The sequence below is a fragment of the Pseudomonas sp. CFSAN084952 genome, from assembly GCF_009648855.1.
Classification (GTDB): domain Bacteria; phylum Pseudomonadota; class Gammaproteobacteria; order Pseudomonadales; family Pseudomonadaceae; genus Aquipseudomonas; species Aquipseudomonas paracarnis.
The window spans coordinates 460,918-518,588 of record NZ_CP045767.1 but is presented as its reverse complement, the minus strand read 5'-3'; the positions used below and the strand labels follow the sequence as shown (position 1 = coordinate 518,588).

Genomic DNA, 57,671 nt, shown 5'->3' with positions numbered 1-57,671 from the left:
CCGCACGCCAGCGTTTTGCCGGTTACGAACACCCGCATATCTTCAGTATCGACAGCCTGCAACCGGTACATACCGGGCCTTATCGCCATACCCTGCGCCACACCTCTGGCGAGCATTTCATCCTCAGTGAGGGGCGCTATTACAACGTCAAGTTTGACCCAACGGCTCACGAGATGCGTCTGGTCGCCAAGGGCAAGTATTACTCACCGGCCGTTGCCCTGGACCACGCGTTGCAGTGGGACACTTACTCGGCACTGCATGGCGGCCACCTCACGGGTTATGGCGGCGGCAGCAGGCGCACAGGACGTGACGTATCGCGGGCGAGGGCCAACGTGCCAGCAACCGTCGCTCGGCAACTGCCTGCAGACGTGCTTGAGGTCAATATGCAGCGCCTCGAACTCGGCCAATCCCTGCAAAACCAGGCCCGTGCCTGTTACGGTCAGGTCAGCGAGACCACCAGCAAGCTAAAGAAATTTACCAGCGACTATCCGGCCCCGTCAGACGTATCACCACAAAAATTAACTGACAGCAAAATCCTGGATATCGCGCTGACCAAAGACGTCGACGATGCCAAGCACCTGTATGCATCGTTCGAAACGGCTAAACAGCGTCAAGTGCATATTCGCGACCTCGACTATTCCGAGGAACTGAACCGGACAGCCCACATCGTAGCGGACCGCCTGAACCACCTGATCCAGAATGCAAAAGACCGGGCCGGTGTGCTTATCGATCGAATCATCGAGATCAACCACCAACTGAACCGCTCATCTCACACACCAGGGGCTCTTCAAGCACTGACCCAGGAAATCAGACAGTGTCGCCTGGACTTGCTCGATGAGCTGAACCGGATAGAGGCCTCGATGAAAGACATGAGCACGTGGGTCAAACGCATCACCGTCAGGCACACGCGCACGGAGGTCTCCACCTACTTGGATGCCTGGAAAAACAGGTTTACCGACCTGCGCATGGCGAGCACGAGAAGCAGCAATCTCATGCAGGCGCTCAGCCTGCGGCCAGACACCTTGAGCATTGACTGGCTGTTTCTGGAGGCCGCAGTGCATCGAGCCAGAAGCAAGTTCGATCGTGCCGTCACCAGCCACATGACGTTGCCCGATGCCAACATCAGCCGTGTCGAACGCAACCGGGTCCTGCAAAACTGCATCAAGGTCTATGAAGACTTGTCGCTTGACTTGATAACCTGGAACGAAAAATCGCCCAGCCATTTCGACCAAAGCTTTCTGGCGCTGCTGCAGAAGGATCTTGCCCGCCTGATACGAAAAGCCCAGCGCACGATAAAAAAGCCCGCTTCCCAGTCAACATCGAACACCACCCAAACGGTGTTTGAAACTGAAGAGGGTCAGTTATTGATTGGTATCGAGAAGCCGGCCGGCCAGCAGTCGCCGAGGCAATTGATCATCAACGATGCGGATGGGGCGACTGTTGAAGTGTGGGACAAGATTGGCGACAGCAACACCTTTCGCTTGAACACCAACCAAAGCCGAACGGTTGCCGCCCCACCGAAGCTCCCCACCGACGTAAACGCCTTGCTCGCGAACGCCCGTGCACGCTTGGCGGCGGCGGATGCCTTTGAAAATAAGGTGCGAAGCTACAAAACCATGGAACCGATCAATCTTGAACATATGCTGGTGACCGAGGCCAACGATCTGCGTGCCCGCGCCAGCAAAGTGCAGAGCCTGGATGCAAACAACCCGATCATCGAACAACTGAACACTCGAGCCAGTGCGCTTGAAAAGTCCGGTGAAGCGTTGCGTATCACGCGCAGCCTGCAAAGCAGTACGCCTACCGAGGGCTACCTGGATTACCTGATGGGCAAAGGTCGCGTGGTAATCCGCAAGAAAGGCACACGGCAAAAAATGCGCGAAAAGCGTCCCGATGGACAAGACGACTACCTGCAAGAATATGAAATATACGAGGCGAGCAAGCAGGCGAAAACCGACAAACCGATCTGGTACGCCCATTTTCATTACGATGCGCCGAACTCGGCATTCGACAGTTTTCGCAAAGCACATTTAAAGCTGCAACATCAGCAATATCTCGGGATGAAATGGCAAGCCGCCAAAGAGGGTGCTGGCGCTGCCTTTGCCGACACCAGGATCTGGCGCGGCAACATCGACAAGTCGATCGCCGAAACCCACTTCCTGCCATTGGGTTGACGCCGTTACGCTGCGGCCAACATGAACAAAGCTCAATGCATTATCATTGAACGCAAATTGCACTCATGAAGGCCGCCATGCTCGAAATTCGCCACCTCAAGACGCTTCACGCCTTGCGCGAAGCTGACAGCCTGGTCGAGGCCGCCGAACGCCTGCACCTGACCCAGTCCGCCCTGTCCCATCAGTTCAAGGAGCTGGAAGAGCGCCTGGGCATGCAGTTGTTCGCGCGCAAGACCAAGCCTGTGCGCTTCACCAGTGCCGGCCTGCGCCTGCTGCAATTGGCCGACGCCACCCTGCCCTTGCTGCGCGGCGCCGAGCGCGATATTGCGCGGCTGGCCGGGGGCACCGCCGGGCGTTTGCACATGGCGATCGAATGCCACAGTTGTTTCCAGTGGCTGATGCCGACCATCGACCAGTTCCGCGATGCCTGGCCGGAAGTCGAGCTGGACCTGGCCTCGGGCTTTGCCTTCGCGCCGCTGCCGGCCCTGGCCCGTGGCGACCTGGACCTGGTGGTGACCTCCGACCCGCTGGAACTGCCGGGCATCACCTACGTGCCGCTGTTCACTTACGAAGCCATGCTGGCGGTGGCCAACCAGCACGCGTTGGCGAACAAGTCCTACATCGTGCCGGAAGACCTGCTGACAGAAACCCTGATCACCTACCCGGTGGAACGTGACCGCCTGGACATCTTCACCCGCTTCCTGGAACCGGCCGACGTTGAACCGGCCCAGGTACGGACTTCGGAGCTGACGGTGATGATGATGCAACTGGTGGCCAGCGGCCGTGGGGTGTGCGGCATGCCCCACTGGGCGCTGCATGAATACAGCTCGCGCGGGTATGTGAAGGCCAAGCGTTTGGGTGAGAAGGGTTTGTTCGCCACCTTGTATGCGGGCATTCGTGCCGACATGCTCGATGCGCCTTACATGCGCGACTTTTTGCTGACGGCCAAGGACACCTCATTTTCCACCTTGGATGGCGTCAGCGCGGCGCGTTGAACGGGCTTCAAGTGTGTGGCCTTGTGTGAGTAATGCCGGTCAGTTAAACGCAGCCCCCCCTGTGGGAGCGGGCTTGCTCGCGAATGCGGTGGGTCAGTCAACGTATCCAGTGACTGGTATCGCGCTTTCGCGAGCAAGCCCGCTCCCACATTTTGATCTTCGTTGCTTTGAGTATTGCGTTCGCTTAACTGACCGGGATCAGGGCTTGCCAGCGATGCAGGCAAGCCAGCTCCCACAGTGAATTTCAGTCAACGTGCAATTCACGCCACATGTGGATCTTGTCGAAGTATTCGACGCCTACCCGCACCGCCAGTGGCTCCAGGCCGTACTGAATGAAACCGCAGCGCTGGTAGAGCGCAAAGGCGGCGTCATTGCCGGCGGTGACCGTCAGTTGGATCAGCTTCAGGCGCGGGTGGCGGCGGGCTTCTTCCAGTGCCGCTTGCACCAGTTGCCGCCCCAGCCCCTGCTGTTGATAAGCCTCGGTCACGTACATGCCGAACAAGGTCACTTTGTGCCGGGCCTTTTCCCGTGGCTCGAACGCAAGGCCGACAATACCCGCCAACTGATCGCCGTCGAAGGCGCCAAACAGACGGTCCAGCGGGCTGTCGAGGCGTTTTTCCCACCAGCTCAGGGGCATCAGAGCACGCTCGGCCACGCTGGAGGTGAACGCCTGGGGATAAGCGCCATACGCCTGTAGCATCAACGCCCGGTAAGCAGGCGCGTCTTTAGCCTCCAGCGCGCGAATGATCATGCGTCGATCAGCGACGCGCGGTAGAGCGGCAGGATCGTATCGCGGGTCAGCGGCGCCAATTGCAGGCCGCCATCGCCCGAGGGGTCGATCCAGCGGATTTCTTCAATTTCCGCCGCTGGCATCACCGCAACGTCGATCTGCACCTGGAACAGCTCGGCCTGCACGGTGAAGCCCGGTTCGTTGGCGGCAGGCGCCGAGAATTGGCCCAGGTACGTGGCGTCCTCTACCTTGATGTGCAGGTTCAACTCTTCATAAAGCTCACGGGCCAGCGCCTGGACGGGTTGTTCGCCCGCGTCGATCTTGCCGCCAGGTTGCATGAACGCCTGGGTGCCGCGCTTGCGCACCAGCAGGGTCTGGCCGGCTTGATCAATGAGGATGGCGGCGGCGATGCGGATGGTTGAATCATTCATGAAAGAATCGAGGTCTCTTCGGGCTGTTTGATAAATACGCTGTACTTGGCGCCTTCCATCGCTTCGAACGCGATCAATTTGTCCACCAGCGGCAAGTTCAGCACTTTGCCGGCATTGAGCAACAGCATGCCGTTATCGGCGTTGAGGTTACGGGCCAACACCATACCGGCCTCAAGCTCACGGGTGGTGAGGACTTTGACCGTAGGGTCGCCCAGGGTCACGTCGCTGAGGAAGGTGGCGCAGGCTTGCACAAAATCTTCCACCAACGCCGGGTCATACAGGCGCCCGGCGTACTTGCGGATATACAACAGCGCTTCGTCGCTGTTGAGGTGTCGCTCCAGGATCAGGCCTTTCTGCAATTCGATAAAGTCCACCGCCAGCTTCAGCAGCCGTGAACCGGGCGGGATGGTATCGCCCTTGAGGTGGTCGGGAAACCCCGTGCCGTCCCAACGTTCCTGGTGATGACGAATGATCCGCGCCGCGTCCTTCATCGGCTCCAGGGTCATCAGCAACGACTCGCTCTGCCCCGGATACTCACGGTACAAACCGCGGTCGGTGCTATGCAGTTTGTCCGACGGTGCAACCATCATGCTGTCGGTCCAGCTCAACTTGCCGATGTTGTACAACGCGGCGGCCATGGTCAGGTCACGGGTGCTGGATTCGTCCATGGACTGGGCGGCGCAATACACGCGGATCAACTCGATCAACGCACGGTTGGTCTGTTTGTCCTTGGGCAAGCGCAGGTTGGCCAGCAGCGAGAACACTTCGGTGCCGGTCACGTAGCTGCGCTTGAGCTCGTCGTAGGCCAGGTCGAGCATGTCGGCGGTTTGTTGCAACTCGGCGGTACGCGCCGCCACACGTTTTTCCAGGGTGGCGTTGAGCAGCTTGAGCTGTTCGGTCTGGTCTCGGGCCAGGCGTTCAAGCCGTTGGTGCTCGAGGGTTTGCTGCAACACCAGTTGCAACTCCTCGTCGTTCCAGGGTTTGCTGATGTAGCGGTGGATCTGCCCGTCGTTGATCGCCTTGATGATGGTGGTCAGGTCGGCGTAGCCGGTGAGCAGGATGCGGCTGGTGGCGGGATACAGGCGGTGGACCTCGGCCAGCAGCGTGGCGCCGTCCATGCCGGGCATGCGCGCATCGCTCATCACCAGATCGATAGGCCGGGTCGCCATGATCTCCAGCGCCTGGGCGCCGCTGGTGGCCAATACCACGTCATAGGGCTGGCCGCGCAGCAGGCGGCGCAGGCTGTTAAGGATCGACTCTTCATCGTCGACCAGCAAAACAACGGACTTCGTAGCGAGTTGTTCATCCATGGCGACTCTGCCTTCAAATTAAACGAAGTTAGGCTAAATTGAATCCGCGCAATACAAAGCGCGATTGATTTGACGCCAACTGGCCGTCGATATCAAGGGAACTCAACTATGCTGCACTGCATGCTCGCGCCCCGTTCAGTTGTAGAACCAGGGAAGGAATTGTCATGCCATCAAGCCTTTTGCACGTGCCGAGTGCGCCATGAGGACGGAATCGGGCCGGGCCAACCGGCGCATCCTGATCGTGGATGACACGGCTTCGATCCACCAGGATTTCCGCAAGATCCTTTGTGCCGACGAGTACGGCGAGCCCTCCCTCGACACTCTGGAGTCCGCCCTGTTCGGCACCACGGTGCCGGTGCGCCAGGCGTTTGACCTGGACTCGGCCTATCAGGGCCAGGAAGCCTTGGCGCTGGTCAAGAAAGCCCTGGACGCCCACTCGCCCTACGCCATGGTGTTTATCGACATGCGCATGCCCCCTGGCTGGGACGGCCTGCACACCATCGAACAGTTGTGGGAGGTGGACCCCAACCTGCAAATCGCGCTCTGCACGGCCTATTCCGACTATTCCTTCGAGGCCATCGAAGCGCGCCTGAAGTACAACGACCAACTGCTGATCCTGAAAAAGCCCTTCGACCACCTGGAAATCCGCCAGATGGCCAGCGCCCTGACCTGGAAATGGCAACTGGCCCAGGACGCGGCCCTCAAGGTGATCAGCCTGGAGCGCACCATCGAGGAACGCGTGCAGGAGCTGCTTAAGGTCTCGCACTTATTGCAATACGACGCCCTGACGGAGTTGCCCAACAGCACGTTGCTGGGCGACCGCCTGACCCAGGCGATCGCCTTGGCCCGCAGGCACGACACGCAACTGGCGGTGATGTTTCTGGGGCTCGACCGCTTCAAGCGCATCAACAACGCCCTGGGCTATCCGGCAGGCGACGAGGTGCTGGCGCAGGTGAGCCTGAGCCTGGTGGCGGCGGTGCGGGCGTCGGATTCGGTGTTTCGTTATGGCTCCGATGAGTTCGTGGTGCTGCTTAACGATATCCAGCACCCCCAGCAAACCCAGCACATTGCGCAAAAGGTACTCAATGCCGTCAGCGCGACTCGCCATGTCGCGGGGCATGACCTGAGTGTGAGCGCCAGCCTGGGCATCAGTATTTACCCCGATGACAGCGACAATGCCGTGGGTTTGCTCAAGCACGCTGAAACCGCGATGCGCACCAGCAAAGAACGCGGCCCGGGGGATCTCAGCTTTTACACCGAAGACATGAACCTGCGCGCCCAGCACCAGCAAAACCTGGAAAGCGCGATCCGCCAGGCGCTGGACCGCGATGAGTTTGTGCTGCATTACCAGCCCAAGCTGGCGCTGGAGACCGGGCGCATCGTCGGTGCGGAAGCGCTGACACGCTGGTTTCGACCGCAGTCGGGTTGGGTCAGCCCGGCGGAGTTCATTCCGGTCGCCGAAGACAGCGGCCTGATCGTACGCCTGACTCAGTGGGTACTGCGCCAAGCCTGTACACAGGCCCAAGCCTGGCGCGAGATGGGCCTGGCGCCCCTGCGCATGTCGGTGAACATCTCGGCGATCGACTTTCGCCAACGGGACTTCGTCGACAACCTGGCCGCCATCCTCAAGGACACCGGCCTGCCGCCCACCCAACTGGAACTGGAAATCACCGAAAGCGTGCTGATGCAGAACGTCGACGAAACCGTGGAAACCCTGCAAAAGATCAAGGCCATGGGCATCCGCCTGGCCCTGGACGATTTCGGCACTGGCTACTCCAGCCTCAGCTACCTGCGGCGCTTTCCCATCGACGTGCTGAAGATCGATCAATCCTTCGTGCGCGGCCTGCGCATCAATAGCCAGGACGAACAACTGATCAGCGCTATCATCGGCATGGGCAAGAGCCTGGAACTGAACATCATTGCCGAAGGCGTGGAAACCGTCGACCAACTGAATTTCCTCAAAGCCCAGCAGTGTGAGGAGGGCCAGGGTTTTCTGTTCAGCAAGGCGCTGCCTTCGAAAGATTTCGTGCAGTTGCTGCAAACGGATAGCGCGACACTGATGCCGGATCAATAAAATCAATAGCCCTGGGCCTGCAAGGAGTGCTCGCTTGAGCAATGTCGTAAACCACCGTTCCGGCCTGATGTTCGCGTTATGCCTGGGCACCGCATCGCTGTCAGCCGCGCCGCTGGACGAAGCACTCAAGCCCTTGCCGGCGGTTCCAGTACTGGACCCTGCCAAGGTTGAATTGGGTCGCCAACTGTTCAACGAGCCGCGTTTGTCGGTCAACAACACCTTGTCCTGCGCGAGCTGTCACCAACTGACCAGCGGCGGCGCCGACAACAAGCCATTCTCCATTGGCTTTGACGGCAAACCGGTGCAGATCAACACCCCGTCCGTGTTCAACGCCAGCCTGAACTTCAAGCAGTTCTGGAACGGTCGGGTGGACACGTTGCAGGCCCAGGTCGAGCAGGTGGTGATCAGCCCGGTGGAAATGGGCAGCGACTGGAATACCGTGGTGCGCAACCTGTCTGCCCTGCCCGCCTACCAGAACGCGTTCAAACAGGCCTATCCCGATGGCGTCACCGCTTCCAATGTGCAAAATGCCCTGGCCACCTACGAGCGCACGCTGCTGACACCCAACTCGCGGTTTGACCAATACGTGCTGGGCAACACCGATATCCTGACCCGCCAGGAAAAATACGGCTACCAACGCTTCAAGGATTACGGCTGCATCGCCTGTCACCAGGGCGTGAACATTGGCGGCAATATGTTCCAGAAGTTCGGCGTGATGGGCGACTACTTCAAGGCCCGCGGCAACCCGCTGGAATCAGACCTGGGGCGCTACCTGCTGACCCAGGATGAAGAGGACCGCCATGTGTTCAAGGTGCCCAGCCTGCGCAATGTGGCCGTCACGGCGCCGTACTTCCACGACGCCTCGGCCAAGACCCTTGAAGAGGCGGTTGACGTAATGTTCAAGTACCAGTTGGGGCGCAACCCGTCCCAGGAAGACAAGGACCTGATTATCCAGTTTCTCAAGACCCTGACCGGTGAATGGGCGGGCAAACCGTTATGAGACCCTTGTCACGCCGACGCACCAGTCAGATCCTGCTAGGCCTCATCACCCTGCTCCTGGCCTCCACCCTGGTGTTTTTGTACTTCAAGTCTTCACGCGACCAGACAGCCACTTATACCCAGTCGCGCGACTTGATCCGCCAACTCCAGCAGCTCAATGCCCAGTGGGACAGCGAAGTACTCAAGGCCCGCATCGCGATCACCCACAACTACGACCCACTGGTCACACCGCTGACCGAAATGACCCGCATCGGCGCTGAACTGGAGAGCCGCGACACCTACCACAGCGCTGCCGACCTGCCCGGTTGGCAAGCCAGCCATGCGGCGTACCTGACGGCCATCGAGGAAAAAGCCCGGCTCGTCGACCAGTTCAAATCCCACAACGCAGTGCTGCGTAACTCATTGGCTTTTTTGCCGACGGCCGAAGACGACATCCAGGCCCAATTCAACAGCATGACCGACGAAGGCCGCCTGCAACTGCAAAGCGTGGCCACCGACACTTACGACCTGCTGCTCAGCAGCCTGGAGTTCGCCCAGGTCACCAGCGACGAACGTGCCGCCGATATCCTGGTGGGCCTGGGCAAGCTGGCCATCAACCAACAGAGCCTGCCCAGCGAGTTCCAGGCACCGGTGGAGATTCTCAGCAATCATATTTCGCTGATCCTGCGCGAACAGCCACTGGTCAACAGCCTGCTCGAGCGGATTGCCGCCGTACCGGTGGCCGAACACCTCGATGACCTGACCACTCACCTCAATCAGGACCAGCAGGCCACTGACCTCATCGATCATCAGTACCATCGCTACCTGCTGATCTTCTCGACCTTGCTGGTGGTGTTACTGCTTTATCTGGCGGTGCGCCTGCTGCGCAGCTTCGCCGAGATCAACCGCGTCAACCGCGCGTTGCAGGCCGCCAACGAAACCCTGGAGCAACGGGTGGAGCGGCGCACGCAACAGCTCAAGGATGCCCAGAGCGAGCTGATGGACAGCGCCCGCCAGGCCGGCATGGCGGAGATCGCCACCAACGTGCTGCACAACGTCGGTAACGTGCTCAACAGTGTGAACATCTCCGCCGACCTGGTCAGCCGCAAGTTGCGCAGCAGCAAGGCCCTCGGCCTGGGCAAGGCCATGCAACTGATCAACGCTCACCAAGGCGACCTGGGTACCTTCCTTACCGAGGATGAAAAGGGCAAGTTGCTGCCGGGCTATCTGAACCAGTTGGTCGAAGCGATTGCCATCGAACAGCAAGGCATGAGCGATGAGCTGGCGCAGTTGAGCAAAAGCGTGGACCACATCAAGGACATCGTCTCGACCCAGCAATCCTATGCGGGTGCGTCTACCTTGCTGGAGCCGGTCAATATCAGCGCCTTGATGGATGACGCCCTGCGCATGAACGCCGGCGCGCTGAGCCGTCACCATGTCACTGTTGTGAAGGCGTACGCCCCGGTGCCGGAGATCTTGGCGGACAAGCACCGGTTACTGCTGATCATGGTCAACCTGATCAGCAATGCCAAATACGCCATGGACAAACTGTCTGAGCGGCCACGGCAAATCACCCTGGCGGTGGAATCGGTAGGCGATGAGACCCTGAAGATCAGTGTGAAGGACGACGGCGAAGGCATACCGCCCGAGAACATGGCACGCATCTTCACCCACGGTTTTACCACCCGCAAGGAAGGCCACGGCTTCGGCCTGCACAGCTGCGCCCTGGCCGCCGTGGAAATGAACGGCCAGCTCAGCGCCCACAGCGACGGGCCGGGCCTTGGCGCCGTCTTCACCTTGACCATCCCCTTGACCCTTGCCGGAAGCAGCTCATGACCCAACCTCCCAACCGGCGCATCCTGCTGATCGATGACACACCGTCCATCCATGAGGATTTTCGCAAGATCCTGATGCCCCACGAAGCCTCAACCGAAGCGCTGGATGAGATGGAGTCGGCACTGTTTGGCGACGCGGCCAAACCTCAAGCCCAGGCATTCGAACTGCACGGCGCGTATGGCGGCGAAGAAGGCCTGGGCTTGCTGACCAGCGCCATGGCGCAAGAGCGCCCCTATGCCTTGGCCTTCGTTGACATGCGGATGCCCCAGGGTTGGGACGGCGCCAAGACCATTGAAGAACTGTGGAAAGTCGCCCCCGACCTGCAAGTGGTGGTGTGTACCGCCTACTCGGACTATTCCTGGGATGACCTGTTGTTTCGCCTGCACGCCCACGACCGCCTGCTGATCCTGAAAAAGCCGTTCGACAACATTGAAGTCCAGCAAATGGCCAACACCCTGGCCAACAAATGGGACATGGCGCGCCGCGCTTCCCTGCAAACCTCGCAGCTGGAGCGGTTGGTGGAAGAACGCACCCAAGCGCTGCAACTGGAAATTGAAGAGCGCAAGCTCCTGGAAAGCCAACTGGTGCAGTCGGAAAAACTCGCCTCACTGGGGCAACTCGCAGCCGGTGTCGCCCATGAGATCAACAACCCGGTGGGCTTTATTTCCTCCAACCTCAGCACCCTCGACAGCTACTTCAAGCAGCTGCAACAGATGCTCGATGCCTACCAGCGCAGCGAAGCGCACATCGGGGCGCCAGAACATCGCGAACCGCTCACGGCATTGCGCAACGAGCTGGACCTGGATTTTCTCAAGGACGACATTCCGATCCTGATCCGCGAATCCAAGGACGGCATCGGCCGTGTGGTGCAGATCGTCAAGGACCTGAAGAACTTCTCACGGGTGGATAACGACCAGACCTGGCAATTCGCCAACCTGCAGCAAGGCATCGATTCGACGCTGAACATCGTCGCCAGCGAACTCAAGTACAAGGCCGATGTGGTCAAGCACTACACGCCGCTGCCGGAAATCGAATGCCTGGCCTCCCAACTCAACCAGGTGGTGATGAACCTGGTGATCAACGCCGCACAAGCCATGGGCCCTGAGCGCGGCACCATTACCATCAGCAACGGAGTGGAAGGCGAAAACGTGTGGCTGGAAGTCGCAGACAACGGCTGTGGGATTGCCCCCGACACCGTGCAGAAGATTTTCGACCCGTTCTTCACCACCAAGCCGGTGGGCGAAGGGACGGGGTTGGGGTTGTCGTTGTCCTACGGGATCGTCAAGAAACACCGTGGCGATATCAGCGTCAGCAGTGAGGTAGGCAAGGGTACGAAGTTTCGGGTAGTACTGCCGATTCGGCAGACGGCGGCGTAGGGCACGCCGCCGAATCATGCTCATGCGTCAGCTTTTTTCGGGCTCGACCCAAACGATGCAAAACGCTTGTTGAACCCGGCAATCCGGCCTTCGGCCTGGGTCTTACGCTGCTGACCGGTGTAGACCGGGTGCGAGGCGCTGGAGACGTCCAGCGGGATGTAGGGATAGGTGTTGCCGTCGCTGTGCTTATGGGTGCGATCACTGTCGGCGGTGGAACCGATGAGGAAGAACACGTCGGCGGCAGTGTCGTGGAACAGCACGGTGCGGTAGTCGGGGTGGATACCAGCTTTCATGAGGCCTCCGGGGCGTCTGGGTGCGGTTGATTTGTTATACAGTAACACAACATCAAGCATCCAAACGAGAACCTTTTGCAATAAGGTTAGGCTTGTTGCGTCTAGTAAGCCGATGCTGAGAGCCGCCCGAAACTATCAATGCTGACAAGGGTTGAACCGAATCAAGCGCCGACAGATGTCTATCCCAGGCCAGTCTGTCCCACCCGCGTTGCCAAACTGAATATTCCCACAGGTTGTCTATGGTTTCCTGACAGGCGCAGAATGGCGGATCGACCTGAAGAGTCCGAACCCAAGGAAACCGTATGAGCCTGTCCTTGTTAAGCCGCTACGCCTTCTTTGCTGTGTGCGTCATTTTCACCCTCGCCAGCCTCCCCTTTATCGAACATGAATGGCTGTGGCCGATCACGCTGGTCACCGGCGTACTCAGCCTGATCGGCATTGTCGACCTGCTGCAAAGCCCCCATGCGGTGCGCCGTAACTATCCGATCCTGGGCAATATCCGTTACCTGGTAGAAACCATCCGCCCGGAAATCCGCCAGTACCTGCTGGAGTCCGACAGCGACGCCCTGCCCTTCTCCCGCGCCCAGCGCTCGCTGGTGTATTCGCGCGCCAAGAACGAAACGGCGGACAAACCCTTCGGCACCCTGATTGACGTGTACCAGTCAGGCTTTGAATTTATCGGCCACTCCATGCGCCCTGCGCCACTGAGCGACCCCAGCAGCTTTCGCGTGATGGTCGGCGGCCCGCAGTGTGCACAGCCATACTCGGCGTCGGTGTTCAATATCTCGGCCATGAGTTTCGGCTCATTGAGCGCCAACGCGATCCGGGCACTCAACCACGGCGCCAAGCTCGGCAACTTTGCCCATGACACCGGCGAAGGCAGCATCAGCCCCTATCACCGAGAAAACGGCGGCGACCTGACCTGGGAACTGGGCAGCGGTTACTTCGGCTGCCGCACCAGCGACGGCCGTTTCGACCCCGAACGCTTCGCCGTGCAGGCCCAGAACCCGCAAGTGCGCATGATCGAAATCAAGATGAGCCAAGGTGCCAAGCCCGGCCATGGCGGGATCCTGCCCAAGCACAAGGTCACCCAGGAAATCGCCGATACGCGCGGCATCATGATGGGCGAAGACTGCATATCACCGTCACGCCACAGTGCGTTCTCCACGCCCATCGAGCTGATGCAATTCATCGCCCAATTGCGCGAACTGTCCGGCGGCAAACCGGTGGGCTTCAAGTTCTGCCTGGGCCATCCGTGGGAATTCATGGGCATCGCCAAGGCCATGCTCGAAACCGGCATCCTTCCGGATTTTATCGTGGTGGACGGCAAGGAAGGGGGCACCGGCGCCGCCCCCGTGGAGTTCACCGACCATATTGGCGTGCCACTGCGTGAAGGCTTGCTGTTCGTGCACAACACCCTGGTGGGCCTGAACCTGCGCGACAAGATCAAGCTGGGTGCCAGCGGCAAGATTGTCAGTGCGTTCGACATCGCCAGCGTCCTGGCCATCGGCGCCGACTGGGCCAACTCGGCGCGTGGTTTCATGTTCGCCATTGGCTGCATTCAGTCGCAGTCATGCCACACCAACAAATGCCCGACCGGCGTGGCGACGCAAGACCCACTGCGTCAACGTGCCTTGGTGGTGCCGGACAAGGCCCAGCGGGTATTCAACTTCCACCGCAACACGCTGCACGCTTTGGCCGAAATGCTCGCCGCCGCCGGGCTCGATCACCCGTCGCAGTTGTCGGCCAAGCACTTGGTGCGACGCATGTCGGCGACCGAGATCAAACTGTTTTCGCAGTTGCATGTATTCCTGAAGCCTGGGGAATTGCTCACCGGGGAAGTGAACGGCGAGTTTTATTCGCGGATGTGGCAGATGGCGCGGGCGGACAGTTTTGAGCCGCATGAAATTGCTGCAGCCTAAAGGACACCTAGCATGTTGAAAGTCATCGCCGAAGACTTTATCAAGCCCGAACATGTGGAAACCGTGCGCCCCTGGTACGCCGAACTGGTGGAAAAAACCCGCCAGGAACCGCTGTGCATTGCCTACGACTTGTTTGTCGATCAAAAAGACCCCGGGCACTTCATTTTTATCGAGCAATGGCCGGATCAAGCGGCGCTGGATGCGCACTGCCAGACCGAGCACTTCACCCGGTTGGTGCCCCAGATCAATGAGCATCAAGCCAAGCCATGCCGGGTCTTGTTGATGGACGCTTTCTGACAAGACCCGCCGCCTGCTGAACCGGACCACCGACGGCATCGTTGAAACAAGGAGATTCACATGCCGTTATTGGACTTCGTCGCTATCGCCGCGCAACTGCCCGGCAGTTGGACATCCACACGTCTGGGCCGGGTTGGCCCGGCGCGGATCAAAGTACTGCGCATGGATGAACAGGCGTACGAGGAAGAGACCCACGACTACAACGAAGGGTTGTTGGTGATCAGCGGGTACTTGCACCTGCGCATCGGTGATCAAGCCATCAGGGTGGACGCCGGCCAGATGTACCTCGTGGAAGCCGGCACTGCCCACGGTGTGCTCATAGGCAGCCAGGGCACCCTGGTGATCATTGATCTCTAGAGACATTCAGTAATACCCAGCCTTTGCAATTGCTTACAAATACCGCCAACCTGCGCCCGCCCTACGTGCGGCGACGCCCACGCTCACCTATCGTCAATCAACTACTTGTTCAAGAGCCCGCTGCCATGCTGAACGGACGCGACCCGCGCATCGATTTTTTTCGGGGCCTGGCGTTGATCTTCATTTTCTGGGATCACGTGCCTCACAACCCCCTGGCCAATGTCACCGTGCAGAATTTCGGCTTCAGTGACGCCGCCGAAATCTTCGTGTTCCTGGCCGGCTACGCGGCGGTGCTGGCCTACGGCAAGATCCTGCTGCGCGACGGCTACGTGTTTGCCTGCGTGAAGGTCCTGCGCCGGGTATGGACGCTTTACGTGGTGCATATTTTCCTGTTGGCGTTGTTGATGGGCATCGTGATTTTTGCCAACAGCCATATCGAAACCCGCGATCTGGTGCAGGAGATGGGCCTCGAGTATTTCCTCACTCACACCCAGCAGGCCCTGCTCGATGAGCTGTTGCTGCGCTTCAAACCCAACCTGACCGACCCATTGCCGCTGTATATCGCGCTGATGATGAGCCTGCCCATTACCCTGCCGCTGCTGGTGCGAGCGCCCACGCTGATGGTGGCGATATCGTTAGCGGTGTATCTGCTGGCGCCTTGGCAAGGCTGGAACCTGCCGGCCAGCAACGGCGGCGTGTGGTACTTCAACCCTGTCACCTGGCAATGCCTGTTTATCCTCGGCGGTGCGTCGGCCTTGCGTTCGCCAGGCCCGGTCGATGCACGCCCGCTGCTGCGCCAACCGCTATTGGTGGCCGCTGCGGTCTACGTGTTGGTGACCTGCGTGATCACCTTGTCGTGGCGCTGGCCCGAGGTGCACGACGCCTGGATGCCGAGGGCGATTGGCGAATGGCTGTACCCCATCAGCAAGACTGACCTGTCCCCCGTGCGCCTGCTGCACTTCCTGGCCTTGGCCTACGTCACCGCCAAACTCCTTCCCGATGTCGGCTGGACGCAACAGTGGCTGGCCCGACAACTGGCGCGGATGGGGCGTTATTCACTGGAAGTGTTTTGCCTGGGGGTGGTGTTGGCACCGTTGGCCGATATGCTCAATGCCATGGCCGGCGACTCCCTGGCGATCAAGCTGACCACGGCCCTGGCAGGGGCGGCGCTGATGGCGGCACTCGCGGGGTGGCTGGACGTGAACAAGCAACTGAACCAACGCGCCGCCGCCCGCGCCGCATCGCTACATAGTTAGCCACGGCGCCCATCAGCGGGATGGTTCCATTGCCCTTCCACCTCACCGTGAAAGGAAATGGCGCCATGCCCACCCAGTTACTGCTCAACGGTTTATCCGGGACCTTGCAAGACAGCGAGTCCTGGAACCGGCAACAAGCCCTGGCAATGATCCGCGACACCGTCGCCCAAACCCTGGCCAGCCTCACGCCCACCCAACAACGTGAGTATGTGAAGCTGCAGCGCGAGGCACATCGCGCACTCATGGCGGTGGAAGCCGCCAACAACACCCTGATCAGCACCTTCAAGGCGCAGGGCCTGGCACGCCTGAGGGCGAAGGTCGGCGGCCAGGATCCAGAAAAAATCTACCTGCACACACGCTATCTGGAACCGGTCTCGCCGCCCCTCCCGTGGGAGCCCCGTGCCAGCACGGTCAACGGCCTGAACCCCAAGCGCTTTCGCAGGGCGTATGACGAATGGAAATACCGGCCGCACCTGTCGACGATGTCATTGTGGGAAGCCGCATGCCTGAACTTCAGTTTCGCCACCCAGACGCGCCAGGCTTCCGGCCACACATTCGTCGACGCTTCCTACCTGTCCGGCAGCCACGACAAGTCGCTGACGGTGGAGTCGTTTATCGCGATCACCCGCGAGCTGGACCTGGGCGGCGCGCTGCAAGCAACCCTCAATGCGCAGTTGCGCCCGGACGGCAACCTGCATGCCCTGTTGCGCACCAGTGCACGCGCCTGCCTGCGCTTCGAGGCCCTAGAAGCCTATCGCAATCGCCGCAGCTCTGGCCTGACCCTTGGGCTTTACAACACGTTGATCGAGGCCATCGACAAGGATGAAACGGTCCAGCACATTGAGCAATTGGCGCTGAGCAAACCGTCAGGTGTGTTTCTGCAGGTCACCCTCACGCCGCCCGCCAGCGCTGTTCCATTGCCGCTGCTGCTGATTCCGGTCGCCAGCCTTGGAGTAGTCTCCTACTTCCCTTTCCGCCCCGGTGGCGCGCTGCGTTTCCATCCCGATGCACGCAGCGCCCATGCCCAATTTCTGGCGCAACTCAAAGAAAGCCATCGCAAACACGACCTGGGCTGGTTTTCTCGCCAGTTGCCGATCACCGAACTCAACGAGTTCAAACGCCTGTTGTACGCGCAAGAGCGCCCCGAGGGTTTGTCTGCCGCTGCCGCTTTTCTGTACGACAGCCTGCACTACCTGTTCCCCGAGCACACGCTGGCTGACCTGCGCTTCACACCCGTGCCCAAGAGCCCGCGTCCCGTTTCAGTGGTCGACACCTTGACCGCCTCGATGGTGCAACAATTGCAGTCCAACCTGGCCACATTGGCCAATACCCGTACGGACCGCGACGTGCAAGCCGTCATCGATGGCGCCGCCGCGATTGCCGCCGAAGTCCTGGAATTGTTGCTGACGCCTGTACCGGGCGGCGTCACCGGCTTGAACAGGGTCATGCAAGTGGCGGTATTCGGCAGCCTGGCCCACAGCGTCACGCAGGGCGTCAACGAAGCGCTCAAGGGCGAGGCCAGTACCTTTGCCGCCGCGATAGGTGACGTCGCCGACCTGGCAATCAGCGGCCTGCTGATCTCTACCGCCGGCCGAGTACATCGTCGCCGCATGAACCAGTTGCTCCAGCAACTGGGCAACCCGCGCAAAGTCACGCGCAACGATGGCAGCCCTGCGCTGTGGAAACTCGACATCAGCCCCTACGCGATCCTCGACCAGCACCTGCTCAACGGCCAGATAGCCAATGCCCAGGGGATCTATTCGCTCAGGGGCAAACAGTACGTGTGGCTTCAAGCGGCCGAGCAAAAACACGTGGTGGAGGTGGGCTACGACAACCGCCTGATGCGCTTTGTGCTCAAGAACGACCACCAGGGCGGCTTTGCCCCACCGATTGTGTTCGCCCCGCACCTGGACGCCTGGACGCTGGACCTGCAAAACGCACACACCCTGTCCAACGTGCAATTGGCCGAACGCATGCTGCCCAATGGCGCTGCCGCCGTGCCCATTGAGTCCATGGAAAACCTGCTGCGCAGCACGGCCACCAGCCGCAGTACCCTGGATGCTATCTGGGCAGGCCAGCCGACGCCGGTCAACCTTACCGAAGGGGTGCGTCGACTGCAGGCCGACCGTGTGATCGAACAACTCATCCACACCTTTCATCGACGCGGCCACATGCCGCCCCACGCCGACGGTGCCGTGCTGTGCCTGCTGACTCAATTACCGGAGTGGCCGGCGGGCGCGGCAATCAATGTGTATGACGGCCAAGGCAATCTGAGCGAAACCTACAGCGCCAGTGAGCAGACGACCACGGCCATTAATATCAAGCGGCGCGACGATGGCCGCTACGCGGGGCTTGATGATCCTGCTGACAGCGAAACGACGAGGCAGGCACTGTTTGAGCTGATCCTGCGTCAGCAACCCGCCGGTTCCGTATTGGGCAAGGCCGGTAGCCCGCTGCTCAACAATACCCAGCGTATCGCCCGCTTGCGCCTGCAAATCAGCGCCCTGGCCCAGGCCCGACGTGCCGACCTGTTCAACGCCATGACTCGTTTCGCCGGTTACGCCCGCCACGAGATGCCTGGGGACCATCCGGCCCGTTCGCTTGTACCCACCAGGGTGGCTCAACCGCTGGTAGCGATCACGCCATTGCTGCGAAAACTGCACGAACGCTATCCCCCGCTCACGCCAGCCAACCTGGCACAACTGCTTAAGCAACACCCACTGACCTCAGAGCAGCAAGCACGCTTTTTACAGGACGCCACCCTGCCACCCACAGTCCATCAAGGGCTGGAACAACACCGCATCGCGTTGCGTCTCGATGCCGCCATCGACGGCCTGTACCATTCGCGCCCGTTCAATCCAGACAACGACCAGTGGGCCCGGGAGTTTGCATCCAGCCTGCTACGCACGCGGCTCAACCGCGCTTTCGTGGTGACCGAGGTCGTCGATGGCGTTATCACCCGGCCCTATGTCTCGACGGGGCCCGATGACACCACGGTTGAACTGCGCCATTACGGCGAAGGCCGCTACGAAGCGTATGACATGCGCAACGGCGGCACCATTCCTGTATCGCCCACCACCGACAGTTTTTACCTGGCCATTGCCTCGGTGCTGCAACCTCACGAACGCACCCAATTGGGCATGACCGCCGACACCGATGCCAAGGGCCTGCGCAAAACCCTGGGCGACCTGATGAGCGAACGGCGCGGCCCCGAAGGTGTCAGCCTGCTCAACGGTTCTCTGGGGCAGTACGAACAGAATGTGCTGCTGCCGGCGCACGTGCAGGCCAACGCCGAGGGCATCTATCAATGGCGAGACCAGCAGTTGATTGCCCTCTACGGCTCGCTGTATCCGATCACATTCGATCAACAAGTGCTCAAGTGGCGGCTCAAGCATCCGCAGAAAGTCGGCGTCGATACACCACGGCTCGAACACAATGGCCACGGCGCCTGGCGCTTGGCCAGCGAAGACCCGCTTAGCTGGGATGACCATGCATTGCTCTATCGCCTGGGCCCGCAAGAGCTCCACATCGACCGGCCAACCTCGGCACGCATCCTCGCCATCACCGATACCCCGGCTCGGGCCCTGCGTGAAGTGCACAGCGCCGGCCTGCCGCCACCGCCGCTGCTTGCCGATACCCGTAAGCGGGTGGCTATCGAGCGGCAAATCCTGCACTTCATCGAGGCCATGCGCACGGCGTCAGCCCGCCACAACGCCCGCCCGACCCTGCAATTGATGTTGCTGAGCCTGCTGCCGGGCTGGCCTGAGACCCATGTGTTGCAAGTGGTGGGCAGACAACGCCAAGTACTGGCGCAATACCCGGCCAGGGTCAAAAACCCCATAGAGAAGATCTTGATTTCAGAAGCCGACGCCCGAGGGCCGACGCCGCTGCACGATGCGGCACTCAATGACACCCTGGTCCAGGCACTGCTGGGGGAACTGCCAGGCACCGTGCAAGAACGCCAGTTCAAGTTGGCAAAGAAAATCGCCGAGTACGCCTACCAGGAACGGGCCCAGTTGTTCGAGCAGTTTTACACGCAAAGCGAACAGCCCGGCACACTTCTGGAGACGCGCCTGAAAGCTCAACATCCCCATCTGCCCGTCAGTGCCGTCAGGGCCATCCTCGGCCAGGCCACGCTCAAAGAACAGCGCCAGCTCCAAGACAAGGATCAGGTCGGCCTGCGCCTGGCCGAACAAGCCCGGCTGACCGCCAACGACCTGCGCCTCAACCGTGCGTATGAAGGCCTGTACCTGACCACCCTGATGAACCCCGACAGCGACTCCATCATCTTGCACTTGCTCAAAACCCTTCCGGGCTGGCCTGCACAATTGCGCCTGGATGTTCACTCTGAACGCGACCCGGGGCGCCTGCTCGAGAGCGGCGGTAATCTGAACGGCACCGATCGCCGCTCACTTATTCGGGAGGGTGGGCGTTACCGTGCGCTCGACGCACAAGGCCGTTCACTCAACGATCCGGCAGACAGTACCTGTGACCTGTTGAGCGCGATTATCCTGCTGCTGTCGACACGCGAATGCGAGGCCTTGGGCGTGGCTGACCGGCTGGACCCAACGGCGCTGCAGGCGCGTATCGTCGACCTGGCGCTCAACCAGCGTGTGTCGATCAAACGGTTGCTCGACCTGCCCCATATTCCGCCATGGCTGCAGCCGCCCATGCAGGTAAACAGCTCGTTCGTGGTGTACCCGCTTTGGCTGCAAAACCTGTGGCCCGCCCGCCCCCTTCGGTCGCCAGACCTGATCAGCAAAGTCCAGGCGCTCTACCCCAGCCTCAATGCGATGCACGCCGGTGATCTGATCGACTCACTGGGCCTGTCACAACCCGCCCTGCTGCTGGAACTGGAACGGCGCAGAGTCGAATACGCCAGCCTGGATTACGGTTTGACTCGGTGGGCAGAAACCCCGCAGCCCATTGACGACTCTGCCACCGACCCCTTGGGGCTGAACATGGGCCGGCGGCGCCACCTGGCCCAGCACATTCGTCGGGCCTGGCGCCGGGAAACCTGGCGCGGCCATATCCACGGCCAGTTCGATACCCACTGTATGATCCTGCGTCTGGATGACAACAACCTGCCCGACGCCGACTTCATCCTGGGAACACGGGGCTTTGAACACATTGAATACCTGAACATCTCGGGCAATGCTTTCCCGCCCACCGGCAACGCCTTTCTGAGTCGCTTTTCCAATCTGCGTACGCTGAATATCGATTGCCTGCTCAACGAGTTGCCCGTCGAAATCACCCAGATGCGCCAGCTGCAAATTCTGAACCTGGGTGGCAACAACATCACCTTGACCGAGGAGGCTCGCCAACGCTTGGGGCAAATGACGGCGTTGCAGGAGTTGAACCTGAACGACAACCCGTTGCGCCTGGCTCCGGACGTCAGCGCCATGGAGCGTTTACGAATCCTCAACCTGCGTAACACCCAGCTCGATCAATGGCCCGCCGGGGCTGAAAGCAGGCCTCTGCTGACCCAACTGCTGCTCCAGGAGAATCAACTGACGACGTTGCCGCCGACGCTGTTCCAATCCGATCGAAGGGTCCGCTCCAGCCGCAATATCAATTTGCATGACAACCCGCTGAATGCCGAGTCCCTGGCATTGATAGGTGAATACCGCCTGCGCACCGGGAACACCGCCGGTGGGCCACTACCCGGAATTGTCCATCAACTGCTCCCGGCAGATTGTTCCGATTGGTTGAGCGGCATACCGCAGGCTGAACACGCACAACGCCGCACCCTCTGGGACCAACTGCTGCAGATCGAAGAGCCCAGGCCCGATGACGCCTTTCGGGTGTTCCGGGATTTGACCAGCGCTTATGCCTATCGCAATACGCATTTGCGCCCAGCATTGACCAAACGCGTCTGGAAACTGATGGAGGCCATGGGCGACTCCACTGAATTGCGCAATGAAATCTTCCTCAACACCTACCTGGCAGGCACCTGCGGCGACGGTGCGCTGTTGACCTTCATTGATATGGAAATCGCGCACCGGCGTCACCAGGCCAAGGTGCAACCCGCCACTCTGCAAGCCAGCCGCGAACTGATGGAACTGAGCATCAGCGTATTTTTCCTGCGTGAACTGGACCAATTCGCCGAGGAACATATTCTGGCGCTGCGTGCCGCTGACAAAAACCCGGACGACGTTGAAATCAAGCTTTACTTGCGCATAGCGCTGGCTCAGGAGTTCAGCCTGCCGGTAGGTCGCGAGGAAATGCTGTACTCGGTCGACAGCTGGGTCAGCGCCGCAGACGTCACCCGCGCTCGCCAGCGGCTGCAAGCGCTCAAGAACACCGACGCCGCGTACGAAGCGCTGATGACCGAACCCTTCTGGATCGAGTTCATGACGCGCCACCTGCCAGAGCCATTCACGGCCATTCGGGACACCACGCGCCACAAAATCGAAAGGCTTAATCGGGAGGAATTGGACAGACGCTCGGACGCCTACCTGGACCGGCGCCAGGCAATCATCGACGATGAAAAGGAGGAGTTGGCCTCGCTGCTGCGACAACTGACGCAAGCCATACGGGCCTCAATCACCCGGCCCTGAAGGAAAACGGCCCGCCTGCTGCGGCAGGCCGTTGCAACAGGTTAAACCGAGCGCGTTGCAGTGCTATGGGTAGCCGTTGGCTGCAATTTGAACACATGGTAAAGCACAGTCAGCAATACCAGGAACGCAGGCCCCACATACAAGGCCACGCGGGTGTCCGGGAAGTACGCCATCAGGCCCACCACCAGTACCAGGAACGCCAGCGCCAGGTAGGAGCTGACCGGGTACAGCCACATGCGGTACTTGAGGCCTGCCTGCTCGGCAGGGCTCAAACCTTTGCGGAACTTGAGCTGCGCCAGCAGGATCATCAGCCAGGTCCAGATCGCGCCGAAGGTGGCGATGGAGGTCACCCAGACGAACACCTGGTCCGGTACCAGATAGTTGAGCAATACGCCGAGCAGCAAGGCAAAGATTGACAACAGCAGCGCCTTGCGCGGCACGCCATTGCTGGAGGTCTGGCCAAAGGTAGCTGGCGCCTGGCCGTTCTGCGCCAGGCTATAGAGCATGCGCCCGGTGCTGAAGATACCGCCGTTGCAGGAGGACAGCGCGGCGGTGATCACCACGAAGTTGATGATGCCGGCAGCAGTCTTGATGCCAAGGCGCTCGAAGGTCATCACGAACGGACTGCCCTGGGTGCCGATTTCATTCCACGGGTAGATCGACAGGATCACGAACAACGCGCCGACGTAGAACAACAGGATGCGCCAGAACACCGAGCCAATGGCGCTGGGGATGGTCTTCTGCGGGTTGCGCGCCTCACCGGCGGTGAGGCCGATCATCTCGACGCCCAGGTAGGCGAACATCACCATCTGCAATGACATCAGCACGCCCTGCACGCCATTGGGCATGAAGCCGCCATGGGCCCACAGGTTGGAAATGCCCAGTGCAACGCCGTCATTGCCGAAGCCGAAGGCAATGATGCCGACGCCGCCGATGACCATGGCAATGATGGTGACGATCTTGATCAGTGCAAACCAGAATTCGAACTCACCGAAAGCCTTTACCGCGATCAGGTTGATGGTGCCCATGCTGATCAGTGCCGCCAGGGCCCAGATCCAACGCGGCGTGTCGGGGAACCAGACGCCCATGTACACCGCTACGGCGGTGATTTCCGCGACGCAGGTCACCAGCCACAGGAACCAGTAGTTCCAGCCGGTGAGAAAACCCGCCAACGGCCCGAGGTAATCCTGGGCATAGCGGCTGAACGAACCGGCCACGGGGTTGTGTACCGCCATTTCACCGAGGGCGCGCATGATCACCAGAATGGCCAGGCCACCGATGATGTACGAGAGCATGATCGCCGGGCCGGCCATTTCAATCGCCTTGGCCGAACCCAGGAACAGGCCCACACCGATGCAGGCGCCAAGCGCCATCAGGCGAATATGCCGTTCACCGAGTTCGCGTTTGAGCGGTCCGCCTTGAGCGGTCTCGCCAGGGGGCAGTGGTTTGCCGACAGGCATAGGGATACAACCTCATTTTGTTATTGGATTAAGCCACCGAGCCTGTGGTGCAGCAGCGTGTAGGCCGATGCACCGGCTTGACCGGGTCTGCCTCGTGGGCAAACCCGCCTGGCGGGCGTAGGCGGCCAGGTCAGCGGGGCGTCAGTATAAAAAGCAAGCGGTAGGATATTTCACTCTATAAACACACAAATTTGGCGATATGCCCCGTAAAAAAGTCCTTGGGCGGGGGAAGTACCAGGCCTCTAGACCGGCCTTCCCAGGGTAAAACGGCGCAGAGTATTGCATAACCTGTTACCGGTTGGGCTCGCTCATCCGCCGCAGGCGCGAGCGAGCCCACCTTGGCAGTCAGTCAACACTGAAGAACAAACGCCGCGCCAACAGCCTGGAAATGCTCGCCCGTTCGATCTCCAGGGTCTGCTGTACACGGCCGGTCTGGCCGGTGCGAATCCGCGCGAACGCCTGGGCTTCGGCCTGGGCCTGGGCCTGGCGCCCGAGGCGTTCCTGTTCAGGGCTCTTGAGGTGGGCAGCGGTGTAGTGGTCGTCCGGCCCCTGGCGGTTTTCATAGTGAAAATGCGCGTAACACAGGGGCAGCCCAGTGTCCGTATCCAGCACGACATACACTTGGATAAAATCCCGGGCTTTGTCCTTGATGGGCACGCGCGCGTCTTGGCGAACGATGCGAACTTCATTGAGCCCGTGCAGAAAGTCCACGTCTTCGGCGCGACTCAACTTCAGCTTGCTCGCGCGCACCCGCGCCTCCACACCCGCTGCATCCAACCGCAGCGCGGCGGCACGCAACTGGGTGGCACGCACTCTCGCCGTGTTTTGCTGGGTAGGCTTCAGCCGTGACGGGTTCAAGGTCAGCAGTTTCTTGTCGATATCCGCAGCGACCATTCGCCGGCTGTTGGCCTGAGCCGCCAGTAAGGCTTGCAGAGATGAAGGCTCGCATTGGCTGGCCATGGCCTGCACCTTTAGGATGGCGATATCGACATCTTCCAACAATCGCTGGCCCTTGTTCAGCAGCGCGCCCAATTGTGGGTTGGCCGTGCGCCGGGGCGCAGGCTCAACCGGCTCCCATATGCCGTCTTCAGCCTCGGTGAAGGTGGCAAGCACACTGCCTGTGTCATCCACCAGCTCTGCCGTGCCCGCTGGCGTCTTGATGCGTGCTACATAAACATCCCGGTTACGGGTGCGGATGATCTTTTTGACCCGCGCCCCTGCTGCGCTGGGCGGCCTGGGTTGTCTGCCGCCAGGCAACGGTGCCAGCAGATCAGCCAGTTGCCCATCGGCTTGCTGGTGCAGGTCGGCCAACAGCGCCTGCAGCTTTTCCAGGTTGGGCAAGTCAAAGGTGTCCGGTGCCATGGCTCGCCAGAACTGAATATGGTCGTCGGTCATCGCGTAGACATGACTGAGGCTTTTAAGCAGTTCGATACGCTCCTCAACAGTGGTGGTCAGGTTCTCCAATTCGGCCAGGGAGCGGCTGGCCCAACGGGCCCGATTGATCACCCGGTTCAAGCTGTCGAAAAACTCTACTTCCAGGGGCGGCCCTTCAATGTCGATGGTGATGCCCCACAGCGTGGTGACCTGCAACGCCTGCAAATCCAGAATGGAGGGGCGCGAAGGCAGCTGTGCGTCCAGCGCCCGGGCTTTGTCACGGCCCAGGCGCGGTACGCTGTTCAACTGCTCCATATAGGCGCTTTCCAACTTGCGATTGCTGATAGCTGCGTCCTCGGCCGTCACCTGTTCGCGCATGTTTTTTTTCAGGTTGGCATGGGCCTGACGGTTAAGGTCGGAGCCGGCTTCGTCATCGGTTTCGTCTTGCAGCAGATCCAACAAAGGTTTGATCCGCCGATTGATCTGAATCATGCGCTCACGGGTGTCAGCGTCCATCAATCGCAAGGTGAGAATCAGCGACTCGAGTATTTCACACAGATTTTCCTCGTAACGGGGACGGGGCTTGATTGCCCGCAGACGCATGAGCAGTTGCAGTTCCTTCTCGGAAAACTCGACCTTGTTGCGCAGTTCCTGCTGGTAACGCTGCTCAAGCCTGGCAAGCTGTTGGGCGTCGATTTTATCTTTGGACTCAACCACCAGCTTGCGCGCCACCTGCATGGCGGCAGCCGCTTTGGCACGCGAACGTCCAGCCTCACGGTACTGTTCTTCAAGGCGTGGCAGTGAAAGCTCCAGCGCCTGCAACTGAGCCTCCATCGCCGCATCGGCATTGCCGCCGACCAAGCGCAAGCGCCCATCGAAATCCCAATGCCCGTCCCCCAACGGCTTGAGCCACGGCCCTTTCTGGGCACCATCGGCGCTGATCACCCGCCACGCGCCCGACTCGTCCACCACCCGATAAAGATGCCCACGCACCAAGGCTCGCCATTGCGGCGGCGAATAAGCGGTGTCACGCAACAAGCCACGGCGCGGGCCGCTTGACTCGGCGTGGTCCCAGCCGCCTGAGAACGCGCCCAGGCTCAAGGTACGGGCCCGTGCATATTGCGCGGCGGTCAGGGTATCGCGGGCGTTACTCCAACGGGTCGGCGAGCTGAACGTCGCGGGCGGTGCGCCACGTGTGGGCACCCTGGTGGTGGCAGTGGCTCGGGCCAGGGGGGCGAACACCGGATGCTCCAGCTGCAATGGCGGTAAAGGATCATGGGGCGTGGCTTGATGGGCAAGGACAACCATCAGATTGCTTAACACGTCCATGACCGCTTTGTTCCTGACCTGTTCATCCTGGCTGGCCAAGTCCTGAATGTCTTGCTGCAGGCTGTCGATCAGTTGCACCAGCCACCCCCCCAGTTGCAAGGGCCCGCTGGCAAACGGCAGCACGCTGCCAAACAGCAGCCACCCCACCTCTTTAAGCCTGGCCCAGCGCTGCTCGGCATTCGATACCGATTGCCGATCAGCCAGAGCCACCAGGGCCTGGGCCGTGCCCTCAAAGACCAGGCTGCAAGCGTCCTCGTCGCTCAATTGTTTGCTGAGCTGGACCGGGGCAGGTTTCTCGTACAGCGTAAATTCATCACCGGGTAAAAAGCGGCGGATATGCGGTTCAAGGAAGCCGCCGTTGGCATATACCGCCTGGCGTGCCGGGACGAGCCACGTCAGCACGTCATCCTGCAGCGGGCCGTTAGCCTTGATGGCGTCAAACAAAGCCTTGATCGACTCGAACCCTTGCAACATCGGCTTGAGCAAGGGCCGGTACAGCAGATGAACGCCAGCGTTCCCGGTAGCAGGCCCAATGATGAAGTGATTAGTGACCACATCCTGCGCAGCCTCAGGCGAAGCCTTGAATGCCAGCGGCCACAACGTCATCGCCTGGCCTTGCACCTTGCGCTCGGCAAGGCTGGCTTGCAACGCGGCCTGTAGGCGGTCGACACCTTCCTGAGTCAGGCCGTGCTCACCTTTGAGTTTCAGTTCCAGCGCCAGCATCGGCAGTTGCACCCGTAACTGGCGGGTGAACAACCCTGAGCGACGACTGCGTTCCAACGGGTCATCCAGCAGTTTTTTCTTCAATATATCCGGGTAGGCCTGGCCCACATCGGCTTTTTCCACACAACCTTGAAGCAGGCCATAGGTCAACCACTCGGGGGCTTGGGCACCCTTGAGGGTGATCTCGGTGACGGTGTGCGGGAAGCCGGCCAGGTTTTCCAGGGCCAGCTCGGTCAGGCTCACCGTGACCGGGTCGACTTCACCGGCGACAAAGCCCCCTGGGACTGGAATCGCCGCAGCGATCACGCGGTTGAAGGTCAACTGAACGTCGGCGGGCCGTACTGTTTTGGTGGCGGGTTCGGCTTGCAGGCAAGTGCGCAAGGCCCGGTCGGCAAACACCTGAATTGAATCAATACCGTCCAGAAAATGTTGCCCGCCACTGTGCTCACGGGCCAGCACCAGCGCCTGGACCAGACGTGCGTAGGTGATGCTGTCGTCACGGTTGGCATGGACCAGCCACAACGGCAGGGCCTCACGCAGCTTGCGCTGGCCTGCACTCAGGTGCGCAACAAACCAGCGGTGGGGGTTGGTGATGTACGCAAGCAACGCTTGGTGCTGGCCCGGCGCCAGGGGCAGGTTGCGGTCGATGCGATCGATTTCCCGCAGCTGCAGCGCCAGGTAACTGGCGGCCAACGCATCGAAGGGATCGCTTTCCACGTCCTGGGCAAACCACTGCTCAGTGTCGGCGTCTTCGGGCACATAGGCCGGTAACAGCGCCGCTACATCGTCAATGCTGCCCAATGGATGAACACCGCTGGCCGGGCTGAACAGCAACGTCTGTTGCCCGTGGCTGAGGATCAGCAACGGCAACATCAGCGGCGTCGCGCCGGCCAGGAACACCGCCTGTACACGCAACGCCTCACCGTGGGCGCTCCACTCGCGGTCGGGCCGCGTCGGGTGCAGCAGGGTCTTGGGGAACAGCCGGGCAAACCCCTCGTCATTGAAACCAGGTGGTTTGCCGGCATCGTACAGCAACGTCAGCAGATCATCCGACAGGTAGCCCCAACGCGTCATCTCCACCGGCAACGCCTCACGCCACCAGGCTTGCAAGCGCTGTGCATACGCCCCCAACAACCCCGCGCCGCAGCGATTGAGCAGCGGCTCCAGCTCGCTGAGGGTCGGGCCACCGACCACAAACACTTCCCGCACGCGCTGCACCACGACGTGATAGTCCGCCACCAACAGCAAGGGCTTGCTGCTGGCCAAGCGTTGCAGCACCCACTCGGGCAAAGACCGGTAGGCCAGCGCGTCGTCGTCATCGGTCGGGGTGGCGATGTAAATCAAGCCAACCTGCCATTTTCCCGCGCCCAAATGCTCGTCCAGATAAGCCTGGACACTGTCGTTCGCGACTGTGAGCAGGCTCGGCGGCTCGCCGAACAAGGTTTGGATTTGCTCAATGGTGGCTTGGCGCGGCGAGCCTGAAGCGGTGTCGGAAAGGGTCATGGCAGAGCTCTATGATGGTTTAAATCACGAACGCTACCCGCTGCCATCCTGGCGACGCGGTAGTTATCTACCCTCCCGTCTGACGACTCGATCTTTAGCGCCCTACAAACTTCGTAGTGCAGTCAATCAGCGTCTACGCTTCAGACAAGTCCGATCAATCTATAAGAATGGTCAATCGACTATGGGCGCACTGTGGCAAACCGACTCACACCAGGCGCAAGCTGACAGCCCGTCAGCCACGCCGCTGGCAAAAAAACTCAAACCCGCCCAGTCGTGGCGCCGGCTCTACTGGATGATTCTGTTAATGGCCCTGATCGCCCTGGGGTTTGCCGCCACCCGTGAAATGCAAACGGCCCACTGGCAAGCCCGCACATTCAGCCAGTGGGCGGCCCAACTGACCTACACGGTGGGCCCCGGCGCCAGCGATGCCATGGTGTACCCCGGCGACGGTCCGTTCGATCGGCGCCTGGGCTACAGCGCCTTGGGTGAGTTCCTGCCGCGCCTGCTCAAGCGCAACTATCTGATCGAATCCCAGGCGCGCTTTTCCGACGCGCTGATGGACTACAGCCGCCATGGCCTGTTCATTCCCTATGCCGAAAAGCTGCAAGCCGGATTGACCATCACCGACTGCCGCGCCGCACCGCTTTATCAATTCAACTATCCGCCTCAGCTGTATAAGCACTTCAACGAGGTGCCAGCGCTGATGGTCCACAGCCTGCTGTTCATTGAAAACCGCCAATTGCTCGACCCTGACCCGCCCCAGGCGAACCCCGCCGTGGACTGGCCGCGCTTTGCCAAGGCTGCCTGGTCGCAAGTCGCCCGTCAGTTGCACCTGCCAGGGCAATCGGCGGGCGGCAGTACCCTGGCGACGCAATTGGAGAAGTACCGCCACTCCCCGGACGGCTTGACCCTGTCGGGCAGCGAAAAGATCCGCCAGATGCTGTCCGCCAGCGTACGCGCCTACCAGCACGGGCCCCACACCCTCACCGCACGGCAAAACGTAGTGCGCGACTACCTCAACAGCGTGCCCCTGTCGGCGGTCCCTGGGCACGGCGAAGTGCATGGCATCGCCGAGGGGTTGCGGGTGTGGTACGGCGCCGACTTTGCCCAGGTCAACCGGGCCTTGAACGACACCGCACAAACCCCGGCCAGCCTCGCAGCGCGCGGCCTGGCGTTGCGCCAAGTGCTCTCGCTGATCATCGCCCAGCGCCGCCCCTCCTATTACTTGACCAAGGGCCGTGACGACCTGGTGCAACTGACCGACAGCCACTTACGGTTGCTGGCGCAAAATGGTGTGGTGCCGGCCGAGTGGGTGACGGCGGCGCTGGCAAGCAAGGTCAGCTACCGTGATTGGCAGCAGCAGCCAACCCTGCAGAAAGTCGAGACCAACAAAGGTATCAGCGTCGCGCGCAGCCGCCTGGCCGCCCTGCTCGACCGCCCACTGTACGACCTGGACCGCCTGGACCTGTCGGCCACCAGTACTTTGCAGGGCCAGTTGCAAGAGCAAGTCACCGCCTACCTCAAACGCCTTGCCGCCCCTGACTATGCCGCCGAAGTCGGGTTACTCGGCGAGCGCTTGCTCACCCCGGCGAGTACCCCGCAGGTACGCTACAGCTTCACCTTGTTCGAGCGCACCGATGATGGCGCACGGGTACGGGTGCAGACCGACAACACGGACCAACCCTTCGACATCAACAACGGCAGCAAACTGGAACTGGGCTCCACCGCCAAGCTGCGGGTGCTCACCACTTACCTGCAAATCGTCGCCGAACTGCATGAGCGCTACGGCGCCGCAACACCTGCGGCACTGAAAAAAATCGAGGTTGCGGAGCAGGACCGCATCAGCCGTTGGGCCGTCGATTACCTGCTACAAAACCCCGGCAAATCCCTGGCCGACATGCTCGACGCTGCGCTTGACCGCACCTATTCGGCAAGCCCGGGCGAGAGCTTTTTCACCGGTGGTGGCCTGCACCGCTTCCATAACTTTCGCAACGAAGACAATGGCCGCAACCCGACCCTGCGCGACGCCCTGCGTGAATCGATCAACCTGCCCTTTATCCGCCTGATGCGCGATCTGGTGCGCTACACCACCTACACCAGTGCCAACAACAGCGCGCAATTGCTCAAGGACGACAACGAGCCGCGCCGTCAGGAATACCTGGCGCAATTCGCCGACCGCGAAGGCACCACGTTCCTGCTCAAGTTCTGGAAGAAATACCAGAAGAAAGACACCCAGGCGCGCCTGGAAACCTTCCTCGACAGCCTGCATCCCACGGCGATCCGCCTGGCCGCGGTCCACCGTTATCTGCTGCCGGAGGCCAGCCGCGACAGCTTCAACAGCTTCGTGCGCGCGCGCCTGGCCGGCACCAAGGGCGAGCAGACGCTGACCGACAAGCGCCTCGATGCACTCTATGACAGCTACGGCCCCGGCGCCTACGACCTGCCCGACCAGGGCTATATTGCCAAGGTGCATCCCCTGGACCTGTGGTTGCTGGGCTACCTGATCAACCACCCGGAGGCGACGTTCAGCGAAGTCGTCAAGGCCAGCCAGTTCGAGCGCCAGGAGGTGTACAGCTGGCTGTTCAAGAGCCGCCACCAGAGCGCACGTGACAGCCGTATCCGCACCATGCTGGAGATCGAAGCGTTCCTGGAGATTCATCAACGCTGGAAGGACGTAGGCTACCCCTTCGATCATCTGGTGCCGTCCCTGGCGACCGCCATCGGCAGCTCCGGCGACCGCCCTGCCGCACTGGCCGAGTTGATGGGCATCATTCTCAACGACGGCGTGCGCATCCCGGTACTGCGCATCGACAGCCTGCACTTTGCCGCCGGTACACCGTACGACACCCGCGTGATCAACGACCCCGACCGGGCGCATCGTGTCATGCCCTCCGAAGTTGCCACGGCCTTGCGCGGCGCGTTATCCCAAGTGGTGGACGCCGGCACTGCAAAACGCGTCGCCGGCAGTTTCAAACAGGCCGACGGCACACCACTGGCCATGGGCGGCAAGACCGGCACCGGCGACAACCGCATCGAAGCGATCGGTTCGGGCGGACGCATCATCAGTTCCAAGGCGATCAACCGCACCGCCACTTTCGTGTTCTACATCGGCGAGCGCCACTTCGGCACACTCACTGCGTTCGTACCGGGCAGTTCGGCGCAGGGCTTCAAGTTCACCTCGGCGTTGCCGGTACAAGTGCTTAAAGGCATGGCCCCGATATTGATGCCTTATCTGCAAGGTGAGAGTCAGAGCACATGCCTGCCTCGATGAGCGCCGCGCCAGAGTGGTAATCCGTTGTTGCTTGCTCCTGGCTTATTGATCCAAAACGCCCATTTCTCGAGCCCTGCGTTTGATTTTTCCAGGGAGGGGCCAAGTAGTGTTTATGTATGCCTGAACGTTTCATGAGGGTGATTAGTGTAGATCGGGTTGACCCCCCACTACTCATCTCAAGGCAACACAACCATGTTCTTCGAACGCCCCTCCCCACACGCTGCGAGCCATGCCCAGAAGGGTATGCACTTTGATGTTATCCAGCGCTCCATTCCAGATTGGCTCAGCGCGACCACGCTGACACGCGCTCGCGCACTGAAAGCCGCAAGCCCTTTTGTCTACACCCGACTCAACTCGCTCGACACGCGCGCAGATACGGTTTCCACAGAGGCCATGGCCGAGCAGTGGACCGCCAGGAATGCCTTGGATGAACACTTCAAATACATCAAGGACGTGTACTCATTCGCAGAGCCTCTGCTCAAAAAGGCCTTGCGTGAATACGGCGACATTGATGTAAAAAACACGTTCATTCGCCTGTATGCCCCCGCCGAAAAAAGCTGGTGGGTCATTGGCGTTCGCAAAGGCGTAACCAGCCGGACCGTAACGTTACTGGACGCCGCTCTGCATAACTTTTCCGCCAGCGAGCAGTTTGCCGACTATGGGTTCTTGTCCAAGCCCGACGCCCGTGGCCAGCAGCCCCTCCTGACGTTCACCTCCAATACCAGCGGCCAGCCCCTGACCGCGCAAGTATTCAAAAATCTGTGCCGCACCCTGGATATAGGCCGCCAATACCAGACACGGTTATTGCGCACCCTTGGCTTCGGCAATCAAGTCCAGGCCGATACGCTACGGCGCAAAGTGATTGCCTGCGACAAGGCCACGCTGAAAAACGCCGCCTGCATCGCCTGGTCGCAGCAGCATATCCAGGAGGACGCCCGACGTCTGCTGTTCGATATTGTCGAGGACAAGCCCGACCCAGCGTTGGACGGCATACCGGTGGAGTACTACAACCTCAGCCTGCTGGATGCCCGGCTCAGCGGTATCGTGCTGATTGCCGCGCCACAGGGCAGCGACAAACACATCGAACGCCTGATTGCCTATGTTCCTGAAGACCCGGAGCACCCGTTGAAGGAGTACCCCTCGCCGATTGAATTCATGAATGAGTTGACGCGCCAACTGCGCGACAGCACCGCCACCCTGGATGCCCACGGCCAAGCGCCTGCAAAGACCACCTACCGGCAGTTTTTCAGTCGATTTGTCGACCATAAACAACGCGGGCATTTTTTTGCCGAGCTGCAAAGCCGCCTGTTCAAGGTGCAGTGGCACGAAAAGAAGCGCACCGATAGTGGCCCCAGTTGGCAAACCATCGCGGTGGACACGCCGCGGTTGCACTTCAGCGTGCAAAACATTTTTGACGACCACGAGAACCGAGCGCCTTCCGGGCATTCGGAGCCTGACACGCTGTGGCACTACCTGTACCGGGTCAACGTCAATAAAATTGTCAACGATACCCGGGACGTGGCGATCAGCACCGCTTACGCCGACTTGATGGCGCGCTGGGCCTGGTGGGATAACCTGGGCAAGATCCTCTCGGATATTTTCAATGCGGCGCTCCTGGTGGTCACCCCCTTCGTGCCGTTCCTGGGGGAGTTGATGCTCGCCTACACCGCCTACCAGGTGGCCAGCGATGTGTTCGAAGGTATTGTTGACTGGGCGCAAGGCAACGGACTGGAAGCCATCGGGCATGTCATGGACGTGGTGGAAACGGTGGTGCAACTAGGCATTTGGGCGGGGGCCGGTACTGTCGGCCAGGCTGTCACCCTCAAGCTGTCGCCCTTCGTCGAGGGCCTGCACCCGGTGACGCTGGATGGCGGTGAAAAGCGCTTGTGGAACCCCGATCTTTCGCCTTACCAGCAGAACATCAGCCTGCCCCAAGGCATCGCCGCTGATACACAGGGTTTGTATCAGCATGCCCAGAAACACTGGCTGGCCCATGCCGACCATCACTACCAGGTAGAACCGGACCCGCAGTTGCCTCATCACCGAATCGTGCACCCCCGCCGGCCACACGCCTATCAACCGAAAGTGCGCTTCAATGGTCACGGCGCCTGGGTACATGAAGGCGAACAACCGCGCAGCTGGGACGATCACACGCTGATGCGCCGCATCAGCCCCGCCACCCAGGCGCTCACCAACGAGCAGCTTGAACAGATCCGTATCATCAGCGGCAGCGAGCCAGACCATTTGCGCCACATGTATGTGCGCAACCAGCCGTCCCCGCCGCTGCTGGCCGACAGCATCGAACGCTTTAGCGCAGACCGTTTCGCCCAGGCGTCTGTCCAGAAAATACGTACGGGCCAGACACTCGCCCCCTATTCCTACTGGTTCGAACAAGCCGTTACCGACCTCCCCGGCTGGCCGCCGAGCAAAGCCCTGGAGGTGTTTCACAACAGCGATCTGAGCGGCGAGTCGCGCAAATACGGCGATACCCACGCCGCGCCCGCCGATACCCTGCGCATCAGCCTGGCTGACGTGATGGCTGCCAGGCTGCCCGAGCGCGTGCTGGGTTTTCTGGACGAACCTCAGGTCAATACGTTGTTGGGTGAAACCTTGCCCCAGGCTCAACAGGCCCAGGCACTGCGCAATAAACTGGCGAACTACGTAGAGGGTTATGGCGGGCATGTCGCCAAAAGTCATTACCAGTTGGGCCAAGCCAGCAGCGACCCACACGTGGCCCTGTTGCGCCAGGACTTTCCAGAGCTGGCGCTGAGCAGTGCGAACGCGTTGCTCAAGCACGCCTGGCCTGAAGAAACAACGGTGATGAACGACACACAGCGCCTGCCCCTGCGCCTCAAAAGCCTGGCACGGGAGTTGGACTTCGACCATCAGGCCAGCCGCGCTGTCGAAGGGCTTTACCCTCCCCGGCAACCCTCGGCGCACAGCGAACGGTTGGTGCTCAATACCCTGCGCCTGCACAGCGACGTGTTCAGCCATCTGAACATCGACATCCGGGACAACAGCCCCACCGGCCCGTTGCGCTGCAGCGTCGGTGAAACCGACGCGCCGCAGGCCCGCACACTGGTACGCAGTGCAGACGGGACCTACACCGTGTTCGACGCCGATGCCAACCCACTCAACCCAGCCACCACGCTGTACGAGTCCCTGCTCTGGACCCTGGCGCAGGATCCGCAGCGCTCCCCGCCCTACACCGTCGGCGAAGGTGAACAGCTCAGGCAGTGGGTGATCGAACATAACCAGGCACCGGCCGAGCGACGCCTGGCATTGGCTGAGCCGCCCTTGCGCATGCGGCCCGCTCCCGAGACCGAGGTGCTGCTGGGCGGAGGCGCATCCTGCAAAATGTCCCGGGTCGACAGCTATGACATGCAACCCAAAACCATTGAAGAACGCATCAAACAGTTACTGCCCGCGATGAGCAACGACAGCGTTCGACGCTTATCAATCACGATGAGCACAGCCGAAGGCGAGCAAACGCTGATGCAGATGGAGTCGCAAAAACAGCAGTTGTTCAATCAGCTCGACGCCTACATAAAGGGTCCGACGCCCAGGGCGGGCACGCTGTTGGAGCCCGAAGTCCGCAAACGCCGGGCGCAAGTCGCGACCCGCCTCTATGATGGCTGGAGCAATGGCCTGACGGTGCATCTGGACGAAAGCTTCGAACACCGCGGCGGTATCGCTCTGGACTTGTTCAATACGCCCATGCCCGACGAACTGCCCACCCTTAACGTGCCACTGAACCACATCAGCGACCTGGACCTGCGCGGTTGTGATTTTTCCGATCACCACGCCGCCTTTCTAGACAATTTCCCGCATCTGCGCGACCTCGATCTGAGTCACAACCAGCTCACCCAGTTACCTGCGACCCTGGGCAAGCTCAAACGTCTTCGACGCTTGCATCTGGAAGCAAATGCCCTGGTTCTGGACGATGCCGCCATTGCAACACTTGGACGGCTCAAGCGTCTCAAACAGCTTGAGATGGCCGGCAACCCACTGGGGCAAACACCGGATATCAGCCAAATGCCGGCCTTGACCTTGCTGAACCTGCGCAATACGCAAATAAAGGACTGGCCCGTCGGGCTCGTCGGTCGCTCACGCGCGCGCGGGTTCCAACTGGACCTGAGCGAGAACCCGATCACCCAGTTACCCCATGTCGCCCCAGGTTCGGATGATGCCGACATCATTGCCCGTACCCGCCTGGACCAGAGCAGGCTCACCTCGGACTTTCAGGACTTGCTCGCTGAATACCGCGAGTCTGTGGGGCTGGACCCGCTGCGCTTCTACGCGCCTAGAGGTGAAAGCGCACCCTGGCTGAGTGACATCAAGCCTGAGGAGCATGAGCAGCACCGGCAGCTGTGGGACGCGATTGAAAAGGAACCCGGCTCTCAAGGTCTGTTTGAGGTGATCAAATCGCTCGAAGAGCCGGACGAGTTCCAGGCCGAGGAAGACCGCCTGGCCTATCAGAACAACCGGCCTGAGCTGAGCCAGAGGGTATGGCGCCTGCTGAGGGCGGTCGAAGCCGACAGCGACCTGCGCGAGCGCGTGTTCAAGGATACTCGCTACCCCGGCTTGTGCCCCGACGCCGGCGCGCTGATATTCCAGAAACTGGGCGTCGAAGTACTCGCCAGCGAAGCCTATCGAACCAGCACCACACCGGCAGAACTCGAGGTCAGGCTGGTGGTGCTGGCCCGCGGAGCCGCGCGCGATGCCTACATGGGCAAAGCCATTGGTGAAGACATCGCCCACCGCCTCAAACCCAAAGATCAGGGCGGGCTGGGGCAACGGCTATGGTCGCAGGTCATCGACGGCGAGCATGGCGAGGTCGACGAGGCCGGCATTCACTTAGCCTATCGCAGCACCCTGGCAGACCGGCTGGACCTGCCGTGGCTATCGACCCATATGACTTACCGCACTCTCGCCGATGTAACCCCCGCGCAGATCGAAAAGGTGGCCGCCGCAGTAGCCAGGTTGGAAGAGGGTGACGGGCTGGTGAACCAGATGCTGTTGGACAAAGGTTGGGAGCGTTACCTTGAGCAGCACAACCCCACCGCCAAATGGAACAATGACACAGCCTTCGACTTGAAGTATCTCCAACTCGATGAATTACAGGCACTGCAAGCGCAATACGCCCAGTCACAGACGCTGCCGGAGATTGATCGGCAAGCCCAGCGGGTAAAACTGCGCGGCCTGGCGCAAGCCCTGGGATTGGACGAAGACAGCGTGTTATCCGGCAACCCTATGAGTTCAACACAGTACGACACAGCACTCAATGAGCTGGGGTACCGGCACAATCAGTGGCTGCGAGATCTGACGCGTGTTGCGCTGAACCGGGCCGGAGCACGTAAAAACCGGGCTTGATGCGGCCCTGGCGTTCAAGGCGCAAGAAAATCAAACATCAGATGCACCGTGCCGTAGTAGGCCCCGCCCTGGTAACCCCCCTGCGGCTCGATCGCCGAAATATCCAGCTCGACGCGCCGGCCCATGCCCGCTTCGTCAGCGCTGAGTACCTGGGTCGAGTCCAGGGTCAGGGGCACCCGGTTGAACAGCACGCGCAAATCGATACGGTCATTGCCGCTCAACAGATAGGGCACGTCTCCCAGGCGTGCCGCAACGCCGCCATTGAGATTCTTGACGTCGAAATGCTTGCGCAGGCGGCCAAGCCGGGAGGTCGTCAAGTCCCAGGCCAGCAACTGATCCTGCCCCATCCAGTCGGGTTCGGAAGGCAATACATAGGCTTCGTGGATCGGGATGGTCACCGACACATCAAAGCTCTGGCGTTCCTGAAACGCCATCGCTTGCCCGCCCAGGGTAAACGGCACCATCAGCGCCGCCAGTCGCGTCAATTGTCTAAATATCATCGGGTGACCTTCATCGGTTTTTTGTCCCGGCCTTCAACCAACTGGAAGCTGAATTGGCGTTCGACTTTCTTCTCGAATACCAGCTGGCGGCCAGGCAGGATGTGGTGCTTGGTGGTGGGTTCACAGTCGGTTTTCTTTGCCACTGAACAGTCCCGGAACTCATCGAGCACGACCGTACTGTTGCCGGCATTGCGCAGGGTGTACTGGCTGGCGGTCTCGCTGATCTGCGTATCGAAGCGGGTATCCTTGGGGCGCACGAAGAACACCGTGCCATAGCCCGCCATGACGTTGACCCCGGCTGCCAGGTCTTTTTTGTATTCGCTGCGCTCTGCGTCGGTGACCGCAAAGTCATCTTCCTTTTCCGGCACGACGGGGATAAAGCGCACACGAAAGTAACGCTCCTTGTCACGCTGGCCCATGTACAACAGACGAGTGCCCTGGCGTCCGCCGGCCGGCACGATCAGGCGCGCCGGGCTGGCCATCAGGCCGTCACGATTGGTGGTGCTGCCCTTGGCGTCGGTCATCGAGGCGACCGGCACTTCCCGGGAGGTACCGTCGGCGTTATAGATAATCTCCAGCACATTGACCTTGATGAACGCGGTACTGGTGCCGCCGTTGAATACCCGCTTGAGGTAGGAGCTGCGGTCGCCTTCCAGGTAGTCGTACACGACGCCGACGTTGATTGCCGGCCCCGCCTGCGCCGTCAACGACATCAGGAAAAGCCCGGCCCATAGCACTGCATGTTTCATAGTTGATTACGCCTTGTTGATTGAACGCGGCCCGCCACGACAGCGGGCCGATGTGCGGGCAAAACCCGCCTAGACTTCCGAATCCCAGATCACGGTGACTACGCCTGAATAAGTGCTGCCGGGCGCCTTGAGCATGTCGCTCACGTCTTCTTTGTCGACTTGAAAGTGCAGCGTGCCGGGGCGGTTGTTGACGTAGTGCACGGACTGGATCAACTCGGTGCCTACCCCATCCCTGCGTAACGGCTGCCGGTTTACGGGCTCGTCGCGCTGGTTGTGCAGGCCAAACGGCAAGCTGACCGCGACCTGCAACGGCACCTCATCCCCCGCGCCGTTGCGCAGGCCGCAGGTGTTGCCGATCGCCAGGCCGCATTCAAGGGTCATCTTGAAACGCCCACTGGAGAAAATGCTGAAGGTCTGGTCACGGGACAATCGCGAGGGCTGCCGCCCGCGGTTGAGCCAGGCTTGCCAGCCGCCTTCGGGGAGCAGTTCGACACGGTTGCCGCCCGGAGGCAGGGTGACTTTGAGGATGTGCTCGACTTGCAGGGTGAAATTGAAGGTGGCGATGTTGTCGCTGGGAATCATCACGTCACCGAAGTCAAAGTCACCGCCAGGCCCCATGCTGTAAGTCAACGACCCGCGATACTCGCCGGCCGTCATGGTCAATGGGTTGGGCGTTCTGAGCTCGTAACCGTATTCCATATAGCTGTATTTGAGCCATGGAATGTCGTACCCCGGCGTGAGGCTGCACGCCCCGGCATTTTCTGGAACACTCCAGAAAAACAGCCCGAAATTGATCCACGCCGCGTGATAGCCCAGCCCCACACACGGCGGGGCGCCGGCCTTCCAATAAAAATCCCACGGTTTGCCCTCATACTGCCAAGCACTGACACCGGGCGGGTAGGCAATATCCCAGCGGGTCCCCACCCCGGCAATACGCATCTGCACGGTGGCGCTTTCGCCTGTGCCCGTGTGAGTCACCTGCACGTCGCGCCACGCTGAAGGCACTTTGAAATAGGCGCCTTGCCGCGGGTCGGTATGCCCGGCCGCAATCGGTGTGGCAGATTCAGCCCGGAACTCCATGTTGCGAATACTGAAGATATTAAGGGCCTCACATCGCGTCGGTATGTGCCAGGCGCATACGCCACTGTGAGCCGTGGTGTTCTTGAACTTGTTACTCATCGGGTTCGTCGGATCAGGCCGAAACACCGCCGTGATGTCCTCAACGAACGCCTGCGCCGTCAAGCTCGTACAGCCGAGTGCGAGTGCCAGGGGCATCGGCCTCAACAGTGTTTTTATTGCAGTGATAAAAGTCATCGAATTCCATCCAAGCCGCCGTCAACCGGCGGTGTCGGCCTTGTGGTTAGCTTCAGCCAGCGTGTCCGGCGTGCAACGCAGATCACCGATCATCAACACATCGTTTTCATTGGTCGTATGCCTCGGGTCGAGGCGGAACTGGCAGAGCAACTGGTTCTGGTAGCGCACTTGCAGGGTCGGTGAACTGGAACTCATCTCCATGGAGAAAAACCCGTCCACTTCGCTGACGCCACGGCTGGCGTGGTTGATCACGTGATGCCCCTTGAGCGGCGCGCCTCGCCCGTCCAGCAAGCGACCGAGTACGGTGACGGTTTTCATCACGGTGACCTTGCGGTAGTCCACACCGCCCTTGTTCAAGTGGTAACTGGAACGGGTGGGCTGGATATTGGCCGCCGGCGGGTGATTGCCTTCGAAGTCGAAGCTGACGCTGCTGCTCTTGTAGGCCGAGACCGGCACATAGTTGCGTCCTGGCCGCAACACGGCACTGCCGCCGCCCAGGTCGTCGGCGCGCAGGGCAATTTCATCGAGGTCGGTTTCCACATCGATGATCATGCCTGCCCCATTGCCCTGGTTCTGGCTGCTCAGCAACATCTTGCCGGCGCCCGCGACGAACGTGCTGTTGAGGTTCAAGCCACCGCTGAAATCACCGTTGAAGGAGCTGCGCTGCACAAAGCCGTCACCACTGAGCGCATCGGTACTGAAGCTGGCCATACTCGACAAGCCGACGCCGTAGGTGTCGGTTATGGCTGTGGCCGAAACGCTTTGCAGCACGTGGTCGGTGAGGTCCTGGCGAATCGTCAGCGAGGCGTTGTTGTCACGCCCACCATCGCGGGCGGTGCGGGTGCCGACGCTGCCGGAAATCTGCCGGCCGTCTGTGCCCAGGTTCATGCTCAGGGTCACGTCGACGCCACGGTTGCGTTGGTCGTTGGTGCCGCTGCTGCCGGGTCGGTCGAATACCGAGAAACGCCAGTTGGCATCACTGCCGAACAGTTTGTCGTGGCGGCTCCAGCCCAAGTCCACGCCTGCCCCTTCCACATTGCCCTGGCTGTGGGAAACCCGCAGGTTCAAGGTGTTCTGTGCGTCGAGGCGGTGGTTGACCGACAGGGCAGAATTGCTCGCCTGGCCGACGAAGGTGTTGCGCCGCAGGCGTGTACCGTCGGGCAGGGTTTCGTAAGTGTCGCGAGTGTCGAGCCAACTGCGGTTATGGCTGAACACCAGGTTGGTCGCACCGAAACTGTAAAGCCCTTGCAGGTCCATGCCAGTGCCATGTTCCTGGGTTTGATACAGGTTGGCGTAGAGGCTGGTATTGCCGGCCACGGTCCAATCCACCGAGCCGCCGTACTGCAGTTGCTCGCGCACCTGGCGAGCGGACAGGCCGAGGATCACGCGCGGATGCACCAGGTAGTTGAGTGACGCACCGGCGGTGATCGCGCCGGAGGCCTGCTCATCCCAGTTGCTGAACAGCTTGGTCTCGCGCCCGGCAAACAGGTTGTAGCGCCACGGGTCGTCGGCGTTGCGCCAGTTGCTGGGCTTGTACACCAGTTCCTGGCTGGTGCTGGTGGTGAGACCATCTTCCACCAGGCGCACTTCGACCTCATAGATGCCGCCCGGCAGTGGCCGGGTGTCCAGGGTTTGCAGGCCGGCCGTCACCGACTGGGTGTTGATCAACAAGCCATTGCGATAAATCTCTACCGCCGCCTGCCGACTGGCGGTGACGTAGATCGGATACACGCTGGGCTTGGCGTCATTGATCGCCAACGTGTCGGAACTGCCATACATCACACCCAGCGCCGTATCGGGGCTGGCGCCGAAGCTGCGCAGTTGACGGGTGAGGCCATCGGAATTCGGCGTGAAGTGGCCCAGGCGGAAAAACTGCCCTTGCAGTTCGCGCTGGGTGTACAGCTCGTGGATCGCATGACGCATTTGCGCCTCATCGCCACTCTGGCGGGCCAACTGCAGGTTGAACACCTGGCTCCAGTTACCCACGCTGGAGCTGGCTTGCAGGCCATAGCGTCCACCCAGGCTGTCTTGCTGGCTGCCATTGAGATTGAGCTGGTTATTGATGATCAACCCCAGGCTGCCGCCTTCCGGTTGGTCATAGAAACGCGGGGTGTCGTCTGCCAATTCGACGTTTTGCGTCAGGATCGACAACTGCGAGCTTTCGAGGTTGTAGTACGCCGAGATCATTTTTTGCGGGCAGGACTGGGTGCAGGCGCCCAGCGCCACGCCTTGTTCCAGCACGGCCTGCCAGGTGTCGCGGGTGGCCGCCGGGACTTTACTGTCACCGGTATCGGTAAATTCCAGAAGGGTCACGCGGTCGTCTTGAGACAACACGATCAAGGCTTCGCCGAGCAGTTGTTGGTCCAGGTCCACACGCACCGCCAGCGGCACATCAAAAAAATGGTCGGCAAACCCTGCGGGCAAGCCTTGGGCCTGAGAAATCAGGCTGCCGGGGGTGGCAGCGCCAGAAGTGGCGGGCGCTGCCAGGGCACTCGTACACACCAACAGCGCAAGCGCTGCCGCGATAGGCGTCATCGGAAACATGAACGGAATACTCGGAATGCCAGGGCCAAAAATGAAAATCAGGTCGGCAGACCGAGGAGGAAAAATCAGCCGACCTGCAAGTCATACAAGGGGTGCCCGTACGTCGCGGGCACTTATGGGTTTCAAGGCGTTGGCAATACCGCGTCGAACACCACCGGCATCACCGCGGTGTAGGAACCACGCTGGGTGGCCGACGGTTTGGCCGCGACGATGCGCATTTCAGCCCCCACGCCAGGGGTGGAGTCGGCTTCATTGACTACTTCCTGGGGGGTGCCGGTCAGCGTGACGCCATTGAGGCTGGTGGTGAGCGGGATGTTCTGCGACACGTCACCATTGAACAACACAGCCGGGCCACCTTCGATGTAAGCGTGTACCGAACCGTTGGTGTTCTTGAGATCGTAGATGGCGCTCAACGGAGCCAACTCGCCGCTGACCAGGTTGTAGCTCATGGTTTCGTCACGGCCCCAGTTCGGGTCACGCGGTTGTGCGTGGAACACGGTGGTCGGGATGTTTGCCTTGAGGTTGACGGTGTGACTGGCTTCACCGGCAGCGATAGCTGTTACCGAGGAAGACAAAGCCAAAACAGCCAGGGGAACAGCAACAGCAAACTTCTTGAACATGATCAGTACCTGCATTTATTAACATTGATTGGTTCGTTGCCAAGTACCACCTCAACAACGAATTACGCCGCTGGTTAGTTGAACCACACAACGCCAAACAATCATTCAATAAAATTAAAAGCAGGTATGCAGGCTTCTTCTCACACGCTCGTAGCCCTTGTAATCAGGGCGCGCGGGAAAAATATGGCACTTTGACCAAACTTTAAAATCCGCTGTAAGAAACAGGCTACACGGCAGTAAAAGCATAACCTGAAAACAACTGTAAGAACTGGACTACACCATACATACACTCGATAAAAAACTCACGACACTTAGCTTGAATTGGAGCGCCAACTCTAATTAAAGTTATAACTCTAAAGACGCTATTCGTCTATTCACATATTCCGATTTCCGGCTGCGTCTCACGCTGCCACGACCGTTGGTCGCCATAGGCTACCAACGACATAAGATATATCTTACGTTATATCTAACCCTGAGCAGAGAAGCCCAACATGAAGCATGATCATCGCGGCGAATTTGAAAAACGGGGTGGCCGTGGCCCCCGGGTGTTCGCCCCAGGCGACCTCAAGCTGCTGCTATTAGCCCTCATCGCTGAACAGCCCTGCCACGGCTACGACCTGATCCGCCGCATCGAAGGGTTGTTCGACGGCGCCTACAGCCCCAGCCCCGGCGTGATCTACCCCACCCTGACCTTTCTTGAAGAGAGCGAGTTGATCAGCGGCGACGCCGATGGCGGAAAAAAGCGCTACACAATCACCGACGCCGGTCGTCTCTTCTTAAGCGAGCAAGCCGTTGCCCTGGACGGCGTGCGCATGCGTATCGATGTCAGCAAGCGCTCGCTGCGCGGGCACGACCGCCCACCCGAGATCCACGAGGCGGTGCACAACCTGCGCCATGCCTTGCACTCACACCACGGGCACTGGAGCCCGGAAGAAATCGTTCGTGTCGCGGCGCTGCTCAACGGCACCGCCCAAGCTATTGCCGACGGGAGAGATCAATGAACACACAAGCCATCCATCGCGTGACCCACGACATCAAACGCCGCCGCCTGCAAGTACTGCGGGTGGTGGATATCACCCCGCGTATGCGCCGTATCACCTTGGGTGGGCCGGAACTGGCAGGTTTCATCAGCCTGGGCAGCGACGATCACATCAAACTGCTGTTCCCGCAGAACGCCGCCGAACAAGCGGCGCTGGAAAGCCCGACGTTCGCCATCAAGGGCGACGGCCCGCAACCCGCCATGCGCGACTACACGCCACGGCGTTACGACCTGGACATCGGCGAGCTGGACATCGACTTCGTGCTGCACGGCGATGGCCCTGCCTCCACCTGGGCCGAGCAGGTACAGGTCGGCCAGCATCTGTATATCGGTGGGCCAAGGGGTTCGATGATCGTGCCGGACATCTTCGACAGCTACCTGCTGATCGGTGATGAAACCGCCCTGCCCGCCATCGGTCGACGCCTGGAAGAATTACCGGCCGGGCGCAAGGTGCTGGCGGTGATTGAAATCGCCGATGCGGCGGAACAACAGGTGCTCGGCAGCGCAGCCGAAGTCGAGGTGATCTGGGTTCTGCGCGGCCACGATGACCTGCTCGATGTAGTGCGCAACCTGACGCTGCCCAGCGGGGCGTTGTACAGCTTCGTCGCCACCGAAACCAAGCTGTCGCGCCAGGTACGGCGGGTACTGCTGGACACGCACAAGGTCAACGAGGAATACCTCAAGGCCGTGGGTTACTGGCGTGCTGAGGGCAGCGAAGAAGAATGAATAAGGTGGGAGCTGGCTTGCCTGCGATGCAAGCACCTCGGTTTATCAGGTACACCGAGGTGCTTGCATCGCAGGCAAGCCAGCTCCCACATTAATGGTGCTCACTTTAAATCGAGGGGGATTTGAGGCGCTTGTCCAGGCCAATGATCGCCAACGCGATGACGATGAACCCTGCCAAAATCCCTGCGGCATTCACAAAGACCTGTGGATAACCGAGGCTGTCCACATCCATGAACGGGTACTGATACTGCCCGAGCATATGCCCCCGCAGCAGCACATAACCGAAGTACACCAATGGGTAGATCACCCAGCCGGCAATGTGTTTGAGCCGCAACGTACCCTTGGGCACACACCGCCACCAATACACCACAAACAACAACGGCATGACGTCGTGCAGCAACTCATCGGCGATAAATTGAAAGCCTTGCGGGCTCCACAGATGCCGCAGCAGCAGGTTGTAGGCCAGGCTTACCACCACGATGCTCGCGGCAATCGCGCTACTGATGCGAGGCGCGAGGAAAAACCGCTTGGCGCCAGAGTCGCGCTTGACCAGCGCGTAGCTGAGCACCACGACCACCAGGGTATTGGTCAGCACGGTGAAGAAGCTGAAGAAACTGATCAGGCCGCCCAGCAAGCTCGCGCCACTGGTCCAGCGCGAATAGAGAATCAGGTATTGCTGGATCGCCAACCCCACCCAACCGGCCAAGGCTGCCGTCGCGACAAAGCGCTTCATGCTTTCAATCCAGGGGGCGCTTGGTACGCATCAGCTTGACGTACAAACCTTCGACCTTTTCCCGCGCCCACGGGGTTTTGCGCAGGAAAGTCAGGCTCGACTTGATGCTCGGGTCACTCTTGAAGCAGCGGATATCAATGCGCTCGGCCAAGCCGCTCCACTCGTAATGCTCCACCAGGGTGGTGAGCACGTGTTGCAGGGTCACACCGTGGAGCGGGTCGTTGCTTGTCGCGGTCATGCCAGGCCTTTTGCAAAAAGAGGAAACACAGCCGCGCACCTTAGCCGACGGGGCGTGCAGGTGGAAGCATCGCATTGAATATAGCCCGCCAGGAAAAGTTCCCCTTCTACACAAAAAAGAGATGTTATATTGTAACTTAAATTATCAGTCATTTTGCCCAGGAATCTCCGATGTCGCTGCCTTCTCTCTGGCGCTTGTCGCCCCTCGCCGCCGCCCTGTTGATTGGCTCCCAGGCCCATGCCCTGGAACTGCCACCCCAAGTGGTCACCGGCAACCCGCTGGGCAGCGAACAGCTGGCCTCGCCCACCACTGTGCTGACAGGCGATGACCTGACCCTGCAACAAAAAGGCAGCCTCGGTGAAACCCTGAACAAGCAGCCGGGTGTGTCGTCTTCGTACTTTGGCCCGGGGGCCAGCCGCCCGATCATTCGCGGCCAGGACGGCGACCGCATTCGTATTCTGCGCAACGGTGTGGGGGCGCTGGATGCCTCGTCGCTGTCCTACGACCACGCGGTACCGCTGGACCCGATCAACGTTGACCGCATCGAAATCGTGCGGGGCCCGGCCGCCCTGCTGTACGGCGGCAGCGCCATCGGTGGGGTGGTCAACACCTTCGACAATCGCATCCCCACCGAGGCCATCGAGGGCATCCATGGCGCTGGCGAGTTGCGCTACGGCGGTGCCGACACCACCCGCAGCAGCGCGGGCAAGTTGGAGGCCGGCAACGGTACCTTCGCCCTGCACCTGGATGCCAATGGGCGCGAATTCAACGACCTTAAAATCCCAGGCTATGCCCGCAGCCGGCATGCACCGGAGAGCGAGGACGGCCCCGGCAAAAACGGGCGCCTGGGCAACAGCAATGGGCGCCAGGACGGCGGTGCGGTGGGCGGTTCCTACACCTGGGACGATGGTTATGCCGGGCTGTCATACAGCAATTACGACAGTAACTACGGCTCACCCGCCGAGCAGGATGTGCGCATCCGCATGAAACAGGACCACTACGCCTTTGCGTCCGAGATCCGCAACCTGCAAGGGCCGTTTACCTCGGTGAAAATAGACGCCGGTTACACTGACTACGAACACCGGGAAATCGAAGGCGGCGAAACCGGCACCACCTTCAAGAACAAAGGCTATGAAGCCCGCGTTGAAGCCCGACACCAGCCGATTGGCCCGTTCGATGGCGTGGTCGGCGCCCAAGTGACGCGCAACGAATTCTCGGCCCTGGGCGAAGAAGCTTTCGTGCCACAGAGCGACACCAACGCCGGCGCGCTGTTTATCCTCGAAGAAATGCAAGCCACTGAACGCCTGAAACTCAGCCTCGGCGCACGCGTGGAACACACCAGCGTCGACCCGAACGCCAAAGGCAACGAGCGTTTTGCCAATGCCGACAAGAGCAATAACTTCACCGCCGGCAGCTTGTCGTCTGGCGCTGTCTACACCCTTACGCCGGTCTGGTCCCTGGCCGCCACCCTGGGCTACACCGAACGCGCACCGACCTTCTACGAGCTGTATGCCAACGGCGCCCACGTCGCCACCGGCACCTACGAGTTGGGCGATGCCAACCTGAAGAAAGAAAAAGCCGTGTCCAGCGACCTGGCGCTGCGCTTTGACAACGGCACCCACAAGGGCAGCTTTGGCGTGTTCTATAGCCGCTTCTCCAATTACATCGGTTTGCTCGGCACTGGCCGTACGCTAAACGACGAAGGTGAAGAGGACGCGGGCGGTATTCCCGAGTACGAATATTCTGGCGTACGAGCACGCTTCGCCGGCTTCGAAGCCCAGGATCACTGGAAGCTCGGCGAAGGCGCCTACGGCAAGTTTGCGCTGGAACTGTCGGGCGACTACACCCGCGCCACCAACCTGGACACCGGCGAAGCCTTGCCGCGCATTGCGCCATTGCGTTTGAACAGCGGCTTGCTGTGGGAACTGGATCGCTGGCAAGCGCGTATCGACGTGGAACATGCCGCGGGCCAAGGGCGTGTGCCGGATAACGAAAGCGGCACCGATGGCTACACCACCCTCGGCGCCAGCGCGGGGTATCGCTTCAATGTGGGTGGCAGCCAGTGGCTGGCCTTCGTCAACGGAGAAAACCTGACCAACCAGACCGTGCGCTATGCCAGCTCGATCCTGCGCGATATCGCGCCGGCGCCAGGTAGAAGCGTGCAGTTCGGCGTTCGCACTACCTTCTAATCATCACCGAAAATCCCCTGTGGGAGCGGGCTTGCTCGCGAAAGCGTTGGGTCAGTCAACATCAATGTTTGCTGGGCCGACGTCTTCGCAGGCAAGCCAGCTCCCACATTTGAACGTCGTTGCGTTGAGCATTGCGTTCGCTTGACTGATCGGGATCGGGGCGACTATCTGTCACTGTTACCAAAACTGAAATGATGCATCTTGCGATTCACCCTTTCTCAAAACGCCCCGCCGCATTATCCTTCGCAACAATCTGAAACGCTTCAGCTCCCGGTCGACTCCTTTTGCCGAATCTCTTTTTGCTCAAAGACAGCGCTGTCTTAATCCGACCTGCGCTCGGGAGTTTATTGCCTGCCTGTGGATAACCCGGTTACCCACAGAAAAAACCAAAAATAACGATGAACCAAGCCCGAGCCGAATCGTCATCTACAGTGAGTGAAGCACGGGGTTACATAATTCCAACGTAACGGAGAAACACACTATGAGCACTGATGGTGCCTCAAGCCCAAGCCGCCTGTTGCCCAGGCTGCTAGGCGTCTTGCTGCTGATCATGGGGCTGGCCTTGCTGGCTGGCGGCGTCAAGCTGAGCATGCTCGGCGGGTCGCTGTACTACCTGCTCGCCGGTATCGGCATCACCCTGACCGGCGTGTTGCTGCTGGCCACCCGCCGCGCCGCGCTGGGCTTGTACGCACTGGTGTTGTTCGCCAGCACCGTGTGGGCCTTGTGGGAAGTCGGCCTGGACTGGTGGCAGTTGGTGCCGCGCCTGGCCCTGCTGTTCGCCTTGGGCATCGTCATGCTGTTGCCGTGGTTTCGTCGTCCGTTGCTGCGTGGCCAAGCGGCCCCGCTGGGTACCGGCGCGCTGAGCGTTGCCGTGGTGCTGGCGGGCGCGACCGCCCTGGCCAGCCAATTCACCAACCCAGGTGAAATGGTCAAGACCGGCCAACTGGACCGCGACGCGGTGCCGGGTATGGCCAGCGCTGCGCCAACCCAGGCCGATGGCGACTGGAACTCCTATGGCCGCTCGGCCTTCGGTGACCGTTACTCGCCACTGGCACAGATCACCCCGGAAAACGCCCATAAGCTGGTGCCGGCGTGGACTTATCGCACGGGCGACATCCCTGGCCCAGGCGATCCCGGTGAAACCACCGCGGAAAATACCCCGCTGAAAGTCAATGGCATGCTCTACGTGTGCACACCGCACAGCCAAGTGATTGCCCTGGACCCGGATACCGGCAAGGAAATCTGGCGTTTCGACCCGAAGATCACCACCCAGGGTGCTGAGAGCTTCAAAGGTTGGGCGCACATGACCTGCCGTGGCGTGTCGTACCACGATGACGCCGCCTACGCTTCCGAGCAGAGCCCGACTGGCACTGCCAGCCCGGCCGCCGCTCCGAATGCCTGCCCGAAACGTATCTTCGTGCCGACCGCCGACACCCGTCTGATCGCCCTGAACGCCGACACCGGCAAGATGTGCGAAGACTTCGGTGACAAAGGTCAGGTCGACCTGCGTGCCAACATCGGCAGCTTCGCCCCAGGCGGTTACTACTCCACGTCGCCACCGGCCGTGACCAAGAACCTGGTCGTGATCGGCGGTCACGTGACCGACAACGTTTCCATCGACGAGCCAAGCGGCGTGATCCGCGCGTTCGACGTGCACACCGGCAAGCTGGTGTGGAACTGGGACAGCGGCAACCCGGACGACACCACCCCGTTGGCCGAGGGCAAGACCTACACCCGCAACTCGCCGAACATGTGGTCCATGTTCGCCGTGGATGAAAAACTCGGCATGCTCTACCTGCCGATGGGCAACCAGATGCCCGACCAGTACGGCGGCGACCGTACCGATGAGTCCGAGAAGTACGCCGCTGGCTTGACCGCCCTGGACATCGACACCGGCCACGTGAAGTGGACCTTCCAGTTCACCCACCACGACCTGTGGGACATGGACGTGGGCGGCCAGCCTTCGCTGATCGACATCAAGACCGCTGCGGGCGTGAAGCAGGCAGTGATGGCGTCGACCAAGCAAGGCAGCATCTACGTGCTGGACCGCGCCACTGGCCAGCCAGTGGTGCCCGTCAATGAAATCCCGGTGCCACAAGGCGCAGTGGCGGGCGACCGCACCTCCCCTACCCAACCCAAGTCCGACCTGAACTTCATGCCGCCGCCGTTGAAAGAACGCGACATGTGGGGCGTGACCCCGTTCGACCAGATGCTGTGCCGGATCGACTTCAAATCCATGCGCTACGACGGCCCGTTCACACCGCCGTCCCTGCAAGGTTCGATCGTGTACCCAGGCAACTTCGGCGTGTTCGACTGGGGCGGCATCTCGGTTGACCCGGTGCGCCAGATCGCCTTCGTGAACCCAAGCTACATGGCGTTCAAATCGAAGCTGATCCCAGCTGCCGACATTGCCAAGCAAGGCCCACGCGTCAGCGAAACCGAAGGCGTGCAGCCGAACAAAGGCGCCCCGTATGGTGTGATCCTTGAAGCGCTGCTGTCGCCGATGGGCCTGCCGTGCCAGGCACCGGCCTGGGGCTACGTGGCGGCGGTCGACCTGACCACCCACCAGACCATCTGGATGCACAAGAACGGCACCGTGCGTGATAGCTCGCCGGTTCCAATCCCACTGACCATGGGCGTGCCTAGCCTGGGCGGTACGTTCACCACCGCCGGTGGCGTCGCGTTCCTCAGCGGTACCCTGGACCAGTACCTGCGTGCCTATGACGTGAAGAACGGCAAGCAACTGTGGGAAGGCCGCCTGCCTGCAGGCGCGCAAACCACCCCGATGACCTACACCGGCAAGGACGGCAAGCAATACGTGCTGGTCATGGCGGGCGGTCACGGTTCCCTGGGGACCAAGCAGGGTGACTATGTAATGGCGTTCAAACTGCCGGATTAAGCAACGCTGGCGGTACAAAAAAGCGGCGGCCCGAATGGGCAGCCGCTTTTTTTTGCCTGCCGAAAATGCCCCAGCGTTTCCCCTCAACCCTTTAAAACTAATTTAGTGCGCACGCCCTGCGTAATACAAAAGGCGTACGGATAAAACTTTAAAGGGAGCTTCACTGCATGACGGACCATGTCGCTACAAAACCGATGCTTTCCACCCCCACAAAAATCCTGGAGCTTGAACACCTCAATACTGCCAGTTTGAAAAAACTCATCAGTGGCGAAGTGCTTGCCATTCGGGTACCTGAGTTTGCCAACGCAACCACCAGCGCACGGTTGATTCAGGCCATCGACGATACCGCCACCCTGGAACACTACGGCCATGAAACCTACGAAGAGGGGCGCGTCGTTCAGCACTTCTACGGTGTGCATCGCTGGGGCACGCCGTTCAACTCCACGTACGGCAAGGCCGCCGGCGGTGACGCCCAAGAAAAATATTATGCAGACGCGGCCCGTATGCGCGGCCTTATCGACAGCCTCTGTGCGCCGCAAACGCCGCCCATTCAACAGCTGATGGAACAGTTCCAGGCGCTCTGGCCGCAAGGTGCAACAGCCGCTGCGTTCCAGGGCCGCCCAATGTTTTGCGGGATCATCCGCGTCATGTTCCCGGAGACGGCGCACCTCTCGGAAACGGTGCCCCATGTGGATTGCCTGCCCCGCACAGTCGCTGAACTGCAGCATCAATTCAGCGCCAATATCTACCTGCAAACACCGCCTTTGGGGGGCGAGTTGGTCATCTGGGATACCCAAGCCTTTGGCTATGAGGAGGTCAAGCGCTTCGAGGGTGCCCAACTGCCCGAACAGTGTTTACAAAAACCGCTGCGCATCCGCCCACGCCAGAACGAACTGGTGCTCATCAATACCCGCCGCCCCCACGCCATCTGCGGGTTCGATTCGGGAAAACGCGTCAGCATGCAGTCGTTTATCGGCTATAACGCCGGCGAACCGTTTTACTTCTGGTGCTAATACTTTTATTGCTCGTGCACATGGACGTTTATCTATGACCCCCGAAGAATTCCGCCAACATGGCTATGCCATGATCGACCTGATTGCAGACTACCGACAGAACATCGAACAACGCGGCGTGCAGCCCACCACCCAACCTGGCGAGATCAAAGCCGCCCTGCCGGTCAGCCCGCCTGAAACCGCCGAACCGTTCGAACAGATCATGGGCGATGTCGAAAAACTGATCATGCCCGGCTTGCTGCATTGGCAGCATCCCAGTTTCTTCGGGTTCTTCCCTTCCAATGTGGAACTGTCCTCAGTGCTGGGCGATTGCCTGAGCACCGGCCTGGGTGTGATTGGGTTGTCCTGGCAATCCAGCCCGGCCCTCACCGAAATCGAAGAAGTCACCACCGATTGGCTGCGCGACATGCTCGGCCTGGGCAGCACGTGGAGCGGTGTGATCCAGGACTCTGCGTCCACGTCCACGCTGGTGGCGCTTATCAGCGCCCGGGAACGCAGCTCCGATTACGCGCTGATGCACAACGGCCTGCAAAACAGCAGCGCGCCCCTGATCGTCTACACCTCAGCCCATGCCCACAGCTCGGTCAACAAGGCGGCGATCCTGGCCGGATTCGGCCAGAACCATATCCGCACCATCGCCACCGATGCACACAATGCAATGTCGCCCCAGGCACTGGCGCACGCCATCGCACAGGACCTGGCCGCCGGCAACACGCCCTGCGTGGTGATTGCCACCACCGGCACCACGGCCGCCATGGCGATCGACCCTCTGGCGGCCATTGGCGACCTGACCCAACGCCACGGCCTGTGGCTGCATGTAGACTCGGCCATGGCTGGCGCCGCGATGATCCTGCCAGAATGCCGGGCCTTGTGGGATGGCATCGAAAAGGCTGACTCCCTAGTGCTCAACCCGCACAAATGGCTGGGCGCGGCCTTCGATTGCTCGGTGTATTTCGTGCGCGACCCCGAGCATTTGATTCGCATCATGACCACCAACCCGAGTTACCTGCAGTCCAGCGCAGACGGCCAAGTGCGAAACTACCGTGACTGGCGGATCTCTCTGGGCAGCCGTTTCCGCGCTTTGAAGTTGTGGTTCCTGATACGCGAGCAAGGCGTCAGCGGCCTGCAAGCGCGGTTGCGGCGAGACCTGGCCAATGCGCGCTGGCTGGCAGAGCAGATCGAAGCCAGCGAACACTGGACGCTGGTGGCCACGCCCGCCTTGCAAACCTTGTGCATTCGCCATGAGCCGCCGGGTTTGCAAGGCCAGGCACTGGACCATCACACCCGAGCCTGGGCAGAAAAACTCAACCAGTCAGGCGATGCCTACGTCACCCCCGCCCTCCTCGATGAGCGCTGGATGGTGAGGGTGTCCATCGGCGCGCTGGGCACCGAGCATCAGCATGTCCAGAGGTTGTGGGTGCGATTGCAAACCCTGGTCGCTTGAACGCTGCCAAAGTAGCCCCCCTGTGGCGAGGGAGCTTGCTCCCGCTGGGCTGCGCAGCGGCCCCAAAATCCTGGGAGCGCTTCGCACTCCAGCGGGAGCAAGCTCCCTCGCCACAGTCAAACTGTCTAGGTTGGCACCTGCTCACGCCGCATCCACCGCTCGAACGCCAAGGCATTGAGCGGCCGGCTGATCAGGTAGCCCTGGGCCGTGTCGCAGTTCCAGCGTTTGAGCAAGGTGAGGCTGTGCTCGAACTCCACGCCCTCGGCCACCACCTTGAGCCCCAGGCTATGACTCATCTCGATGGTGGACCGCACGATCACGCCGTCGCCGCTGGTGCTGTCGAGGTTGCGCACAAAGGACTGGTCGATCTTCAGCTCTTGCACCGGTAGGCGCTGCAATTGGGCGAGGGACGAGTAGCCGGTGCCGAAATCATCCACCGACAGGCTGATTCCGCAACTGCGCAGCTGCTCCAGCACGCTGAGGGCCTGCTGCGGGTTGTGCATGATGGCGCTCTCGGTGATTTCAAAAATCAAATGCTCGGCGTCCACGTGGTATTGGGCCAATAGCGCAGTGACGCGAATGGCCAAGTCATCATCCGCCAAGTCGTTCACGGAGATATTCACCGACAGTTGGATAACCAGCCCACGCTGCGCCCATTCGGCAATCTGGCGGATGGCTTCCTCGATCACCCACAGCGTTAGCGCGCTCATGCTACCGGTGCGTTCGGCCAGGGGAATGAACTCCCCGGGGGACACTTGCCCCAGCGTCGGGTGTTGCCAACGCAGCAAGGCTTCAGCCTGGCTCACATGGCCGTGCCGCAGATCGAGCTTGGGCTGGTAGCACAGGTACAACTCGCCTTCGATCACGGCGCGGCGCAAGTCGCGAATCAGGGTGATCTGGCGTTGGTGGGCGAGGTCGCGGTCCGGTTGGTAGATCTGCAAATGCCCCGGCAGGTTGGCCGCGTCGTGCCGGGCGATGGCCGCGCGGTTGATCAACTCTTCCACCTGCTGCCCATCAGCAGGGTACGCGGCGATGCCGATGCTCACTTCATGGCGCACTTCGTCATTGCCGATGCGCAGGGGTTCGGTCAACGCCCCATGCAACTGGTCGGCGCGGGCCACGGCTGAGTCGATCTCGGTGTTTTCCAGCAACAACAGAAACTCACTGCCGGCGATGCGTGCTGCGGTGTCGCTGGCCAACAGGCTGCTGGACAAGCAGCGGCTGGCCTCGCACAACATGTGCTCGACACCTTCGGGGCCAAACCCTTCGTTGATGACCCGGTAGTTTTCAATCCCCACGTACAGCAACACCACCGGCCGCCGTGCGCTGATCGCGCTGCCCAGGCGCTCCATGGCCAGGGCGCGGTTGGGCAGGCCGGTGAGCGGGTCATGCAAGGCATTGTGGGCCAGTTGCCGCTCGCGCAGGGCGATGCCGCTTTGCATGGCATTGAACGCACGCGCCAGCAGGCCGAACTCGTCGTGGCTGCGCACCCGCACCGGGGTGCGGTAGTCACCGGCCCCGATCCGTTCAGCGGCTTGCACCAGCGCATTGAGCGGGCGTGACACTCGCCGCGCCAGGAATAATGCCACCGCCAGCGAGACCAGCAGCACCGCCAGGGCAATCCCCATGAACTGCCGGTCCAGCGGCGCGAAGGATTCCAGCGCATGGTCCAGCGGGCTTTGCAGCAACACGCGCACTTCATCGCCTTCGCCGCTGTTGGCCAAGGGCAACACTTGGCTGAGCACACGCTGGCCATGGAACAGCTGGATCTTCGCCTCAGGATCGACCTGCGTGCCATGCAAGAGGCTGATGATGCTTGGGCGCCAATTGCCAGGGTGGGTGGTGAACAACTGACCGAGATGGCCGTCCTGCACACTGAGGAACGACACCTCCAGGTTGCTCATGGAGCGCAGTTCATGGGCGAATTGCGTGTCCATGGGAAAGCCCATGACCACGCGTGCGATCGGCACAGGCCCGAGCACATCTTTTTGCACCAGCAAATAGGGGCGCCCGGCCATGGCGACGATCAACATTTGCTGGCCGCTGCGCCGCGCCTTGCGCAAGGCATCGGCATACGGGAACAGCTGGCCGCGCGTCTGCATCAGCAGGGTACTGACCATGACCCTGTCATCCAGGCCCAGCACCATCACTTCGCTGGAACTGACCCCGGTGCCATGGGTGCCCAGGGCCTCCAGGATCGGCAGCGTCCGGCCGCCGGCCACCGCCTGCTTGAACGGCCCATCGGCGGTGAGCCAGTCCAACCCGTACTGCAAGCGCCGCCCGCGCAGGTCCAGCAGGCGCTCGAACACCTGCCGCCCCGTGTTCAGCTGTACGTCGGCCTGGTTCTCCACCGCCCGAGTGGTGGCAGCGTTCACGGCAAAATAGGTGGCGGCCACGACCACCAGTAACAACAGCGCCAGCACCCCGGCTATGCGGGTCTGAAACGTGTGGCGCCAATGCATGGCCGCGCCCTCGGGCCGTGCTCGTCGCTCTTGGCCGTGCTTTCCTTGTGTCATACGCGTCCCTGCCGACTGCTAACCGGCGTCAAAAAAACATCCTTTTTAATGGATTATTTTATTTAGGCAGGTTAGCTGGGACTGAGGATAAGTAAACCCAATAAAAGTTGGGCCTGACTGTCATATTATTGACGATCAATTCGAGAAGCGGAGGGGTAAAGTACGTTGACCCCACCTCTCCCGTTATTTCATGCAAATTGTTGCTAACGACGCCGCCCCATTGAAACCACCGCAACCCCGCCCCATCTAACCTGCATACTTACTGATGCAGGTGCCCCATGAGCGACCAGCAAGAATTTCCAGATTACGACCTCAACGATTACGCCGACCCCGAAAACGCTGAAGCCTCCTCGTCCAATACTGGCCTGGCCCTGCCTGGGCAAAACCTGCCGGACAAGGTTTACATCATCCCGATCCACAACCGGCCGTTTTTCCCGGCCCAAGTGTTGCCGGTGATCGTCAATGAAGAGCCCTGGGCCGAAACCCTGGAGTTGGTGAGCAAATCCGACCACCACTCCCTTGCGCTGTTTTTCATGGACACGCCGCCCGAAGACCCACGGCACTTCGACACCTCCGCCCTGCCGCTGTACGGCACCCTGGTGAAGGTGCACCACGCCAGCCGCGAGAACGGCAAGCTGCAGTTCGTCGCCCAGGGCCTGACCCGCGTGCGCATCAAGACCTGGCTCAAGCACCACCGCCCACCGTACCTGGTGGAAGTCGAATACCCGCACCAGCCCAGCGAGCCGACCGATGAGGTCAAGGCCTACGGCATGGCGCTGATCAATGCGATCAAGGAACTGCTGCCCCTCAACCCGCTGTACAGCGAAGAGTTGAAGAACTACCTCAACCGCTTCAGCCCCAACGACCCGTCGCCGCTCACCGACTTTGCCGCCGCCCTCACCTCGGCGACAGGTAATGAACTGCAGGAAGTGCTGGACTGCGTGCCCATGCTCAAACGCATGGAAAAAGTGCTGCCGATGCTGCGCAAAGAGGTAGAAGTCGCGCGTCTGCAAAAAGAGCTCTCCGCCGAGGTAAACCGCAAGATCGGCGAGCACCAGCGTGAGTTCTTCCTCAAGGAACAACTCAAGGTCATCCAGCAGGAACTGGGCCTGACCAAGGACGATCGCAGCGCCGATGTCGAACAGTTCGAACAGCGCCTGCAAGGCAAAGTGCTCCCGGCGCAAGCGAAAAAACGCATTGATGAAGAACTGAACAAACTGTCGATCCTGGAAACCGGTTCGCCGGAATACGCCGTCACGCGCAACTACCTGGACTGGGCCACCTCGGTGCCGTGGGGCGTGTACGGTGAAGACAAACTCGACCTCAAGCACGCGCGCAAAGTGCTCGACAAGCACCATGCGGGCCTGGATGACATCAAGAGCCGCATCCTCGAATTCCTCGCCGTGGGCGCCTACAAAGGCGAAGTCGCCGGTTCCATCGTATTGCTGGTAGGCCCGCCGGGCGTGGGCAAGACGAGTGTGGGCAAGTCCATCGCCGAATCCCTGGGGCGGCCGTTCTATCGCTT

At 60.7% G+C, this 57,671-nt stretch carries 34 protein-coding genes (2 of these 34 only partly in view); 20 read left to right on the top strand and 14 right to left on the bottom strand.

Annotation, left to right across the window (positions count from 1 at the left end; all coding sequences use genetic code 11):
* On the top strand, positions 1-2,174 hold the end of the coding sequence (locus GH769_RS02345; protein WP_239688383.1) for a dermonecrotic toxin domain-containing protein. Its footprint begins 3,397 nt before the window's first position; the window shows 2,174 of its 5,571 coding nt (coding positions 3,398-5,571); its start codon lies off the left edge, out of view; its stop codon occupies positions 2,172-2,174.
* Between the two features lie 77 nt (positions 2,175-2,251).
* On the top strand, positions 2,252-3,169 hold the full coding sequence (gene metR / locus GH769_RS02340; RefSeq protein WP_014717116.1) for a transcriptional regulator MetR: 918 nt from the start codon (positions 2,252-2,254) through the stop codon (positions 3,167-3,169).
* Between the two features lie 244 nt (positions 3,170-3,413).
* Here the strand turns inward: metR and GH769_RS02335 are convergent, their stop codons facing one another.
* The 3 genes from GH769_RS02335 to GH769_RS02325 are packed head-to-tail and all read right to left on the bottom strand — an operon-like array spanning position 3,414 to position 5,640.
* The gene (locus GH769_RS02335; RefSeq protein WP_032903295.1) at positions 3,414-3,920 is read right to left on the bottom strand and encodes a GNAT family N-acetyltransferase; all 507 of its coding nucleotides are present in this window, start codon (positions 3,918-3,920) and stop codon (positions 3,414-3,416) included.
* Positions 3,917-4,330 carry an NUDIX domain-containing protein gene (locus GH769_RS02330; protein WP_014717114.1) on the bottom strand — a complete coding sequence of 138 codons (414 nt, stop codon included), beginning with the start codon at positions 4,328-4,330 and terminating at the stop codon, positions 3,917-3,919. The genes GH769_RS02335 and GH769_RS02330 overlap by 4 nt, the downstream gene beginning before the upstream one ends.
* Complete coding sequence (locus GH769_RS02325) at positions 4,327-5,640, bottom strand: HD domain-containing phosphohydrolase (protein WP_014717113.1); 1,314 nt, start codon at positions 5,638-5,640, stop codon at positions 4,327-4,329. Before GH769_RS02325 ends, GH769_RS02330 begins: the two co-directional genes overlap by 4 nt.
* A 199-nt stretch (positions 5,641-5,839) precedes the next feature.
* Here GH769_RS02325 and GH769_RS02320 point away from each other — a divergent pair, with 199 nt between their 5' ends.
* Genes GH769_RS02320 through GH769_RS02305 form a run of 4 tightly spaced genes read left to right on the top strand, consistent with a single transcriptional unit; the run spans position 5,840 to position 11,904 of the window.
* Positions 5,840-7,714 (top strand): bifunctional diguanylate cyclase/phosphodiesterase, encoded by a 1,875-nt coding sequence (locus GH769_RS02320; protein WP_020301183.1) that lies wholly within the window; start codon positions 5,840-5,842, stop codon positions 7,712-7,714.
* Positions 7,715-7,748: 34 nt separating this feature from the next.
* Positions 7,749-8,714, top strand: coding sequence for a cytochrome-c peroxidase (locus GH769_RS02315; RefSeq protein ID WP_032903296.1), 966 nt, complete (start codon positions 7,749-7,751; stop codon positions 8,712-8,714).
* A complete protein-coding gene (locus tag GH769_RS02310; protein WP_032903297.1) occupies positions 8,711-10,528 on the top strand; it encodes a DAHL domain-containing protein in 1,818 nt (605 codons plus the stop codon). The genes GH769_RS02315 and GH769_RS02310 overlap by 4 nt, the downstream gene beginning before the upstream one ends.
* Complete coding sequence (locus GH769_RS02305; protein ID WP_032903299.1) at positions 10,525-11,904, top strand: ATP-binding protein; 1,380 nt, start codon at positions 10,525-10,527, stop codon at positions 11,902-11,904. Before GH769_RS02310 ends, GH769_RS02305 begins: the two co-directional genes overlap by 4 nt.
* A gap of 20 nt (positions 11,905-11,924) precedes the next feature.
* Here the strand turns inward: GH769_RS02305 and GH769_RS02300 are convergent, their stop codons facing one another.
* Complete coding sequence (locus GH769_RS02300) at positions 11,925-12,197, bottom strand: type B 50S ribosomal protein L31 (protein ID WP_014717108.1); 273 nt, start codon at positions 12,195-12,197, stop codon at positions 11,925-11,927.
* A gap of 302 nt (positions 12,198-12,499) precedes the next feature.
* On the opposite strand from GH769_RS02300, the gene GH769_RS02295 reads away from it, so the two are divergent.
* The 5 genes from GH769_RS02295 to GH769_RS02275 all read left to right on the top strand — a co-directional run bounded on the left by GH769_RS02295 (position 12,500) and on the right by GH769_RS02275 (position 22,589).
* Positions 12,500-14,119 (top strand): FMN-binding glutamate synthase family protein, encoded by a 1,620-nt coding sequence (locus GH769_RS02295; protein WP_020301187.1) that lies wholly within the window; start codon positions 12,500-12,502, stop codon positions 14,117-14,119.
* A gap of 12 nt (positions 14,120-14,131) precedes the next feature.
* Positions 14,132-14,416, top strand: a complete 285-nt coding sequence (locus tag GH769_RS02290) for a putative quinol monooxygenase (protein ID WP_014717106.1) — start codon at positions 14,132-14,134, stop codon at positions 14,414-14,416.
* Between the two features lie 60 nt (positions 14,417-14,476).
* On the top strand, positions 14,477-14,773 hold the full coding sequence (locus tag GH769_RS02285) for a cupin domain-containing protein (RefSeq protein WP_032903300.1): 297 nt from the start codon (positions 14,477-14,479) through the stop codon (positions 14,771-14,773).
* A gap of 125 nt (positions 14,774-14,898) precedes the next feature.
* Positions 14,899-16,029 carry an OpgC family protein gene (locus GH769_RS02280; protein ID WP_032903302.1) on the top strand — a complete coding sequence of 377 codons (1,131 nt, stop codon included), beginning with the start codon at positions 14,899-14,901 and terminating at the stop codon, positions 16,027-16,029.
* Positions 16,030-16,094: 65 nt separating this feature from the next.
* The gene (locus tag GH769_RS02275; protein ID WP_032903303.1) at positions 16,095-22,589 is read left to right on the top strand and encodes an NEL-type E3 ubiquitin ligase domain-containing protein; all 6,495 of its coding nucleotides are present in this window, start codon (positions 16,095-16,097) and stop codon (positions 22,587-22,589) included.
* A gap of 41 nt (positions 22,590-22,630) precedes the next feature.
* Here the strand turns inward: GH769_RS02275 and GH769_RS02270 are convergent, their stop codons facing one another.
* Both GH769_RS02270 and GH769_RS02265 read right to left on the bottom strand, forming a co-directional pair.
* Complete coding sequence (locus GH769_RS02270; protein ID WP_014717102.1) at positions 22,631-24,049, bottom strand: amino acid permease; 1,419 nt, start codon at positions 24,047-24,049, stop codon at positions 22,631-22,633.
* A gap of 345 nt (positions 24,050-24,394) precedes the next feature.
* Positions 24,395-28,978, bottom strand: a complete 4,584-nt coding sequence (locus GH769_RS02265; RefSeq protein ID WP_153649478.1) for a hypothetical protein — start codon at positions 28,976-28,978, stop codon at positions 24,395-24,397.
* A gap of 181 nt (positions 28,979-29,159) precedes the next feature.
* Between GH769_RS02265 and GH769_RS02260 the strand changes: the two genes are divergently transcribed.
* A complete protein-coding gene (locus tag GH769_RS02260) occupies positions 29,160-32,249 on the top strand; it encodes a transglycosylase domain-containing protein (RefSeq protein WP_032903305.1) in 3,090 nt (1,029 codons plus the stop codon).
* 192 nt (positions 32,250-32,441) lie between these two features.
* Entirely contained in the window at positions 32,442-37,622 is a 5,181-nt protein-coding gene (locus GH769_RS02255; RefSeq protein ID WP_032903306.1) for a dermonecrotic toxin domain-containing protein, read from the top strand.
* 14 nt (positions 37,623-37,636) lie between these two features.
* On the opposite strand, the gene GH769_RS02250 is transcribed toward GH769_RS02255, so the two are convergent.
* From GH769_RS02250 to GH769_RS02230, 5 genes are all read right to left on the bottom strand, one after another.
* Positions 37,637-38,122, bottom strand: a complete 486-nt coding sequence (locus GH769_RS02250) for a CS1 type fimbrial major subunit (RefSeq protein ID WP_020301194.1) — start codon at positions 38,120-38,122, stop codon at positions 37,637-37,639.
* Positions 38,119-38,871, bottom strand: a complete 753-nt coding sequence (locus GH769_RS02245; RefSeq protein WP_014717096.1) for a hypothetical protein — start codon at positions 38,869-38,871, stop codon at positions 38,119-38,121. Before GH769_RS02245 ends, GH769_RS02250 begins: the two co-directional genes overlap by 4 nt.
* A 69-nt stretch (positions 38,872-38,940) precedes the next feature.
* The gene (locus GH769_RS02240; RefSeq protein WP_081036836.1) at positions 38,941-40,050 is read right to left on the bottom strand and encodes a hypothetical protein; all 1,110 of its coding nucleotides are present in this window, start codon (positions 40,048-40,050) and stop codon (positions 38,941-38,943) included.
* A 156-nt stretch (positions 40,051-40,206) separates the two neighbouring features.
* Complete coding sequence (locus GH769_RS02235) at positions 40,207-42,729, bottom strand: CS1-pili formation C-terminal domain-containing protein (protein WP_032903308.1); 2,523 nt, start codon at positions 42,727-42,729, stop codon at positions 40,207-40,209.
* A 122-nt stretch (positions 42,730-42,851) separates the two neighbouring features.
* Entirely contained in the window at positions 42,852-43,349 is a 498-nt protein-coding gene (locus GH769_RS02230; protein WP_172832672.1) for a CS1 type fimbrial major subunit, read from the bottom strand.
* 491 nt (positions 43,350-43,840) lie between these two features.
* Between GH769_RS02230 and GH769_RS02225 the strand changes: the two genes are divergently transcribed.
* Together GH769_RS02225 and GH769_RS02220 are read left to right on the top strand one after the other, a co-directional pair.
* Positions 43,841-44,350, top strand: coding sequence for a PadR family transcriptional regulator (locus tag GH769_RS02225; protein ID WP_014717092.1), 510 nt, complete (start codon positions 43,841-43,843; stop codon positions 44,348-44,350).
* Complete coding sequence (locus GH769_RS02220; RefSeq protein WP_020301197.1) at positions 44,347-45,114, top strand: siderophore-interacting protein; 768 nt, start codon at positions 44,347-44,349, stop codon at positions 45,112-45,114. Before GH769_RS02225 ends, GH769_RS02220 begins: the two co-directional genes overlap by 4 nt.
* 106 nt (positions 45,115-45,220) lie before the next feature.
* On the opposite strand, the gene GH769_RS02215 is transcribed toward GH769_RS02220, so the two are convergent.
* Positions 45,221-45,847 (bottom strand): Pr6Pr family membrane protein, encoded by a 627-nt coding sequence (locus tag GH769_RS02215; protein WP_014717090.1) that lies wholly within the window; start codon positions 45,845-45,847, stop codon positions 45,221-45,223.
* Positions 45,848-45,851: 4 nt separating this feature from the next.
* Positions 45,852-46,085 carry a VF530 family DNA-binding protein gene (locus GH769_RS02210; protein WP_003188882.1) on the bottom strand — a complete coding sequence of 78 codons (234 nt, stop codon included), beginning with the start codon at positions 46,083-46,085 and terminating at the stop codon, positions 45,852-45,854.
* 170 nt (positions 46,086-46,255) lie between these two features.
* On the opposite strand from GH769_RS02210, the gene GH769_RS02205 reads away from it, so the two are divergent.
* From GH769_RS02205 to GH769_RS02190, 4 genes are all read left to right on the top strand, one after another.
* Positions 46,256-48,274, top strand: coding sequence for a TonB-dependent receptor (locus tag GH769_RS02205; RefSeq protein WP_019817673.1), 2,019 nt, complete (start codon positions 46,256-46,258; stop codon positions 48,272-48,274).
* Between the two features lie 481 nt (positions 48,275-48,755).
* Positions 48,756-51,173, top strand: a complete 2,418-nt coding sequence (locus GH769_RS02200; RefSeq protein WP_014717088.1) for a glucose/quinate/shikimate family membrane-bound PQQ-dependent dehydrogenase — start codon at positions 48,756-48,758, stop codon at positions 51,171-51,173.
* Positions 51,174-51,340: 167 nt separating this feature from the next.
* Positions 51,341-52,186, top strand: a complete 846-nt coding sequence (locus GH769_RS02195) for a 2OG-Fe(II) oxygenase (RefSeq protein ID WP_019817672.1) — start codon at positions 51,341-51,343, stop codon at positions 52,184-52,186.
* A gap of 34 nt (positions 52,187-52,220) precedes the next feature.
* Complete coding sequence (locus GH769_RS02190) at positions 52,221-53,630, top strand: pyridoxal-dependent decarboxylase (RefSeq protein WP_032903310.1); 1,410 nt, start codon at positions 52,221-52,223, stop codon at positions 53,628-53,630.
* A gap of 125 nt (positions 53,631-53,755) precedes the next feature.
* On the opposite strand, the gene GH769_RS02185 is transcribed toward GH769_RS02190, so the two are convergent.
* Positions 53,756-56,092, bottom strand: coding sequence for a bifunctional diguanylate cyclase/phosphodiesterase (locus GH769_RS02185; RefSeq protein WP_032903311.1), 2,337 nt, complete (start codon positions 56,090-56,092; stop codon positions 53,756-53,758).
* A 332-nt stretch (positions 56,093-56,424) separates the two neighbouring features.
* On the opposite strand from GH769_RS02185, the gene lon reads away from it, so the two are divergent.
* Positions 56,425-57,671, top strand: the 5' portion of a protein-coding gene (lon, locus tag GH769_RS02180; protein WP_014717083.1) for an endopeptidase La. Its footprint extends 1,174 nt past the window's final position; the window shows 1,247 of its 2,421 coding nt (coding positions 1-1,247); it begins with the start codon at positions 56,425-56,427; the stop codon falls past the right edge of the window.

Bases quoted from the DNA above. Each gene is read 5' to 3' on its own strand.
- metR (WP_014717116.1), top strand. From the start codon at position 2,252: ATGCTCGAAATTCGCCACCTCAAGACGCTTCACGCCTTGCGCGAAGCT.
- GH769_RS02335 (WP_032903295.1), bottom strand. From the start codon at position 3,920: ATGATCATTCGCGCGCTGGAGGCTAAAGACGCGCCTGCTTACCGGGCG.
- GH769_RS02330 (WP_014717114.1), bottom strand. From the start codon at position 4,330: ATGAATGATTCAACCATCCGCATCGCCGCCGCCATCCTCATTGATCAA.
- GH769_RS02325 (WP_014717113.1), bottom strand. From the start codon at position 5,640: ATGGATGAACAACTCGCTACGAAGTCCGTTGTTTTGCTGGTCGACGAT.
- GH769_RS02320 (WP_020301183.1), top strand. From the start codon at position 5,840: ATGAGGACGGAATCGGGCCGGGCCAACCGGCGCATCCTGATCGTGGAT.
- GH769_RS02310 (WP_032903297.1), top strand. From the start codon at position 8,711: ATGAGACCCTTGTCACGCCGACGCACCAGTCAGATCCTGCTAGGCCTC.
- GH769_RS02305 (WP_032903299.1), top strand. From the start codon at position 10,525: ATGACCCAACCTCCCAACCGGCGCATCCTGCTGATCGATGACACACCG.
- GH769_RS02300 (WP_014717108.1), bottom strand. From the start codon at position 12,197: ATGAAAGCTGGTATCCACCCCGACTACCGCACCGTGCTGTTCCACGAC.
- GH769_RS02295 (WP_020301187.1), top strand. From the start codon at position 12,500: ATGAGCCTGTCCTTGTTAAGCCGCTACGCCTTCTTTGCTGTGTGCGTC.
- GH769_RS02290 (WP_014717106.1), top strand. From the start codon at position 14,132: ATGTTGAAAGTCATCGCCGAAGACTTTATCAAGCCCGAACATGTGGAA.
- GH769_RS02285 (WP_032903300.1), top strand. From the start codon at position 14,477: ATGCCGTTATTGGACTTCGTCGCTATCGCCGCGCAACTGCCCGGCAGT.
- GH769_RS02280 (WP_032903302.1), top strand. From the start codon at position 14,899: ATGCTGAACGGACGCGACCCGCGCATCGATTTTTTTCGGGGCCTGGCG.
- GH769_RS02275 (WP_032903303.1), top strand. From the start codon at position 16,095: ATGCCCACCCAGTTACTGCTCAACGGTTTATCCGGGACCTTGCAAGAC.
- GH769_RS02270 (WP_014717102.1), bottom strand. From the start codon at position 24,049: ATGCCTGTCGGCAAACCACTGCCCCCTGGCGAGACCGCTCAAGGCGGA.
- GH769_RS02265 (WP_153649478.1), bottom strand. From the start codon at position 28,978: ATGACCCTTTCCGACACCGCTTCAGGCTCGCCGCGCCAAGCCACCATT.
- GH769_RS02260 (WP_032903305.1), top strand. From the start codon at position 29,160: ATGGGCGCACTGTGGCAAACCGACTCACACCAGGCGCAAGCTGACAGC.
- GH769_RS02255 (WP_032903306.1), top strand. From the start codon at position 32,442: ATGTTCTTCGAACGCCCCTCCCCACACGCTGCGAGCCATGCCCAGAAG.
- GH769_RS02250 (WP_020301194.1), bottom strand. From the start codon at position 38,122: ATGATATTTAGACAATTGACGCGACTGGCGGCGCTGATGGTGCCGTTT.
- GH769_RS02245 (WP_014717096.1), bottom strand. From the start codon at position 38,871: ATGAAACATGCAGTGCTATGGGCCGGGCTTTTCCTGATGTCGTTGACG.
- GH769_RS02240 (WP_081036836.1), bottom strand. From the start codon at position 40,050: ATGAGTAACAAGTTCAAGAACACCACGGCTCACAGTGGCGTATGCGCC.
- GH769_RS02235 (WP_032903308.1), bottom strand. From the start codon at position 42,729: ATGTTTCCGATGACGCCTATCGCGGCAGCGCTTGCGCTGTTGGTGTGT.
- GH769_RS02230 (WP_172832672.1), bottom strand. From the start codon at position 43,349: ATGTTCAAGAAGTTTGCTGTTGCTGTTCCCCTGGCTGTTTTGGCTTTG.
- GH769_RS02225 (WP_014717092.1), top strand. From the start codon at position 43,841: ATGAAGCATGATCATCGCGGCGAATTTGAAAAACGGGGTGGCCGTGGC.
- GH769_RS02220 (WP_020301197.1), top strand. From the start codon at position 44,347: ATGAACACACAAGCCATCCATCGCGTGACCCACGACATCAAACGCCGC.
- GH769_RS02215 (WP_014717090.1), bottom strand. From the start codon at position 45,847: ATGAAGCGCTTTGTCGCGACGGCAGCCTTGGCCGGTTGGGTGGGGTTG.
- GH769_RS02210 (WP_003188882.1), bottom strand. From the start codon at position 46,085: ATGACCGCGACAAGCAACGACCCGCTCCACGGTGTGACCCTGCAACAC.
- GH769_RS02205 (WP_019817673.1), top strand. From the start codon at position 46,256: ATGTCGCTGCCTTCTCTCTGGCGCTTGTCGCCCCTCGCCGCCGCCCTG.
- GH769_RS02200 (WP_014717088.1), top strand. From the start codon at position 48,756: ATGAGCACTGATGGTGCCTCAAGCCCAAGCCGCCTGTTGCCCAGGCTG.
- GH769_RS02195 (WP_019817672.1), top strand. From the start codon at position 51,341: ATGACGGACCATGTCGCTACAAAACCGATGCTTTCCACCCCCACAAAA.
- GH769_RS02190 (WP_032903310.1), top strand. From the start codon at position 52,221: ATGACCCCCGAAGAATTCCGCCAACATGGCTATGCCATGATCGACCTG.
- GH769_RS02185 (WP_032903311.1), bottom strand. From the start codon at position 56,092: ATGCATTGGCGCCACACGTTTCAGACCCGCATAGCCGGGGTGCTGGCG.